Source organism: Kribbella sp. WER1 (assembly GCF_054189145.1).
The window spans coordinates 4,335,098-4,389,202 of record NZ_CM135186.1; the positions used below are offsets into that span (position 1 = coordinate 4,335,098).

Sequence of the window (54,105 nt, forward strand, 5' to 3'; positions counted from 1 at the left end):
TAGGGGGAAGTCAGCGGCGCTCGAACGGGAGCCAGCCGAAGCTTGCTTCTGAGGTGGTGGACGGCTTGTACTCGAGCCCGACCCAGCTGCTGTAGCCGTTCGCCTCGAGGGCGCCGAGCTGGTGGTCGAGCGGGAGCGTGCCGGTTCCGGGTTCGTTGCGGCCCGGGTCGTCGGCGACCTGGACGTGCGCGACCCGGTCGGTGTGCTCGGCGATCACCCTGTCGACGTCGTCGCCGTTGACCGCGAGGTGGTACAGATCCGCGAGCAGCCCGACGTTCTGTACGTCGTACGCCTGCTGGACCCGGTCGATCACGGCGAGCGCGTCGGCGGCGAGCTTGAGCGGGTACCGCGGCGCCCCGCTCACCGGCTCGACCAGGACGGCGGCACCGATCCGCGCGGCGGCCTGGGCGGCCAGCCCGAGGTTCTCGACCGCGAGGTCGGCCTGCTCCTGCTCGGTGGCGCCGTCGACGCGGTTGCCGTACAGGGCGTTGAAGCCCTGCGCGCCGAGCCGCTCGCCGATGCCGACCGCGACGTCGATGTTGTCGCGGAACTCGCCGGACCGCTTCGGCCAGGACACCAGCCCGCGGTCGCCGCCGGGCATGTCGCCGGCGAAGAAGTTCAGGCCGGTGAGCTGGACGCCGGCGTCGGTGACCGCGGTGACGAACGCGTCGACCTGCCGGTCCGGCGGGACGGCCTCGACGAACGGCCACCAGAACTCGACCGCGCTGAACCCGGCCCGCCGGGCGGCCGCGGGCCGCTCGAGCAGGGGCAGCTCGGTGAAGAGCAACGAACAGTTCACCGTGTACCGCAGCTGGTGACTCATCCCGACTCCAGTTTCCGCATTGTGGAACTTGATTTCTGTTCTGCGAAAAGACGATAAGACGACGGATCGGGGCCGTCAAGCGTCCGGCCGTCCTATATGAGGGCTGTCCCCGCGTACGCGCGCGTTGTACGTTCCTCTAAAGGAGGTACGCCGTGCTGCTTGCCGAACTGCTCGACGCGCCCGAGCTCGGGCTCCGCCTGCTGTACTCCGCGGGCGGCGTACTGGACCGCCCGATCGGACGGCTGGTGACGACCGACCTGCTGGAGCCGGGGCGGTACCTGAGCGGCGGCGAGGTGGTGCTGACCGGGCTCGTCTGGCGGCGGCAGCCCGAGGACAGCGAGGTGTTCGTGGCGTCGGTCGCGGCCCGCGGGGCGACCACGATCCTCGCGGGCAAGGCGCAACTGGGCGACGTACCGGAGGATCTCCTGGCGGCGTGCCGGCGGCATCAGATGACGCTGGTCGAGGTGCCGATCGAGGTCGCGTTCGCGGACGTCACGGAGTACGTCGCGGCGGCCGGGTCGGCGGAGACCGGCGCGCGGCTGTCGGCCAGCCTGGTACGGCAGCGGCAGTTGCTGTCGTCGATCGCCGCCGGGCGCAGCCTGGACGAGCTCGCGGCCCGGATCTCCGCCGAGATCGGGCACGACTGCCGGGTCCTGACGCCGACCGGGCGGCACGTCGTACCGGGTCCCGGCGAGCTCGACCCCGACACGGTCGACGCAATCACCCGCCGCTTCCTCACCGCGGACCGCATGCCGGCAGTCGCCGCCGGCGCGGGAGGCGCGGCAGGCGCGGGAGGCGCGTACAGCTTGTTTCCGGTTGGGTCTGGGTTCGGGAACCGGCTGACGGCGTGGTTCCTGGCGATCGACGGTGACCACACGACCTGGTCGCACGACCACGTCGAGGCAGTGCACGAGCTGTGCGCGATCGCCGCCCTCGATCGCGCCCGTCGCGACGAGGGGCGCCGGGCGCTCCGCCCGCTGGTCGCGGACGCGCTGGCGCTCGTCGAGTCCGGCGCGCCACAGACCGAGGTCGCCGCGCGTCTGCGGCAGGCGGGCGCACACTCGGAACGACCGACGGTGGTCGCGGTCGCCCGCCTCCGCGACGACGGCAGCGACCACGGCCCCAGCGAGGTCGCGCTGACGCTGCTCGAGGACGTCGCGCTGACGGTGGGACCGGCGGTCGTCGCGCCCGGCCGCGACGGGTTGCTCGTCGGTTTCCTGCCCTTCACACCGGAGCTCCCGGAGCACCTCCGGCGGGCGTTCGGGCGGCTCGCTCCGGGGCTCAACCGGGCGCACCTCGCGGTCGGGATCAGCGGCGAGACCTCGATCGACGCGCTCGCCGGCGCGCTCGAGGAGGCCCGGTTCGCCCAGCGCGCGGCCGGGGCGGCCCGCGCTCCGGTCTCGGTCGTCACGTCGGACGAGGTCGCGTCGCACGTCCTGCTGCTCGCCACGCTGCCCGACGACGTACGGCGTACGTACAGCAACCGTGTCCTCGGAGCGGTCCTCGACCACGACCGGCGGACCCACGCCGACCTGCTGACCACGCTGCAGGCCTTCCTCGCCTGCTCGTGTTCGTGGACACGGACGGCGGAGTCGCTGCACCTGCACGTCAACACCGTTCGCTACCGGATCGAACGCGTTGAGCAACTGACCGGCCGCGATCTGTCGACCCTGGAGGACCGGGTCGACATCTTCCTTGCGCTCAAATCGCTGTAGTTGTGTGATCACACAAAACGGGGCGTTCTCCGGCTGTTCATCTTCGGAGGTTCACCGGGTGCAATCCACAGACTGTTGAGCCGATGCTCAGGTGCAGGTCACATCCCCCGCGCCGAGGAGCGTCCCCGATGAAGACAAACCTGCGACCCAGTCGCCATCCCGTAGACCAGGTGCTCCCGCCCGGCAAGCTCGCGGTGTACGGCGCGCAGCACGTGCTCGCGTTCTACGCCGGGGCCGTGATCGTCCCGATCCTGCTCGCCAGCGCGATCGGGCTGAACACGCAGCAGCTCATCCACCTGATCAACGCGGACCTCTTCACCTGCGGGATCGCCTCGATCATCCAGTCCGTCGGGTTCTGGAAGGTCGGCGTCCGGCTGCCGCTGCTGCAGGGCGTGACGTTCACCGCGGTCTCGCCGATGATCGCGATCGGGCTCGCGGCCGGTGGTGGCACCAACGGTCTGCTCGTCATCTACGGCTCGGTCCTGGTCGCCGGCCTGGCCACTTTCTTCATCGCGCCGTACTTCAGCAAGCTCATCCGGTTCTTCCCGCCGGTGGTCACCGGGTCGGTGATCACGATCATCGGTCTGGCACTGCTTCCGGTCGCGGCGGGGGACGCGGTCGGCGGGGCGGGACCGACGGCGGCACCGACCAGCGGCAAGAACATGGCGTACGCGCTCGGCACGCTGGCGCTGATCGTGCTGATCCAGCGCGTGTTCAAGGGGTTCATGGCGACGATCGCGGTCCTGGTCGGACTGGTCGCGGGGACGCTGGTGGCCTGGGCGTTCGGCGACGCGCACTTCGGCGCCGTCCACGACGCCGCCTGGGTCGGCGTCACCCAGCCGTTCTACTTCGGCTGGCCGAAGTTCTCGGTCGCGGCGATCATCTCGATGGTCGTGGTCATGCTGATCACCGCGGTGGAGACGACCGGTGACGTGTTCGCGACCGGCGAGATCGTCGAGAAGCGGATCGGCCGCGAGGACATCGCCCGGGCGCTGCGGGCCGACGGCCTGGCGACCACGATCGGCGGCGTCTTCAACTCGTTCCCGTACACCTGCTTCGCGGAGAACGTCGGCCTGGTCCGGCTGACCCGGATCCGCAGCCGCTGGGTGGTCGCGACCGCCGGGGCGATCATGATCGTGATCGGGCTGCTGCCGAAGGCCGGCGCGATCGTGGCCGGCGTACCGCATCCGGTGCTCGGCGGCGCGGCGCTGGCGATGTTCGCGACGGTCGCGGTGGTCGGGTTCCAGACACTCGCGAAGGTCGACTTCCACGACCACCGGAACGTGGTGATCGTCGCGACCAGCGTCGGGCTGGCGATGTACGTGACCGCGCAGCCGCAGGTCGCGCACGCCGTACCGCACTGGGCGCAGATCATCTTCGGCAGCGGCATCACGCTCGGCAGCCTGACCGCGATCTTCCTGAACATCCTGTTCCACCACGTCGGCAAGAACTTCGGCCCGGCGGTCGCGGGACAGCCCGGCGACACGGTTCGGCTCGACCAGGTGAACAAGATGGCGCGGGCCGAGTTCGTCGAGACGTTCGGCGGGTTGTTCCAGGGGTCCCGGTGGGCGGTCGAGCGGGCCTGGGACATGCGGCCGTACGCCGACACGCACGCGTTGCGGCGCTCGTTCCAGGAGGCGTTGTTCTCCGGCTCCCGCGACGAGCAGGTCGAACTGATCCAGGCGTACCCGCAGCTCGGGTCGCAGTTCGTCGCCGACGGGCTGAGCGGCGAGGCGTCGCTGCGGGACCAGTCCGACAAGGGGCTGACGTTCCTCGGCGACCCCGAGCGGGACGAGCTGACCGCGATCACGTCGGCGTACGAGGACCGGTTCGGGTTCCCGCTGGTGATCTCGGTGCGGGACGCCGAGTCGTACGACCGCATCCTCGAGCAGGGCCGCGAACGGCTCGGGAACTGCGAGAACCAGGAACACGCGGCCGCCCTGCTCGAGATCGCGAAGATCGCCGGCTACCGGTTCGACGACTTCGTGTCCGACGCCAACCCGATCCACTCCGCCCGTACCCGATGGAGCAGCAACCGATGACCACCCAAGCCCTGCGCCCACCCGCGCTGACCGTGAACGGCGACGTCACCCCGATCGGTGACGTCTCCGTCCACACCACCGTCCTCGACTGGCTCCGCAACCGAGGCCTCACCGGCGCCAAGGAAGGCTGCGCCGAAGGCGAGTGCGGCGCATGTTCGGTGCTGGTCGCCCGGGCCGGCACGTCCGCAGCCACCGAGTGGACCGCGGTGAACGCGTGCCTGCTGCCTGTTGCTTCGCTGGACGGGCAGGAGCTCGTCACCTCGGAGGGGTTGGGGTCGGCCGCTTCCCTGCACCCGGTCCAGAAAGAGATGGCAGTCCGGGGCGGCTCCCAGTGCGGCTACTGCACCCCCGGCTTCATCTGCAGCATGGCCGCGGAGTACTACCGCCCCGGCCGCGCGTGTGGTGAGGGTGACCACGAGCATGGGCCGAACGGGTTTGAATTGCATTCGTTGAGCGGGAATCTGTGTCGGTGTACGGGGTATCGGCCGATTCGTGATGCGGCGTATGCGCTGGACGAGCCCGCGGAGGATGATGCGCTCGCCGTACGTCGTGACGCGCCGGCGCCTGCGCCGGCAGCGACGGGGATGGTGTCGCCCGAAGGCGAGTTCCTGCGGCCGCCGACGCTGCGTGCTGCTTTGAGGGTGCTGGGTGAGCGGGACGATGCGGTCTTAGTCGCCGGGTCGACCGACCTCGGGGTGCAGGTGAACATCTTCGGGGCGCGGCCGCAGCTGACGATTGCGATCGATCGGCTGGAGGAGCTGCGGGAGTTCAGCTTCGGTGCTGACGAGGTACGGCTGGGTGCGGCGCTCACGTTGACCGAGATCGAGCGGAGGCTGAGCGGACGGGTGCCGTTGCTGGCGCAGCTGTTTCCGCAGTTCGCGTCGCGGTTGATCCGCAACGGGGCGACGATCGGGGGGAACCTGGGGACCGGATCGCCTATCGGAGATACACCACCCGCACTCCTGGCACTGGATGCCAAGCTGGTCCTCGCTTCCAGCCGCGGGGAGCGGATGGTTGCGTTGGCTGAGTACTTCACCGGCTATCGGCAGACGGTGAAGGCGCCGGACGAGTTGATCAGGACGGTCGTGATCCCGTTGCCCTTGGCACCCATGACCGCCTTCCACAAGATCGCCAAGCGGCGTTTCGACGACATCTCCAGCGTCGCGATCGGCTACGCGATCACCGTTGCCGACGGCATCGTTCAGGACGCGAAGATCGGGCTCGGCGGGGTCGCCGCGACTCCGCTGCGCGCGAGCGCCACCGAGGCCGCGCTGATCGGCAACCCCTGGAACGAGACGACCGTACGGACCGCCGCCGCAGTGATGGCCGGCGAGGGTACGCCGATGGACGATCACCGCGCGAGCTCGTCGTACCGCTCCGCGATGCTCGGCCAGTCGTTGTTGCGCTTCTACCACCAGGAGGTGAGCGCATGAGCTCGCTGTCCGAACGGCCCGCCGCCGCGGTTGTCGGCGTACCGCTGCCGCATGAAAGCGCCGCCCTGCACGTCACCGGAACCGCCCTGTACACCGACGACCTGGTGATGCGCACCCGCGACCTCCTGCACGCCTACCCGGTGCAGTCCCCGCACGCCCACGCCCGGATCACCGCGCTCCGGGTGAAGCCGGCGTACGACGTGCCGGGGGTCGTCCGGGTGCTGACCGGGGACGACGTACCGGGAGTGAACGACGCGGGGGTGAAGCACGACGAGCCGTTGTTCCCGGACGAGGTGATGTTCAACGGGCACGCGGTGTGTTGGGTACTCGCGGAGACGTTGGAAGCAGCGCGGCTCGGGGCGGCGGCCGTGGAGGTCGAGTACGAGCAACTACCGGCGCTGATCGGTGTCCGCGACGCGATCGAGGCCGGGAGCTTCCAGGGGATCGGGCGGCACCTGGAGCGCGGCGACGTGACCGGCGCGCTGGCTGAGGCTGCATACGTATACACCGGTGAGTTCGAGTTCGCGGGGCAGGAGCACTTCTACCTCGAGACCCACGCGGCATTGGCGCTGGTGGACGAGTACGGGCAGATCTTCGTGCAGTCGAGTACGCAGCATCCGTCCGAGACGCAGGAGATCGTCGCGCATGTGCTCGGGCTGGCCAGTCACTCGGTGACCGTGCAATGCCTGCGGATGGGCGGCGGGTTCGGCGGCAAGGAGATGCAGCCGCACGGGTTCGCGGCGATCGCGGCGCTGGGCGCGACGCTGACCGGACGGCCGGTGCGGTTGCGGCTGAACCGGACGCAGGACATGACGATGTCGGGCAAGCGACACGGGTTCCACTCGGCCTGGCGGGTCGGGTTCGACGACGACGGCCGGCTGGTCGCGCTGGATGCGACGATCACCGCCGACGGCGGCTGGAGCCTCGACCTGTCGGAGCCGGTGCTGGCGCGGGCGATGTGCCATATCGACAACGCGTACGAGATCCCGCACGTCCGCGTCGACGGGCAGATCGCGAAGACCAACAAGACGTCGCAGACCGCGTTCCGCGGGTTCGGCGGGCCGCAGGGGATGCTCGTGATCGAGGACATCCTCGGCCGGTGCGCGCCGCTGCTCGGGTACGACGCGGCCGAGCTGCGGCGGCGGAACCTCTACCAGCCGGGCGACTCCACGCCGTACGGGCAACCGGTGCGGCACGCGGATCGGCTCGAGTCCTGCTGGTCGCAGGTGCGGTCGATCGGAGACGTGGACGAGCGGGTCGCGGAGATCGCCGGGTTCAACGCGGCGCACTCGTTTGTGAAGCGTGGGTTGGCGATGACGCCGGTGAAGTTCGGGATCTCGTTCAACCTGACCGCGTTCAACCAGGCCGGCGCGCTGGTGCACGTGTACAAGGACGGGTCGGTGCTGATCAACCACGGCGGCACCGAGATGGGCCAGGGCCTGCACACGAAGATGCTGCAGGTCGCCGCGACCACTCTCGGCGTACCGCTCGAACGGGTCCGGTTGGCGCCGACGCGGACCGACAAGGTGCCGAACACGTCCGCGACCGCGGCGTCCTCGGGCGCCGATCTGAACGGGGCCGCGATCAAGAACGCGTGCGAGCAGATCCGGGAGCGGCTGGCGCAGGTCGCCGGCGGGAAGCTCGGGATCAGCCCGTCCGACGTACGGTTCGTCGACGGCGATGTCCGCGGCCTGTCCGGCGACGGCGTACCGTGGAACGAGATCGTTGGGATGGCCTACATGCAGCGGGTGCAGCTGTGGGCAGCCGGGTTCTACCGGACCGAGGGCCTGCACTGGGACGCGAACGCGATGCGCGGCGAGCCGTTCAAGTACTTCGCGTACGGCGTGGCCGCGTCGGAGGTCGAGGTCGACGGGTTCACCGGCTCGTACACGTTGCGGCGCGTCGACATCGTCCACGACGTCGGCGACAGCCTCAGCCCGCTGATCGACATCGGCCAGATCGAGGGCGGGTTCGTCCAGGGTGCCGGGTGGCTGACGCTGGAGGACCTCCGCTGGGACACGAAGTCCGGCCGGCTCTCCACTCAGGCCGCGAGCACCTACAAGCTCCCGAGCTTCTCGGAGATGCCGGAAGTGTTCAACGTGACGCTGCTGGAGAAGGCCCACGAGGAGGGTGCCGTCTACGGCTCGAAAGCCGTTGGCGAACCCCCGCTGATGCTCGCCTTCTCCGTCCGCGAAGCCCTACGCCAGGCAGCCGCCGCCTTCGGGCCACCCGGCACCAGCGTCGACCTCCCGTCCCCCGCCACACCGGAGGCCGTCTACTGGGCGCTCGATCGAGCCCGCGGAGGTGCCTCGTGGAGTGGGTGAAGGCTGTTCAGCAGTTGCGTGCCCGGCGTGAAGCCGGGGTGATGGTGACCGTGCTGTCCGTGCGCGGGCATGCGCCTCGGGAGGCCGGGGCGAAGATGGTTGTTGCTGTTGACAACGTCTGGGGGACGGTTGGTGGCGGCAACCTGGAGGCGCTGGGGGTGGAGCGCTCGCGGGAGATGATCGCGGCCGGGGCCGCCACTCCTGAGGTGCTGACCGCGGCGTTGTCCGACAAAGCGCCGTACCAGCACGGGGTTCAGTGTTGTGGGGGTGAGGTGCAGTTGTTGCTGGAGCCGTTGCCCGTGGTGCCGTCGGTAGCGATCTTCGGGATCGGGCATGTGGGGCTCGAGTTGGCGCGGATCCTCGCGCGGCACGATATCGAGCTGCACCTCGTCGACTCGCGGACCGACCAGCTGACGGCCGGACGGCTCGACGTACTGGACGACGCGGTGGCGCAGGTCCATGTCCACAACGTCCCGGTCCTCCCCGAGCTGGTCGTCGGCGAGCTGCCGCCCGGGACGCACGTCGTGATCATGACGCACGACCACGCCGAGGACGCCGCGCTCTGCGACGCCGCGATCCGCAACGAGCAGCTCGCGACGATCGGGTTGATCGGGTCGAGCGCGAAGTGGACCCGGTTCCAGCGCAAGCTCGCCGAGGACGGCAACACCCGCGCGGCGATCGACCGGATCACCACCCCGATCGGCATCCCGAGCGTCACCGGCAAGCAGCCGGCCGTGATCGCGGTGTCCGTCGCCGCCTGGCTCCTCGAACGCTTCACCGCGGAGCCGACCCATTCTGCTTCATCCGAGCCCGGGGAGCGGTCGTCCGCTCCGGCCGGGTCCGCCGCGCGGCTTCCCGTGTCGGCCCGTACTGCCGAGCGTCGCCCCGCCTCGGCTCAGCGTAAGGCACAAGCATGACTCTCTACCGTGGCACGTTCATCGACACCCCGGAGAACCCGTTCGCGGGCGCCGGACTGCGGGTCGCCAGCGACACCGGCCTGCTCGTCGAGGACGGGCTGATCGTTGCCCGCGGCACGTACCTGGAGCTCCGCGAGGCGCACCCCGCCGAGCAGGTCGTGGATCTCCGCGACGGCGTCGTACTCCCCGGGTTCGTCGACACCCACGTGCACTTCCCGCAGATCCGCGCGGTCGGCGGACTCGGCCTGCCGCTCCTGGAGTGGCTCGACCGGTACGCCCTCCCGGAGGAGGCGCGGATGGCCGACGTCGGGTACGCGACCGGCGTTGCGCACGAGTTCGTCCGCGGGCTGGCGGCGGCCGGTACGACGTCCGCGCTGGTCTTCGGCGCGCACTACACCGACGCCGTCGACGCACTGTTCAACGCCGCCTCCGAGGTCGGGCTGCGAGTGACGAGCGGCCTCGTACTGAGCGACCGGCTGCTCCGGCCGGAGCTGCTCACCACCCCGGTCCGCGCGTACGCCGAATCGCTCGCGCTCGCGAACCGCTGGCACAACGTCGGCCGCAACCGGTACGCCGTGACGCCGCGGTTCTCGCTGTCCTGCACCGACGACCTGCTCGCCACCTGCCACGAACTCCTGGAGGCGATCCCCGGCGCCCTGTTCACCTCGCACGTGAACGAGAACGAGGCCGAGATCGCGACAGTCGCCGACCTGTTCGGCGGCAGCGACTACGTGACGACGTACGACCGCCACGGCCTGGTGGACCGGCGTACCGTGCTCGCCCACAACGTGCACCCGACCGACGTCGAGCTCAAGACCCTCGCCACCAGCGGCGCCACCGTCGCCCACTGCCCGACGAGCAACGCCGCCCTGGGAAGCGGCCTGTTCCCGCTGACGCGCCACCTGCAGTACGGCGTCCGCGTCGCGCTCGGGTCCGACGTAGGAGCCGGCACCGGCTTCTCGTTGCTGAAGGAGGGCCTGCAGGCGTACTTCTGCCAGCAACTCCTCGGCGACCAGGGCCGCCCGCTCACCGCGGCGCACCTCCTCTACCTGGCCACCACGGCCGGCGCCGAAGCCCTCAACCTCCCCCGAGTAGGCCACCTCTCGGTCGGCCAGCACTTCGACGCCCAACTCCTCCGCCCTGCCGAAGAGTCACCGCTCGCGATAGCCATCACCCACGCCGAAGACACCGAAGAAGCCCTCGCCCGCATCTTCACCCTAGGCACCCCCGCAGACATCCAGGCCGTCTGGCTCAACGGCGACCTCCTCCACTGACCACCCCCGCCGGGGACCGGGAAGAGGCTATTACCTCTTCCCGGTCCCCTTAGCCTCTCTCCGGAGCGCGCGCCACATCCGGGCAGCGGTTTCGTTGGGGTGGTCCAGGTCGGGCCAGGTGACGCGGAGTACGCCGTAGCCGCGTTCGCGGAGCCGGTCCTCGCGGTGCTTCTCCGCCAGCAGGACGGACCTGCTGTCGTACTTCAGTGCACCGTCGAACTCGACGACCAGCGTCCCAGCCAGGAGGAAGTCGACGCGTCCGATGAGCTGATCCCGCAGGTCGCGGATCTCGACCTGCAACTCCGGCACAGGTAGGCCGTGGTTCGCCATCAGGACGCGGAGGCGCGACTCGCCGACCGAGTCGCTCAGCCCGTCCGCGAACTCCACCGCGCGCCGTGCCGCCGGTATGCCCCGCCAGTGCTGATGCCGCCGTACGACGGCCGCCAGGTGCTCGCGCGTCGTCAGGCCCATCCGGAGCGCCGCGTCGGCCAGCACCACGCCGGCCTCGTACGACGACGCGCACGTTGTCTCGACGATCGCGCGCTCACAGGTCATGAGCTGCAGGCCGTCCAGCTCGACGATCTCGTCGCTGTCCACCGCACCGCGATGGACCTGGAGGTGACGGCCGGCGCGCGACTGCCCGTCCCGCAGGCGGGTGAAGTGGGCCCTCGTCAGGTCCACGCCCCACACCGGCAGCCCGTGCAACACCGCCGCCGACTGGTGACTCACCACGACCGCGCCGAGCCTCGCTCGGGTCATCCCGATGCTCAGCCGGTGCAGCCGCAGCGCCCGGTCCCAGGGTGGTTCGTCGGCGGGCCACGCGCGCGGGTCGACGTACGCGTTGAAACTCATCCGGAGCCACTGCCCGCTCCGGATCCGCTGCCGCACCTCGCTGTCGCTGTAGCCCGCGGCGGCCGCGTCGGGGCGCGTGAACCACCCGCCACGCCCAGCCGCGATCACTGCCAGTCTCCTGTTCACGCCCAAGAAGATGCACGCGCCGCCGGCCCCCAGAACGCGTCTTCGCCTAACTGTGGATAACCCCCGGGGACCAGGGAGACGGCATTGCCTCTTCCAAGTCCCCGGACACTCTTCCCGGTTAGCTGAGGAGCGCGGCTTGGGTACGGGCGACGTCGGTGGCCAGGGCGGTGGGGTCGGCGGTTTGGAGTACGGCGTGGTCTACGACAGGGCGGCCGTTGGCTAGGAGGAGCGCTAGGGGTGGGGGTGTGGAGAGGACCAGGGCGGCGATGGGGTCGGGGATGCCGGCGTGGGGGAGGGTGGTGAGGTCCCAGACGGCCAGGTCGGCTAGTTTGCCGGGTTCGAGGGAGCCGAGGTCGTCGGCGCGGCCGAGGATGCGAGCGCCGTCGAGGGTGGCCATTTCGAGGGCGGCTCGGACGGTCAAGGACTGCGGTCCGCCGCGGGCTCGGGCGAACAGCAAGGCGTGGCGGAGTTCTTCGACGAGGCTGCCGGATTCGTTGCTGGCGGCACCGTCCACGCCGAGGCCGACGGGTGAGCCGGCCGCGCGGAGGTCGGCGGTACGGGCGATGCCGGCGCCGAGGCGGGCGTTCGAGCTCGGACAGTGGGCGACGCCGGTACCGGTGCCGCCGAGGTGCTTGATCTCCGTGTCGTCGAAGTGGATGCCGTGCGCGAACCACACGTCCGGCCCGGTCCATCCGAGGCCGTCGGCGTACTCGAGCGGCGTACACCCGTGCGTCTCCCGGCACCACGCCGTCTCGTCGGTGGTCTCCGCGAGATGCGTGTGCAGCCGTACGCCGCGGTGCCGGGCGAGCTCGGCCGATTCGCGCATCAGCCCCCTGCTCACGCTGAACGGCGAACACGGCGCGACCACGATCTGCAGCATCGAATCAGGTAATGGGTCGTGCCAACGGTCGATCGCGTCCTCGGTCGCGGCGAGGATCGTGTCCCGGTCCTCGACGACCGAGTCCGGCGGCAGCCCGCCGTCCTTCTGACCGCGGTCCATCGACCCGCGCGCGGGGTGGAACCGCAGCCCGATCTCCGAGGCAGCGTCGATCTCCGCCGCGAGCAGATCCCCGCCAGGGAAGACGTAGTGGTGATCGGCGACCGTGGTGCAACCGGTCAGCGCGAGCTGCGCCAGCGCGGCCCGGGCGGCGACGTTCACGGTTTCCGGGGTGATCCGCGCCCAGACCGGGTACAGCGTCGTGAGCCATTCGAAGAGCGTCGCGTCCGCGGCCAACCCGCGCGTCACCCACTGGTACAGGTGCTGGTGCGTGTTCACGAACCCCGGCGTGACCAGGCAGCCGCGCCCGTCGACGATCCGGGCGTCGTCGTACGCCGGCGCCGGACCCGGCCCGACCGCCACCAGCCGATTGCCCTCAGCAACGACATGGCCGACGAACTCGCGCCGGGCCGGATCGAGGGTCGCCACGGCGGCGCCCTCGATCACGATCCGGGACATCAGCAGAAGCCGGCGATGTTGACCCAGGCACTGCCCGCGTCGCTGGCGTCGTCGCGGGTTACGGACGCCTCGATCAGGCCGTACGGGCGGTCCGCGGCGATGAAGACCTCGCCCGGGTTCTGCACCCCGAACGGCGACAGGTCGACCAGGAAGTGGTGCTTGTTCGGCGCCGAGAACTTGATCTCGGCAACTTCCGGATGCTGCTCGAGGACGGCGGACCCCATGCCGTACAGCGTCTGCTGCAACGCCAGGCTGTGGATCGTCGCGAACCGTGAGAGCAGCAGCGCCTTGATCGCGTCGTACGACTTGTCCCAGTCGACCTCGGTGTGGTCGTACCGCCAGCGCGCCACCAGCGACGTCGCGAGGATCCGGTCGTCGGTCTCCGGCAGCGTCGTGTACTCGTCCTTCAGGAACCCGTGGAACTCCGACCCGGTCGACTTCAGCACGACCAGGTCGCTGATTCCGGAGACGACGTACGCCTTCCGGTTCGCGCCGCGGCCGTCGATGTTGACGACCGTGTTCCGCACCCCGGCACCGCTGCGGACGAACGAGTGGTCGTGCTCCTGACCGTCGACGAGGATCCGCTCCCAGGTGTACTCCTCGACCGCGATCCGGGCCCCGGACGCGGCCGGCGACGCCTCCAGGAAGCGGTCGCCAAGGGTCAGCGCGTAGTCCTCGATCGCGCCGACACCCTTCTGCTTGGCGAACGCGAACGCGGTGTTCTTCTGGGTGTCGGTCGGCAGTACGCCGGCCTGGTCGCCGGTGGTGTGCGCTGCCTCGAAGTCCCCGCGGAGCGCGGTCGACACGTTCAGGTCGCGGATCTGGTGGCGGGGCGTGTCGCGGTAGATCCGGACGACGCGGTTCTCGGCTTTGCCGTACTGGTTGGTGCCCAGGTGGATGGCCATCTCAGGTCAGCTCCCTCGGTAGGTGGAAAACGCGAACGGGCTGAGCAGCAACGGGACGTGGTAGTGCCGCTCGTCGGCGACCGTGAAGGTCACGGAGACCTCGGGAAAGAAGATGTCCTGGCCGGTGGACTTCGCGTACGTCGTGACGTCGAAGCGGAGCCGGTACGTCCCGGGGTCGAGCGTCGGCGCCAGCGCCACCCGCCCGTCGGCGTCCGTCGTACCACTCGCCGCCAGCACGTCGTCCCGGTACAGCTCGACCGGAACGCCGGCGGCCGGTCGCCCCAGCGCGGTGTCCAGTACGTGGGTGGACAAGGAACTCATGCGGTCACCACCTTGCTCAGGCGGAGCAGCGCGATCTTGCGCAACTCCTCGTGGACGACGGCCGCCTCGGTGACGTCGTCGTGCGTGAGCCGGGTCCGCAGGGCGGCCAGCAGCTGCGCCGCGGACAGCCCGGTGGCGCAGATCAGGAACACCCGGCCGAACTGGTCCTCGTACTGACGGTTGCCGTCGGCAAGCTCTTCCCGGACGCCGGCGTCGTCGCCGACCCCGGACTGCTCGGACCGCGACCAGGCCGCCTCGGTACTCGCGCCCCGCGGCCGGTCGCCGATCCGCGGATGCGCCTGCAGGGCCCGGTCGACCTCGTCGTCGGCGAACTCCCGCAGTACCTGGTCGGCGACCGCGGTCAGCGCGGCGAGGTCGCCGTACGGCCGCTTGGCGAGGATCGCGTCGACCCACCGCGGCACGTCGCAGCAGGCCATCAGCGCCGGCCGCAGACGGTCGGTCGGCGTCGAGTTGAACTCCGCCAGGTCCACGATCACACCTTCTCGAATCCCGAAATCAACTTTCCGTATGACGAGAGCGTGACACCCGTCAGGCCCGACGTCAACAGTTTGTTGAATTTCAGCGGGAGCGGTTCAGGTAGTTGTAGACGGTGAAGCGCGTGACGCCGAGCGCCTCGGCCACGATCTCCGCCGACTTCCGATACTCGAACGCCCCCCGAGACTCCAGCAAGAGGACGGCCTGCTGCTTGCCGGTCCTGGACAGCTCGTTGAGCGGCCCACCCAACTCCGCCGCGACATCGGCCAGCAGACCCTGCACGCCGCCGACGCGAGCGCCGCCTGCGGAGGCGGAGGACGCGGAGGCGGAGGCCGGGCCGGAGGCGGCGGAGGCCGGGCCGAAGGCTGAGGCTGGCGCTGGGGCTGGGGCGGCGGAGGCAGGGGCGGAGGCGGAGGAGGCGGAGGAGGCGGAGGAGGCGGAGGAGGCGGGAGCGGAGGTCGGAGCGGAGGTCGGAGCGGAGGTCGGAGCGGAGGTGGGAGCGGAGGTGGGAGCTTGCGGCAGGCGGACCGCGACCACCGGTTCCCCCTCCCACGCCAGCGGGATGTCGTCCCCGCGGGCGTCCGCCGGCGCGATCAGCTCGGCGTTCAGCCGGTCGACCAGCGGCGTGATCGCCTCGACGAGCGGGTGCTGATCAGCCATCGCGCCGGACCTGCAGGGTCACCTGGCTCGCGCCGCCCGCGAACGCAGCCTCGAGCACCTTCGGGAGCGCGGGCAGCAGCAGATCCTGCTCGCCGCTCACCTGCGTACCGAGCGGGCCGAACTCGCAGTCGAGCCCGGCCTCCTCCGCCGCCCGCAGCGCCTCGGTGGCATGCGCGGGCGGCGAGCCCTCGACATCGAAGGGTTCCGTGGTGAACTCCGCAACCAGTCGCATGGGGCGAGGCTAGGCGCGCCGGGCGAGTTTCGCGAGGTCCTTCACGTCGAACTCGCTGGTGTCGATCGCCCCGCACTCGATCCCGCGCAGCACGAACCCGGCCAGCGCGACCGCCGTCGCCGGCTCGTCGAGGTACCCGGACTCGCCGTGGCCGAGGTACGCCCGCAGCCGGAGCGCGGCCTGGTCGAAGCCCTCGCGGTAGAACAGGTACGTCGCCGCGAACCGGGTCGGGAGCTGCGCCGGGTGCATGTCCCAGCCTTGGTAGATGCCGCGCGCGAGCGAACGGCGTACCAGCCGGAAGTGCAGGCGCCACGCGTCGTGGATCGCGTCGCCGACCGGGAGAACGTTGGTCGACCCATCGGATACGAAGACGCCGGTGCCGGCCGCGGCGAGCTGCATGACGTCCTTCGCGTGGTCCGCGACCGGATGCTCCATGCTCTGGTACGCCGCCGCGACGCCGAGCGAGGCGGAATAGTCGTACGTGCCGTAATGCAGCCCGGTGACACGCGAGCCGCCGGCCTTGACCATCCGCGCGATCAGCGCCGTACCGTCGGAGCCGAGGATCGCCTGCGGGGTCTCGACCTGGATCTCGAAGGTCAACGGCCGGAGGTTGTGCTTGGCCTCCAGCGTCTCCAGGACGTACACCATCGCCTCGACCTGCTCGACCGACGTCACCTTCGGGAGCGTGATCACGAAGCCGTCGGGGACGGTGCCGAGATGCTGGAGGAAGAGGTCGAGCGTGCGGACGCCGCGACGGCGGGTCGGCGCTTCGAGGGACTTGATCCGGAGACCGAAGTACGGCGTCTGCTGCGCGACCTGGGCGGCGGCGATCGCGGCGGCATCCTCCTCCGCGTCGGGGCGGTTGCCGTAGCCGTCCTCGAAGTCGATCCGGAGGTCCTCGATCGGCTCGCGGCCGAGCTTGCCGCGGACGCGCTCGTAGACGTCGTCGGGGAGGTCGAGCACCTTCACGAACTCCGGGTGTTCGTCGAGCGCCTTGCGGGCCTGCGCACCCCAGTCCGCGACCGTACCGCCGTCGTACCGGTCGGCCGGGACGTAGACGGTGTGGACGGGTTGCCGGACGCCGCGGTCACCGCGGTAGTCGGCGGTCAGGGCGGCGTCCGCGGCGGCCAGCCGACGGTCGAGTTCGGTCATCAGGTCATCCACTCCGGCCTCCTTTTTCCGTATTGTGGAGACTAATATCTACCTTGTGGAAGATACAAGAGTCCGGGCTTCCGGGATCTGGCGCTAAACCTCCGTGATCCGGAAAGGTGGAGGACATGGCGGAGACGAACGGCAAGGGCCGGACCGGCAGTGTGCAGTCGATCGAGCGCGCCTTCGGGCTGCTCGAGACGATGGCCGACGCCGGCGGCATGATGGGCCTGTCGCAGCTCGCGGCCGCCTCCGGGCTGCCGCTGCCGACCATCCACCGGCTGGTCCGCACGCTCGTCGACCTCGGGTATCTCCGGCAGGAGCCGTCGCGGCAGTACGTGCTCGGGCCGAAGCTGATCCGGCTCGGCGAGAGTTCGTCGCACATGCTCAGTGTGTTCGCCCGCCCGCACCTCGCCCGGCTCGTCGACGAGCTCGGCGAGTCCGCGAACATGGCGATGCTGGACGGCGACCAGATCGTGTACCTCGCGCAGGTCCCGTCGCGGCACTCGATGCGGATGTTCACCGAGGTCGGCCGCCGGGTGCTCCCGCACTGCACCGCGGTCGGCAAGGCGATCCTGGCCGGCTTCCCCGACGCCGAGGTCCGCGACCTCCTGCACCGCACCGGCATGCCGAAACACACCGACAACACGATCACCACACCGGACGACTTCACCGCCCAACTCCACCAGGCCGAGGCCAACGGCTACGCGATGGACGAAGGCGAACAGGAACTCGGCGTCCGCTGCGTCGCCGTCGCCGTCCCCGACGCTCCCTCCCACCTGGCCATCTCCATCTCCGGCCCCGCCGGCCGCATGACCGAGCCGCTGGTGGAACAGGCCATTCCCCTCCTCACCCAAGCCGCCAAGTCCCTCTCCGAAGACCTCCACTAACCAGGCGGCTGCAGCACGCAGAACTCGTTCTCGTCCGGATCAGTCAGCACATGCCAACTCCAGCCGTCCTCATGGATCGGCTCCTCGGTCAACTGCCGCGCCCCGAGCGCGAGAACGCGCGCAACCTCGGCGTCGAGGTCGGCAGTCCGAAGGTCCAGGTGCACCCGGTTCTTCGACTGCTTCCGGTCCGCGACGCGCTGCAGCAATACCTCGATGCCTGCTCCGTCGCTCGGGAGCAGAGTCTGGTAGCTCGACGGCTCCCCCGCTCGGACGTAGCCGAGTACAGCAGTCCAGAAGTCGGCCGCGCGGTCGAGGTCCGCGACGTCGACCACCACGACGAGTTCTCCGTGCGAGTAGGTCATGGGGCGTAGGTGCGCCAGCGCTCCGTCAGGACATAGCCGAGCGACTGGTTGGCCTGGAGGCTGGCTTCGTTGGTGGCGGCGCCGCCGGTGCTGAAGCGGGTGATGCCGATGTCGAGGAGGGCGAGGATCGAGGCGGCTTTCACCGCCTGGCCGACGCCGCGGCGGCGGTACTGCGCGAGCACCGAGGTGAAGGCGGTGTCGCCGTACCCTTCGTGGGCGCGGATCACCGTAGCGCCGACGAGGCGGTTGCCGTCGAGGGCGCCGAAGACGCGGTGCTCCGGCCAGAGGGCGCGGATGTCGGCGAGTTCGCCGACGTGGTGGCGGGTCGCGGGCGTGTCGGGGTAGTCGGGCTGGTTCGTCGACTCGAGCGTGTGCAGGGCCGTCGCGGACTCCGGGCCCAGCTCACGGACGGTCAGCCCGCCGACGGTCGCCCGGCGTACGGCGGACTCGAGCAGCTCGCGGTCCGGGTCGAACAGCCGGACCGCCCAGGACTCGGCGACCACCCGGTACCCGGCCGCTTCCAGCTCGGCGCACCGCGGGTCGCTGTCCTGGACGATCTCGTAATCACCCATCTGGTGATTGTCAGCCAAGTTTGCGCAGCAACGGAAGCACGTCTTCGGTGAACTGGGTCAGGAACCGCTCCTGATCGTTCCCCGGACCGTGGACGACGAAGTGATTGAATCCGGCGTCGGCGTACGGCTGGAACTGCTTCACGACCTCCTCCGGGTCCGACGCCACGATCCAGCGCTTCGCGACCTGCTCGATCGGCAGTTCGTCGGCGAGCCGCTCCATCTCGGTCGCGCTGGTCACGCTGTGCTTCTGCTCCGGCGTCAGCGACAGCGGCGCCCAGAACCGGGTGTTCTCCAGCGCGGCCGCCGGGTCCCGGTCGTACGACACCTTGACCTCGAGCATCCGGTCCAGGTCCTCGAACTTCTTCCCGGCCTTCTCGGCGCCTTCCTTGACGGCCGGGATGAGCTTGTCCGTGTACAGCTCCATGCCCTTCCCGGACGTCGCGATGAACCCGTCACCGGCGCGCCCGGCGTACTTCGCGACCAGCGGCCCGCCCGCCGCGACGTACACCTTCAGCGGGGTCTCGGGGCGGTCGTAGATGAACGCGTCGACGGTCTTGTAGTACGGCCCCTCGGAGCTGACGCCGTCCTTCGTCCACAGGTCGCGGATCAGCTGCACGGCCTCCCGCAGCCGGGCGAACCGCTCCTTGAACTCGGGCCACTCCATCCCGGAGACGGCGATCTCGTTCAGCGCCTCGCCGGTACCGACCCCGAGCATCACGCGGCCCGGGTACAGCATCCCGAGCGTCGCGAACGCCTGCGCGATCACGGCCGGGTTGTACCGGAACGTCGGCGTCAGCACCGACGTACCGAGCTGCACCCGCTCCGTCCGCTCACCGACCGCCGCCAGCCAGGCGAGCGCGAACGGCGCGTGCCCGCCCTCGTGCCGCCAGGGCAGGAAGTGGTCCGACACGGTCACGCTGTCGAGTCCCAGCTGCTCGGCCCGCACGGAGTACTCCACCAGGTCCCGCGGCCCGAACTGCTCCGCCGAGGCCTTGTACCCGACCCGAATGCTCACCCTCTGCTCCCAACGTCGTCTGCGCGTACTCCGAAACAACCGCGTCCACGTCCGACTTTATGCCGCCCTCGGCCTCTAGCATCCAGAACGTGTATGCGAATGACGCACGAGTGCTCGGTCTGATCGGTACGACGTTCCGCGCCGCCGGGCTGCCCGCGATCCGCGTGACCGTGCCCGCGGCCCTCGCCGACCGGGCCGTCGCCGCCTGGGAACACGACGACACGACCACGCCGAACCCGGCCGAGGACCCGTACGCCCGCCTGCAGCGGCACCGCGCCGGAGCGCTCGCGCTGATCGGCCTCTCGATCACCCAGAGCGGAAAGCTCGACGACGACGGGAACACGGTCGTCGACCTCAGCCCCGAGCTCGTCGGCGTCGCGATGGACGCGGCGGACGACGTACTGCGGCGTTGATTGACTCCGGCTGGGGCTTCGGCAAGGATGTGGGTCCGGCGCGGCCCGCGCCTCACCTTCGTCGATCGCCCCCAGCGCGGTCACACCGAGAAGGCAAAGGGACTTCCTGTCTCGGGCCGCTCGTCCTGGTCACCCGCCTCGGACGGATCGCTGGGGGATCGCGTGCGAGTGCGTGGAAGGCCAGATGACAGCGCACAGGAACTTCAAGCATCGGGTTCGCGCCCGCGCCGCCAAGACCGGCGAGTCCTACACGACTGCCCTCCGGCACTTCCGTCCGACTCCACCAGGAGAACCAGACATGCCGGAACAATCCACACTACGGTTCGCCGTCGTCCAGTCGACGATGCGCCACGATCCGACGAACGCCGACGAACTCCGCGCGGGCGGCGCCGAACTCCGTGACTTCATCAGGCAGGCGGCCGCGGCCGGCGCCCGCCTGGTGCACTTCACCGAGGGCGCGATCTGCTGGCCGAGCAAGCAGATCATGTCGTCGCTCGGTCCGGACGAGGTCGGCCCCTCGGACTGGACCAAGGCACAGTGGTCGGTGCTGCAGTCCGAGCTCGACCAGATCAACACCCTCGCGCGCGAGCTCGGGGTGTGGGTCGTGCTCCCATCCGTGCATCAGCAGCCGGAGGGGCGCCCGTACAACAGCATGTACGTCGTGTCCGACCAGGGAAAGGTCGTCGCACGGTACGACGAACGCACCCTGTCGACCACCAAGGTGAAGTGGATGTATTCGCCGGGAAAGCAGGCGGTGACGTTCGACGTCGACGGGTTCCGATTCGGGCTCGCGCTCGGCCTGGACGTGCTGTTCCCGGAGCTCTTCGTCGAGTACGACGAGTTGGGAGCCGACGGCGTCCTGGTCTCGTACGCGACACACCGCGTCTCGGGGCATGAGCACATCGCGGTGCAGGCGCGCGGGTGCGCGGTGAACAACACCTCCTGGATCAGCCTCGCCGTACCGGCGAACCCTGAGGCTGGGCTGACGGCGGGCGTCGTCGATCCCCGGGGCGAGTGGGTGGTGCAGGCGCCGCTGGACGGATCGGCGGCGGTGGCGGTGGCCGAGATGCACCACGCCGAGACGACGCAGGTCGGGCGCGAGTTCCGGCGGCGGACGCGGGAGCGGATCGGGTCGTAGCACTCACGCATCTGGGTGCCGGCGCGTTCTACCTGTATGAACAGGCATGCGGTGGTCAGCACCCGGATCGGGGAGCTCACGGTGGTGGTGTCGGAGGGGGCGCTGGTCGGCGTCTACTTTCCGCACCACTGGGTGAAGCCGTCGGCGGAGACGCTGGGTGAGCGGGTCGAGTCGACCGACCCGCTCCTCGCGCTCGTCGTCGAGCAGTTGGAGTCGTACTTCGCCGGATCGCGCGTCTCCTTCGACCTGCCGGTCCGGTTGAACGGCGACGCGTTCCAGCGCCGGGTGTGGTCGGCGCTCGCGGAGATCCCCTACGGCGAGACCACGACGTACGGCGAGATCGCCGCGCGGCTCGGGGAACCGGCGCAGGCGGTCGGGAAGGCCGTCGGGCAGAACCCGGTGTCGATCGTCGTCCCGTGCCACCGCGTGATCGGCAAGAACGGCTCGCTCACCGGGTACGCGGGCGGGCTGCAGCGCAAGCAGTTCCTCCTCGACCTGGAGGAACCGGTCGGGGCGCGGTTGTTCTAAGGCGTGTCTTCTAGGACAGGTTGCCGACCTGTGCGGCGTACCAGTCGAGTTCGGTGAGGTGTTCGGCGATTTCGCGGAGGGTCCAGTTCGGGGTGCGGGGCTGGTCCCACTCGGCCGGGTCGAGGGCGGCGTACCGCAGGACGAAGGTGCGGCCGAGGCGGGTGAGTCGTTGCTCCGCCTCGCGGACGTCCTCCACGGTGAACGACGCGAGGTCCGCCGCGGACGTGAGCGCGCTCGCGTGCCACTCGTCGGGCTGCGTCGGTACGCCGGCCAGCAGCGCCTCGACCTCCGCGAGGTGATCGACCAGGTGGTCCGCGATCCGGCGGACCGCCTTGTGCGGCGTGAACGGACGGTCGTCGTCGGAGATCCGCGGTACGCCGTCCCACGCCGGCCAGGTGACGACGAATTTCAGCGACCGCTCGACCGCTGCGGCGACCAGTTCTCCAGGGTTCTGTGTCATGCCGCCGACGCTAAGCCCGTCACGCTTCGGCGGCCGCCGAACTGACTTTCAGCTTCTTGGCCAGTTGCTCGGCGTCGTACGGCGCGTGCACCTTGGCGTCGTTGTCGAAGTACACGTACGCGTCGCGCTTCCACGAGCGGATCTTGCGCACCCAGCGGTCGAGCGACTTGTCGTCGTACCCGCTCACGTACAGCTCGTCCGCGCCGTGCAGCCGGACGTACGCGAAGTCCGCCGTGACGGTGTCGAACATCGGCCACTTGCCGGCCGTGTCCGCGCAGACCACCGCGATCTCGTGCTCACGGGCCAGCTCGACGAAACTGTCGGTCTTGAAGCTGTCGTGGCGTACTTCGATCGCAAACCGGAGCGGCTGATCGACGCGGGCCTCGAGCAACGAACGTCCTTCCATCCGCTCGTCGTGACCCTTCGCGACCTCGGCCGCGGCGACGGTTGTCCGCGGCAACTGTGCGAAGAAGTCCGCGCACCGGGAGGCGTCGTACCGGAAGTTGGGCGGGAGCTGCCAGAGGACCGGGCCGAGCTTGTTGCCGAGCGCAAGAACTCCGGAGGCGAAGAAGTTCGCGAGCGGGGCCTCGACGTCGGCGAGCCGTTTCAGGTGCGTGACGAAGCGCGGGCCTTTGACGGAGAACACGAAGCCGTCGGGCGTCTCGTCGTACCAGCGCTGGTAGGACTCGGGACGTTGGAGTGCGTAGAAGGAGCCGTTGAGCTCGATCGAGTTCAGGCGGGCGGAGGCGTACTCGAGCTCGGCGCGCTGCGGGAGGCCGTCGGGGTAGTACGCCTTGCGCCAGGGCGGGTAGCGCCAGCCCGAGATCCCCACTCGGTACGGCGAGTCCGGCCAGCGTGTCATTCCTCGATTATGGTCGCGTGATGCAGATCGACCGCGGCGCATACCCGGAAGCACTGACCCCCTGGGACGATCCGACGTGGCGCGCGGCGGCGTTCGAGTGGCTGGACTCGTCGCTGGCGCGACTCGACGCCCAGAAGACCGGACCACGGCGCGTCCGGGTCCGCCCGTGGTCGGTCATCATCCGAGTCGAAGTCCCCCAACCCGCCCCGACCGTTGGGCCGGTGTGGTTCAAGGCGGGGGCGCCTGGGGCGGCGTTCGAGGCTGGGTTGGGGGCGGCGTTGGCGCGGTGGGTGCCCGGGCATGTGCTCACGCCGTACGCCGTGGACGCCGCGCGCGGCTGGTCCCTGATGCCGTCCGGTGGCGAGCTGCTGCGGAGCCTGCCGGCCGGGACGCGGGAGTGGACGGACGTGTTGACGCAGTACGCCGAATTCCAGCGGACTCTGGTCGGGCGGGTGGACGACCTGTTGCGGCTCGGCGTACCGGATGCGCGGGTGCTGGCGCTGCCGGGGATCTTCGACGCGGCGGTCGCGGAGTGCGTGGGCGGGGAGGATGCCAGGCGGCTGCGGGAGTTCCGGCCGCGGCTGGTCGGGTGGTGCGAGGAGTTGCGGGCGATCGGCGTACCGGACTCGCTGGATCATGCGGACCTGCACGACGGCCAGATCCTGGTCGGCGCCGGCCGGTACACGTTCTTCGACTGGGGCGACGCGAACGTCGGGCACCCGTTCTTCAGCCTGCTCGTCACCCTCGACCGCGCGGCCGAGCTGCACGGCCCGGAGGTCGTCACGCGGCTGGAGGACGCCTACCTGGAGGTGTGGACCGGCGACGGCCACACGATCGCCGAGCTGCGCCGCGCGGCTGAACTCGCCCGCCGGCTCAGCCAGCTGACCCGCGCGGGGTCATGGGCCCGGCTGTTCCCGGGCGCGGCGCACCTCGGCGTCCCCGAGCGCGCGGCCGCCCTGCTCCGGCTCCTGCCCTGACCGCCAGGCCATCACAATTGCGGCGAGCGCCCGCGCTCGAGCGTGCCCGGCGCCGCGACGGCGCGATTGTGATGGCCTGGAGATCCCCGATCAGGTCGGGATCATCTTCGGCCACCACGGCGGCACGTTGCCCGGGCAGGTCCCGGGTGATCCGGCCGGGGTGCCCTGCCAGGAGAACAGCGCGAGGTCCGCGATCGCGAGCGCGATACAAGCGGCGAACAGCGAGAACAGGAACGCCTTCCCGGCGTACCGGAAGACGACGGTGAACAGCACCAGGTTCACGATCAACGCGATCGGCACCCCGAGGAACAGCAACGTCAGCCCGTTCGGCACCTTCCCGGCGACGTCCACGTGACACGTCTTCCACGCCCGCGACGTGAGCACAATCAGCCCGAACGCCGCCCCACCACCCACGACCACGGTAAGGAACGACTCGCCCTTACTCCCCTTCGCCGCAAACGCCATGAGCATTACGGTAAGTGATCCGCCGCGTCACTTCACCCTGATCACTCGTCCAACGGGTGCAGATCCACCGGCGTCAGCACCCACCGGAACCCGTACTTCGGCGTCGCGGACCGGTCGATCTTGTCGGGCGCGAAGTACTCTCCGACCAGACTCAGCAGCCGCTCGTGGAACTCCGCCACCCGCTCACCCGGGACCCGCCCGGCATGTTCCCCACTGTCCTGCACGAAGCCGGCGGCGTACATCCCCGCGGCCGCGTCGGCGTACGCCTGCGCATAGTCCTGCGCACTCGAACCGGGGATCGCCGTACGCGGTCCGTCCTCCGGCAGCGGGCGCGCCGCGAGCTCGGCGCCGGAGTCCGTACGGCGCCAGCGCCCGTCGTCCTCCACGACGCGGCCGGTCGCGCGGAGCTTCTCCAGGTACCAGAGCACGCGGGCGTCCGTGGCGTCGAGCGCGTTCGCCAGCTCGGTGAGCGTGTGTGGCTCGGTCAGCAGGCTCACGATCCCGCGCGGGAGTGCAGAATCATCCCAGTCCATGCCCACAGTCAATACGCGGAGGACGCGGTCCGCGACGTCGCGGATGTCTCCGGTCGCGTCGATCAGTGTGGCGCCGTACTTCGCGTTGTCGGCGTCGACGGTGGCGTGCCAGCCGAGGACGCGCCCGAGCTCCGCCGGGCTCGACCCGAACCCGCCCCGCGCGGTGAGCCGGCGCTCGAGCGTCTCCGCGTCAACACTCAAGCTGATCACGGCGTCGAACAGGTCCCAGATCTCCCCGTCGTTACCGACCGTCCCGCACACGAAGGCCGTCCCGTTGTGGAGCGCCAGCCCGCGCACGGTCTCCGGTGGCACCCGGTAGGTGTTCCCCGCGAACCACCCGTCGTCCCGCTCCGCCGGCATCTCCACCTCCCGCCCCGACGCGTTCTCGAACCACCGCGCCAGCCGGTCCGCGTCCACGTCGTACACGCGACAACCCCGCCGCCGCAGCTCCGCGCCGACCGCGCTCTTCCCCGCTCCGGACGGGCCGGTCAGGTAGACGAGTCCCATCAGCCGACCTTCGGACGGAGCCACATGAGGGTGGTCGGGGCGGTCGGGTCCGGCGGTGGGACGACGACCAGTTGGTGGTCGTCCTCGTAGAGGATGCGGCCGGGCGTGTCGGAGGTGTAGCGCTCGCAGGGGAGGTTGTGGGCGGCGAGGATCTCGAGGTAGCCGGGGATGGGCTCGAGCAGGTAGGTGGCGGTGGGTTTGACTCGGCGGCCGCGGCGGTCGGGGGCGGGGCTTTGGTAGCGCACGTACGTCGGCACCCGGATGATTCTGCCCGGAATCTGTCGGCGGGGCCGTCTACGCTCGCGGGTCATGGTGGATCTGACGGCGACGCGGGACTCGTACGACGATCTCGCAGAGCGGCATCCGGACGTGGTCGGCGGCGGGCTGGACGAGCTGCCGCTGGAGCGCGGGCTGCTCGCCGTGTTCGCCGAGCTGATACTTGCCGACGGCAACAGACCGGTGGCGGACGTCGGGTGCGGGTCGGGGCGGGTGACGACGGTGCTGGCGGGGCTCGGGCTGGACGCGTTCGGGGTCGACCTGTCACCGGGGATGGTGGCGCTGGCGCGGCGTACGTACCCCGATCTGCGGTTCGAGGAGGGCTCGCTGCTGGCGCTCGACCTGCCCGACGGAGAGCTCGGCGGCGTACTCGCGTTCTACTCGATCATCCATACGCCGTGGGAGCTGCGGGCGCAGGTGTTCGCCGAGTTCCAGCGGGTGCTCGCGCCGGGCGGGGTGCTGATGCTGGCGTTCCAGGTGGGCAGCGAGTCGAGTCGACGGACCGAGTTGTACGGCACACCGATCTCGTTGGAGTGGTACCGGCAGCAGCCGGACGAGATCGCGGGGCTGCTGGACGCGGCCGGGTTCCGCATGTGGTCGACGACGGTACGCGAGCCGGGTGAAGGGGAGACGATCCCGCGGGCGTACGTGATCGCGCGGAAGAAGTGATTGACCTTCACGGCTTGTCAGGCCTACCCTGACGCTGTCAGGCGTTACCTGACACAACCCGAGGAGGTCGAGATGTCGGACAACGTGTTGCGGTGCTCGTTCTGCGGGAAGGTCCGGGAGGACGTACAGCATCTGATCGCCGGCCCCGGCGTGTTCATCTGCAACGAATGCGTCGCGCTGTGCGAACGCGTGATGAGCGACAACCCGCCGTCGTTCCCGCCGCTGGACGGGAAGACCGACGAGGAACTGCTCGCGGACATGGCGCGACTGGACGCGTCCCGCGGCCAGGTCGAGGCCGCCGTCCAGGACCGGGTACTCCGCTTGCGCTCGCGGTCGGTGACCTGGGCGCGGATCGGCGAGGCGCTCGGGATCAGCCGGCAGTCGGCGTGGGAACGGTACTCCGGGGAGGAATGATGATCCTGCTCGTCCGGCACGGCGAGGCCGACGGCACCCAACTGGACGCGGAAGGCTGGTGGGGTCCCGCACGGGACTTCGCGCCGCTGTCCGCACTCGGCGTACACCAGGCCCAGGAAGCAGGCCGCCGCCTCCGCGACTCCGGCGCCGAACGCATCATCGCCTCCCCGATGACCCGAGCCCTCCAAACCGCCGCCCTGATCGCCGCCGAAACCCAACTCCCCCTCACCGCCGTCGACGTCGACCTCCGCGAATGGCTCCCCGACAACACCCTCACCTGGCGCACCCCCGAAGCACTCGCCGCCATCGAAGACTCCACCAAACACAACGGCATCTGGCCGCCAGGCGAACGCCGAACGTGGGAGCCACACACCTCCGTCCGCCGCCGCGCCCTCAACGCCCTACACCGCCACCCCACACCCCTCATCGCCGTCTGCCACAGCGTCGTCATCGAAGCCCTCACCGGCACCCGCGGCATCGCCCACTGCAGCATCCACCCCTTCGACCTGACAACCGCCACCCACCCCACCGACGAGGTGTTCCTCCCCCGATGACCAGCCCGCTCGTCGCATCCGCATCATGTTGATGATCGGGTGTTCGGGGACGTGGCGGCGGCGTTGGTGACCGACGCCGGGAATGTGTACGTCGGAGTGTGTATCGACACCTCGTCCGGGACCGGGTTCTGTGCTGAGCATGCGGCGATTGCGGCGATGGTGACGGCTCGGGAGTTCATTCGGCAGATCGATCCGGCGAACCTGGATGCCGAGGTGGTGCTTGGGCGGGACCGGGTGCTGCCGCTTCATGAGTTGTTGCCCGCTACTGCTTGGCCGGAGCCGCTCGCGTGAGGGCGGCTGGTGAGGGTGAGGGTGCTGAGGAGGTCGGTGAGGAAGAGGAGCTGTAGGAGGGTGTGGAGGAGGTAGGACTTAGGGGTGATGGTGCGTTGGCGGAGGCGCAGGGCCAGGTAGGTGAGGGGGTAGATCGTGGTTGGGAGGAGCATCAAGTAGGTGGCGATGACGGTGGGAATCAGCGCGCCGAGAGCAAGGGCACCCATGACGGTTGCGAGGCCGGTGCTGGGTTCGATTCGGCCACCGAACAGGACGATTGGGAAGACTGACGCCGCGTAGACGACGGTTGCGCAGAGGACGAAGTTCTGAACGAAGAGGGGGATCATCACGAGCTTCACCGTGCGGGCGGTCCGGGCGAGGGTTCCGGCGTCGTTCTGCAGGAAGAGGCGGACCGCGGTGCGCAACGCGACCAGTGGTACGACGGGCACTACGACGAGCAGGAGGAACTCGACGAACACGCCGTACCCGAGCCACCAGGTGCCGCTCAGCAGGAAATCCGGGAACGCGCCGCCGGACAGCACCGCGTTGATCGCGACCTGCACCAGCCAGACCATCGCGATCGCCGAGCCGGCAGCGAGTACGGCGGGCAGCAGGTTGCGGAGCCGCGCCGTCGGGCGATGGCCGAGGACGGATCGGGCAACCTCGACCACCACGATCGAGCTGAGCACGTCCACCACGAACAGAACATGCAGCACCACGTTCACGCCGAAGAAGATCCGCCCGATCCGTTCGTCCCTGCGGAGCAGGACCAGGACAGCAACGCCGTACGCCGAGGTCGGCAGCAGCGCGACGTACGTGAGGACGACCACGACCAGCGCCAGCACCAACCGGTTGATGCCGAGGTGGTCGCCCTCGCGGGCGCCGGCGACCAGGAGCGACTCGGCGAACGCGAGGAAGTTCGCCACGAAGAACGGAACGGCGAACAGCTTCACCAGGTTCGCGGACCGCTGCAGCGCATCGAGGTCGCGGCGGCGGACCAGCCGGACCGCGTCGACCACGACAAGCACCGAAGCGAGCAGGTAGACCACGAGCCACGTGCTGAACGAACCGAACGCGGCCGACAGCGCTCCCGGCCCGTCGATCCGGTACGGCCAGTGCATTCCAATGCCGATGGCAACGATCGCCATCGCGACCGCACCTAGTGCGAGGATCCCGCTCAGCAGCTTGGCCATGGCCGCTCATTCTCGCGGCCGAACAGGGTCAGCCCGGCGACACGATCAGGACGAGCGACCCGGCGCCGGCGCCGATGTTCAGGGCGGTCCGGGCGGGGCCGAGTGCGGCGCGGGTCGCGGCCTCGGGCTCCGGTTCGAGTTGGGTTCCAGGGTGTCTTAGTGGATCAGGGCGTCGACCCACTCGTCGTGGTGGGTCGCGGAGTACTCGGCCGCCGGTCCCCAGAAGTCCGCGTGGCCGGTTGCGTAGAGCGTCGCCCACGGTTCCTCGCCGGTCTCGTGGCCGCGGACCAGGATCTCGTACGAACCGCGCGTACGGGCCGCGATCCGCGCCGGGAACGCGAGCCGCTGCTCGTGGTCGAGCCCGTACCCGTCGACGAACGCGCGCAACCGCGGGGCGTCCACCGTGACGTCGCCGGTCGGCAGCAGCGGTACGAGCGTCTGCGCGGCGTACCCGAGATCCCACAGCCGCGTCGACGGACCCGCGTTGTCCCAGTCGATGAAGGCCCAGCGGTCCTCGGCGCAGACCAGGTTCCACGGGGCGAGGTCACCGTGCAGGATCAGGTCCCCGCCGGCCGGATCCGGTACGACGGGATGCCACACCACGTCGGGCGGCGGGACGAACGTCGCCATCGCGTCGTGGAACTCGCGGATCAGCCGGCCGACGCGCCGCAGCTCGTCCGGGGTGAACGGCGGCAGCGTGTTCGCGAGCGGCCCCGGGATGTACTCGAGCACGTGCCGGCCCTGGTCGTCGCGGCCGAGTGTCCGCGGCGCGAACGACGTACCGTCGAGATGCGCGAGCACCGCCTCGACGCCGGGCGTGTGCGCGAGCGCGGGCTTGCGGACGGTCGGGCCGATCCGCACGACCCGGTCGGCGACGTTCCCTCCGTGCAGCTCTTCCTCGACGTCCATGCTCGTCATGATCGCGTGCCGGACAGCCGGAACGGTACGGATTTACGGTGGACCTGGCGCCGACGGCCCCTTTACCGTGGTGCGGTGACAACGGTCAGGAAGGTCCAGATCACCTTCGACTGCGCGGACCCCGAGCGGGTCGCGCGCTTCTGGTGCGAGGTGCTCGGGTACGTCGCACCGGAACCGCCGGACGGGTTCGCGTCGTGGGACGAGTACAACCGCACGCTGCCCGCGGATCAGGCCGGCAACTGGTTCGCCTGCACCGATCCGACCGGCGAGGGCCCGAGGCTGTTCTTCCAGCGGGTGCCGGAGGGCAAGGTCGTGAAGAACCGCGTCCATCTCGACGTCCGCGTCGGCACCGGCCTCGTCGGCGAGGAGCGGCTGGCCGCCCTCGTGGCCGAGCGAGACCGGCTGATGGCGCTGGGCGCGACGGAGGTCCTGCTGCAGCGCGCCGACGAGGTGAACGAGTCCTGCATCTGGATGAACGATGTCGAGGGCAACGACTTCTGCCTGGACTGATGCTCCAGCTGGAACTGGTTGACGACCGGCCGGACTGGCCGGTGATGGAGATCCGCGTCAACGGGGCCAACCCGTTCGAAGCTGTGGCGCCGGACTGGCGCGGCTTCGATCCCGCGGACATCCTCGGGCCGCTCGTGCCTGTTGAGGGTGGGCGGCGGGTGGCTGTATATCGGTGCTCGTGTGGTGAGCCCGGATGTGGCGTGATCGCGCCGCACATCGTGGCGCGCTAGGTGGTCCTGCACCTGACCAGCAGCGAGTCGACGCCCGCGCGCGCCGCGGACGACATGGCTCGGCAGTTGCTGGCGTGCCCGCCGGAGGAATGGTCGCGCAGGTTCAGCTGACGTCCGGGTGGGTCATCAGCGGGTTCGTCAGGTGTAGGACGAGGTCGGGCGTCGTGAGCGGCAGGATGTTCCAAGTCGCCGTCGCCGTGCCCGCCGCGACCGTCAGGCGCACCCGGTGCGGGGTCGTGATGACGTACAGGTCGGCGACGTACGTGTCACCCTGCCAGGCGCCGGCCGCGACGACGGGACGACCGAGCGGGGTGCTCTCCCGCCATTCGCCGTGGCCGACGTCGACGGTGAGCGGTCCGAGCCGTACGGTCCATCCGTTGGTCGTGGGGTCGACGGTCACCGGCGTGCCGTCGGGGAGCGGGGCATCGTCGGCCGCGACGATCCGCGCCGAAGCGGAGCGTCCCGGCGTACCGCTGACCATCCCGAGCGACAGGTCCTCGCCGTCGTCGGCGTCGGACTGGACCTCGAGGTACTCCCAAACCGCGTCGAGCACCGCCTGGGCCTGGTGATGGGCTCCGGTGGCCGCGACCACGAGCTCGTGCTCCCGCGACGACGTCGTACTCGAGGAAGCCCGGGCGATGGCAACCGACCGCAAGCTCCCCCAGGAATGGCTCAACACCCACGCCGGTCCCTGGACGCCGGCGACATCGTCATCCTCGCCAGGCGCCTGCACCTCAAGAACGCATCGGCTGCCGACCTCGGGCAGTTGGTCCGCCGCTACTACACCGACGAGGACGCACTCGACCTCATCCTCGACGGCAACGACCCCGACCGTGAGCTGCACCTCCTGACCGTCCGAGCCGAACGCCTGCTGGCGAATCACCAGGCGGCGGCGCACCCCGAAGTACCAACGACTCGACCGCCGGCCGTACGTCGGGATCGCCCGACTCCGCGCGAACGAGACTGACCGGCGCCGGCTGTCGGTCGCGGGAGTTACGGTCGGGGGATGGTGCAGGGTGTGCCGGCGGCTCGGCCGTTGGGGCCGGATGCTGGTGGGCAGTGGGTTCGGCGGTGGGGGTCGGTGGGGTGGGAGCGGCAGGTTGACGGGTGGGTCGGGCGGCGGCTGGCTGCGGCTGGGCGGCGGGTGGTCGGGGCGGCGGTGACTTATCGGGCGCGGCTCTGGTCGGTGGTGCGGTGTTATCCGACCGATGAGGGTCTCGTGTGGTTCAAGGAGAACAACTTGGGCCATCGGTTCGAGGCGGGGCTGGTGGCGGCGATGGCGGAGGTTGCGTCGGAGTACGTGATCGTGCCGCTGGCGGTGGATCGTGAACGCAGTTGGCTGCTCACGGACGACCAGGGGCCGACGCTCACGCACACCGACGTGGCGGACCAGGCGACCCGGCGTACCGTGGTCCGCGCCTTGGCCCGGATGCAGTGTGCGGTGCACGGGCGGGTGGAAGCGCCGCCCGGGGTGATCGAGCTCGCGCCGACGGCGGCCGGTGATCGCGTACGGGCGGTGGCGCGCAAGTGGGCCGCACTACCGGCGAACCATCCGCTGCGGATCGGGCGGGACCTCCTCGCGCGGGTGGAGTCCGCGGCCGAGGCGTTGGATCGGAGTACGGCGTCCATCAGCGACGTCGTACCGCTCGACCTCGAGGTGAACGACGTCTACCCGGCCAACATCTTCGCGGACCGCACGACCGGCGTACTCCGCCCACGCTTCTTCGACTTCGGCAACACCCTGTGGGCCCACCCGTTCGTCACCCTGCACGGCTTCCTCGACTCGGTCGCCGAATGGACCCGCGCCCCACTCTCCCCCGAAGACCACGCCGACCTCCTCACCACGTACGTCGCCACGTGGCGCAACCACCTCGACGCCGACCCCGCCGTACTCCACCGAGACCTCGCCGCGACGGCACCCCTCACCGCAGCCCACCGCCTGATCTCGTGGACCCGCCTCATCCCCCACGCCGACAACACCGAACTCCACGCCCGCGCCGAAATCCCCCTCAACTACCTCACCAAGGCTGCTCAGATGTGCCGGTAGCCGTCATCGACGGTGAGTTCGAGGAGCGAGCCGTCCATGAGTACGACGCCGTCCGGGCCGAGGGCGCGGAGCTGCGGATACAGCCGCCGACGTGCTTGTGCAGTTCGTTGGGGTCTGGCTGGGGTCAGCGAGAGATGCCCACCGGGGTTAAGCGACGAGGCGTGCTTTCAGGGTGGTGAGTTGGTTGGTGGTGAGGCCGCCCTGGTGGAGGTAGGACTCGGGGCTGCCGTAGTGGTCTTTGAGGTGTTGGAGTAGGGCGAGCATTGTTTCTGGGTGGGCGGTGAAGGACTCGGCTAGTTGGTCGCGTTCGGTGGGGTCCTCGATGAGGGCGAGTTGTTCGGTGAAGTGGGCTCGCATGCGGTCGTCGAGGTGGGCGTAGTCGGCGGCTACTGATTCGGGTGGTACGCCGGCGGCGCTCAAGGCGAGGGCGATCACGTTTCCGGAGCGGTCCTTGCCGGCGTGGCAGTGGACGACTACCGCGCCGGGTGGGGCGTCCGCGATGGCGCCGACGGCGGCGGCGAACAGTTCGGGGTGGAGGTCGAGCATCGCCATGTAGCTCTGGTCGAGGCTCAGCGTCGGGTCGTACGGATCGTCGTCGTTGTAGAGGGGCATGTTGCGATAGAGCGGGTCCGCCGCGAAGGGCGACGGGTAGCCGGCGCACTCCGAGCGCGTTCGTACGTCGATGATGCGGCTCACGGATGCCGCCCGTACGGCCGTCACGCCGGCGTCTGTCAGCCGGCTGTGGTTGTCGGAGCGGATCAGTGCCCCGGCAGCGATCCGGCGTCCGTCACTGGTGGGGAGGCCGCCGAGGTCGCGGACGTTGAGACAGTCGGGCCAGCTCAGGTGCATCAGTCACAGTCCTCTCCGAAAAACACAAAAGCCCAGGTCAGTGGGCTGATCCTGGGCTTTCGGGTGGCGCGCTCGGAGGGATTCGAACCCCCAACCTTCTGATCCGTAGTCAGATGCTCTATCCGTTGAGCTACGAGCGCTGGACAACGTCGAGTAACGATACATGGAGGGGGCGGATGTTTGCCAATCGGCTCCGGGAGGGCGGCTCTACGATCCGCGGATGGGACTTGAAGAGTTGCTGGGTGGGCGGGATCTGGGGGACGTGAAGAAGGCGGTCGGGTTCGTGATGGAGAACTCGGACGACTTCCAGAAGGTGCTGAGTCTGGTGCGGGGGTTGCCGGACGATGCGGTGGGGTTCATCGGGAAGTTGCCGGAGTTGCTGAAGACGATCGGGGCGGGGCTGGCGGAGGCGGGGGAGCAGGCGGGGAAGGCTGCGGGGGCGTTGGTCGGGGAGGACGGGGAGGGTGGGGCGCGGAAGGCGCTGAGCGGGAGTGCGGGGACGATGAACGCGGCCAAGGACCGGTTGCACGATGCGGCGGGGATGCTGGCGGGGCTGGCGGGTGAGTTCGACAAGATTCCGGGGATCGGGGACGCGGCGGCGAAGAAGCTGAACGACGGGAGTGGGCAGATCGGTGGGGTGGCGACCGAGATCGAGAGTCTCGCCGGGAACCTGCAGGACCTGTCGGGGATCCTCGCGACGGTCGGGGAGGCGCTGAACGGGCTCGGGGCGAAGCTCACAGAATCGGGCGGATCGGTCCGGACGCTGCTCGGCTGATCCTGGGCAGGTCGGCCCTCGTGGGGTCTGGGGACAAGGTATGGCGTGTTCCCAGACACCATTGCTTGTTCACGGACACCACGAACTGTTCACGGAACCGGAGTTGGGTGACGTTCGTCTAACGCGGGGTGTTCGAGCGGCGAGGGAGGACCTCCGCGTGGCTAAGGTCGCGGGCATGGCTAGTCGGCTGGTGCGGGGTACGGCGATCGGGTGCGGCGTGGCCGCGCTGGTCGGCGGCGGGGTCGGGTTCGCGGTCGGCGAGCCGGTGACGCAGGCGGATATCGCGCCGCCGCGGGCGCTGGCGAAGGACCTCTGCGCGAAGATCGGCGACGTGTCGAGCCTGTTGCCTAAGGCATCGTCCGGGCCGGTGACGATGGTGCAGGGCGGTACGTCGGCGATCACCTGCCAGGCGGGCAGCTCGCGGGCGAAGGTCCGGGCGTACACGTCGGCGAGCGTGAAGGTGACGATCACGCCGTACGGCGGGCAGGACGCCGGTGCGGGGAACGACCCGTTCACGCCGGCCCAGGTCGCGAAGCGGACGTTCACCCGGTCACCGCTCAAGGCGTACGACAAGGACCGGCCGTACCCGTCGAAGGTCGGCCGGACCGAGAGCGGGCTGGCGGGCGAGTCGTGGAACGTGCACGCGCTCGTCCAGCACGGCGACATCGTCGTACTGGTCGAGTACACGGCCAACCCGATCGACGGGGACACCGCGCAGCAGGCGGCGCTGGCGCTCGCGGACCGCGCGATCTGGGAGAGCAAGTGAGCAACAGCACGCCGGAGATCCCCGGCTACCAACTGGACCAGCGGATCCTCGAGCACCCGTTGGCGGAGCTGTGGCACGGCCGGACGTTCACCGGGATGGAGATCGTCGCGCTCGTGCTGAGCGAGGACGGCGCCCGGAACCGGACGGTCGTCGACCGGCTGGCCGCCGCGAGCCGGAACGCCGCGCTCGTACCGGGCCAGCAGGAGACGCCGCTCTGGGCGGCGAGCTTCAACGCGGAACGCCCGTACGCGATCACGCAGCTCGTCCCGGGGCAGACCGGCGCCGAGCGGCTGATCGACCCGCTGGACGGGATCGTCGGCAACGACGAGGAGTCCCTGCGCGCGGTCCGCGAGCAACTCAGCCGGTACGGCGCGATCGCACCGGTACAACCTCCGACAGACAACACCATCCCGTCGTACGTCGACCGCCCCGCCGAGGCCGAGCAGCAGCAACCCGACGAGCAGGCGCAGCCGTCGAGGATCGAGATCGCCCGCCAGTACCGCCGCAAGATCGGCGCCTGGGTGTACGCCGTGGTCGCGCTCGTCGTGCTGATCGTCTTCACGATCGCGTACTCCGTCGGCACCGCGATCGGCGGCGCGGTCAAGGACAAGCCGTCCGACGCCGCGGATCCGGCCGCCGCGGTCACCCCGCAGCCGTACCCGAAGCAGGTGCTGATCCCGGCGATCAACCGCCCGACGACCGCGGCGTACAAGCTTCCCGACGGCGCGCCAGGTGTGTTCGGCGCGAGCTACCCGGCCGGGGCCGACGTACAGGTGGTGGCGAACGCGGAACTGCCGTTCGCGTTCGGCTGGCCGCGGCCGCCCCAGGTCGACTTCCTCGGTGAGTCGTCGCAGCTGATCCTGCGGCGGGTGGTGACCCAGACCGCGTACGACCCGGGCGGTCTGAAGAACTCGATGCGCATCCAGTTCGCGCTGCACCCGTGCTCGACGCTGGCGAAGTGCCTGACGGACCGGACGGCGTTCGACGGGCAGTGGACGAAGATCTACCGGACGACCGTGCCGGCCACCGCGAAGGATGCGCGGACCTGGCTGTCGGTGTCGACCACGACGCCGTACACGATCACCATGACCCGGGCGTTCCAGAGCGGCGGTCAATGGTGGCTGGTCGGGGTGATGGCGTACGGCCAGACCGCCGAGGCGCCGGACGTGCAGCGGGTGGTCAACGACATCTGGCGGCAGACCAGCTGAGCTACCGCAAAATCTCCTGGAACGGCCCGCGCACCACGCGCGGGCCGTTCTCATTTTCACAAGCGGCACCGGAAAGCGATTGTCGCGAAAACTTTGTGACCGGGTTCACGTTCTGGGGGTTCTCAGACCCGTACGGCGTCGCGTACCGTTAAAACCACTTGCACACTGGTATGTATCCACTGGAACTACTGGTATGCGACAGATCACACCGCCAGCCAGCTGCACCGAACCGCCGGAGACCCCGGCGGCCGGACGCCGTACCCGCCTTTCAGCGTCGAGAGGCCGGCACGTCTCCGGACCCGGCAGCCGAGAGGGAATGAGCCGCGAATGACGACGATCGCCAATCCGACCCGTACCAAAGCCGACCACCGAGCCGACAGCACCGCCCCCCTCCCGGCGAACGACCGGCCGAACGACCGGCAGTACGACCTGACCGGCGCCCCGACGCAGCACGCCGGCCTGCTCGCCTGGGTGGCCGAGGTCGCCGCCCTCACCCAGCCGGACCGGATCCATTGGGTCGACGGGTCGGACGCGGAGTACGCGAAGCTCACCGACGAGCTGATCGCGGCCGGCACGATGGTCCGGCTGAACGACGAGAAGAAGCCGAACTCGTTCTGGGTCCGCACCGACCCGAGCGACGTCGCGCGTGTCGAGCAGCGCACGTTCATCTGCTCGGTCGACGAGAAGGACGCGGGTCCGACCAACAACTGGGTCGCGCCGGCCGAGATGAAGGCGACGCTGAAGGACCTGTACCGCGGCGCGATGCGCGGCCGGACGATGTACGTCGTCCCGTTCTGCATGGGCCCGTTGACCGCCGAGAACCCGATGTTCGGCGTCGAGATCACGGACTCGGCGTACGTCGTCGCGTCGATGCGGATCATGTGCCGCACCGGCGCCGAGGTGCTCGAGAAGCTCGGCGACACGGCGAAGTACGTCCCCTGCCTGCACTCCGTCGGCGCTCCGCTGCAACCGGGCGAGGCCGACGTCCCGTGGCCGTGCAACGACGAGAAGTACATCGTGCAGTTCCCGGAGGAGCGCGCGATCTGGTCGTACGGGTCCGGGTACGGCGGCAACTCGCTGCTCGGCAAGAAGTGCTACTCGCTGCGGATCGCGTCCGCGATGGCCCGCGACGAAGGCTGGCTGGCCGAGCACATGCTGATCCTCAAGCTGATCTCGCCGGAGAAGAAGGTGCACTACGTCGCGGCCGCGTTCCCGAGCGCCTGCGGCAAGACCAACCTGGCGATGCTCGACCCGACCCTGGAGGGCTGGGAGGTCGAGACGCTCGGCGACGACATCGCCTGGATGCGGTTCGGCAAGGACGGCCGGCTGTACGCCGTGAACCCGGAGTTCGGCCTGTTCGGTGTTGCCCCCGGGACCGGCTGGAAGACGAACCCGAACGCGATGCGGACGATCGAGAAGGGCAACTCGGTCTTCACGAACGTTGCGCTCACCGACGACGGCGACGTCTGGTGGGAGGGCTACTCGCCGACCCCGCCGGACCACCTGACCGATTGGAAGGGCCGCGAGTGGACGCCGAACAGCGGTGAGCTGTCCAGCCACCCGAACAGCCGGTTCTGCACGCCGATCACGCAGTGCCCGATCCTCGCCGACGAGTACGACGACCCGAACGGGGTGCCGATCTCCGCGATCATCTTCGGCGGCCGCCGGGCGACGACCGTACCGCTGGTGACCGAGTCCCGGGACTGGGCGCACGGTGTGTTCATGGGCGCGACGCTGTCCTCGGAGACGACCGCGGCCGCCGTCGGCCAGGTCGGCGTCGTACGGCGGGACCCGATGGCGATGCTGCCGTTCCTCGGGTACGACGCGGGGCAGTACTTCGACCACTGGCTGACCGTCGGCAAGCAGCACGACGCGGCCCAGCTGCCGAAGATCTTCTACGTGAACTGGTTCCGCAAGGACGAGGCCGGCAAGTTCGTCTGGCCGGGCTTCGGCGAGAACAGCCGGGTGCTGAAGTGGGTCATCGAGCGGATCGAGGGCCAGGCCGACGCGATCGAGACCCCGATCGGCCGGGTGCCGGCCGCGGACGCGCTGGACGTCTCCGGGCTGGACCTCACCACGCAGGACCTGGAGATCGCGTTGAACGTCGACGCCGACGAGTGGAAGGCCGAGCTCCCGCTGATCGAGGAGTGGTTCGCGAAGCTCGGTGACACCGTCCCGGCGTCGTTGAAGGTCGAGCTGGACAGTCTGCGGGCCCGTCTGGGCTGAACCGGCACCGGCCGTCGTTTCGGAAGCCGACGGCCGGACGACAGCGCATCACCCTGGCTTCACTCGCCAGGGTGATGCGCTGTGCTTCGCGCGGCACGTACCTTGACCGCATGCCAATCAAGGTCGGAGTAATGCTCCCGCTCGGCGCCGGCGACGGCCCCGGCGGCGGGATGCCCAGCTGGCAGGACGTCCGCGCGGTCGCCGAGGCCGCCGAACAGGGCGGACTGGACTCGGTCTGGATCGCGGACCACTTCCTGTACCGCGACGGCGACGGACAGGTCTTCGGGATGCACGACAGCTGGACGCTGCTGAGCGCGGTCGCCGCCGTCACCGAACGGGTCGAGCTCGGCAACATGGTGCTCTGCGCGTCGTTCCGGGATCCGGGCCTGACCGCGAAGATGGCGGCCACGCTGGACGAGGTGTCCGGCGGCCGGCTGACCCTCGGCGTCGGCGCGGGCTGGCACGACCCGGAGTACGAGGCGTTCGGGCTTCCGACCGATCACCGGGTCGGGCGGTTCGCGGAGTGGCTGGAGATCGTCGCCCGGCTGGTGCGCGGCGAGACCCTCACGTACGACGGCACCTACTACTCGGTGCGCGACGCGAACCTCGACCCGGCACCGCCGCACCGGATCCCGATCCTGATCGCCGGCCACCGCCCGCGGATGCTCGGCCTGATCGCCCAGTGGGCCGACGCCTGGAACACAGCGTGGTACGGCGCTCCCTCAGAGAAGCTGGAGGAGCGCCTGCAAACCCTGACCGACGCACTGCGGACAGCAAACCGCGACACCATCACCCGCACGGTCGGCATCATCGTCCGCGACCCCGACCAACCGTCGACGGACCCGAATCCCCAGGCCATCCCGGTCACAGACCTGCCGGCCGCCATCGCCGCGTACGAAGAGCTGGGCGTGGAGCACCTGATCGTCTCCCCCGACCCGATGACCCCCCGCACGGTCGAGCGGATCGCCGAAGCCAACCGATCCATCGATGCGTAGTCGCAGATTCTGGCGCCGGATCGCGGCGCTCCTCATCGACTACCTGCTGATCTCAGCGTGGATCGCAGTACTGGCGGCCGCCGCCCTGGCGGTCCGCCTGATCACCGGATCCCTCCCGAACTGGCTGGACCTGGGCGGCACCGCCGGTGCCGAACTCCTCGGTTTCGCCCTGCTGGTGCTGCCGGTCGGCTGCTACCTGTACCTCACCGAGACCTCGACGCGGCACGCCACCATCGGCAAACGGGCACTCCACCTACACGTCACCGACACCAAAGCCGGCGCCCCACCGAGCCGCCGCCAGATTCTCGTTCGCACCGTCGTCAAACTGATCCCCTGGGAACTCGCGCACTTCTTCATCTGGCAACTGGTGGCGGCCGGCACCCCCACCCCGTCCTGGATCACCACCGGCCTGGTCGCGGTCTACGCGCTCCCACTCATCTACCTGGCCATGGTCGCCTTCCGCAAAGACGCCCGAGCCCCCCACGACCTAGCCGCGAACACAGCAGTACACCACCAAAGGTGAACCAAGAAACAAAGCCAGCCACCGACGCGGGGGGAAGGGGCGGAACCCCAAGGGGGAAAGGGGCGAAGCCCCAAAGGGGGTCCGGGGGGCGGAGCCCCGCCGGGCGGGGTCTGGGGGTTGCACCCCCAGAAGGCACCCGACGCGACCCGGCCCGCGCTTTCCGCGGGCACAGGTCACGAGAGCGGAGGCGGCGGGATTTGAACCCGCGAGAGGGGGTTACCCTCAACCCGCTTAGCAGGCGGGCGCCATCGACCGGACTAGGCGACGCCTCCTCCGACGGTCCACTCCGAGGAGGGGACGCGACGACGGCCAAGACTATCTGCTCGACCGGCCCGCTGCCAAAACGGGTTTCCACCCCAGCCTGACGCTCTCCACCGACCGGCGTCCGGAGCACCACGGGGACCGCACGGCACGGCACGGGGCGGGGCGGGGTGTTCGCCACGTTGAGTGGTGGTGGTGGGACCTTGGGTGTGTCGGCCGGTGCATGTGTACGCTGACGAGCATCGACGGGGGTCGCCAGCATCACGTCAACCAAATCGGTGTCGTGGGCGTCTGAAGTACCGTGGGTCGCTCCGGCGGCCGACGGGGAGGTCGTGACGTCGTCGATCAGGGAACGGAGCTATGTCGCGGAGTACTCGCGCAGCCGGCCGGAGGGCGGCGCCTCGCGCCGGCCGATCCCGGCCTCGCTCTCATCGGGCCCGGACAGCGTCGAAGGCGATCGGGCTGACCCTGGTCAGCGCCCTGGTCCCGGGGTCCGGCCTGCTGATGGGCGGCCGGAAGAAGCTCGGCGCGTTCGTGCTCACGATCAGCGTCGGCCTGCTGCTGATCGGCGCGTACGTCGGTCTCACGCACCGCGACTCGGTCCTCGCGCTCGCGGTCTCCCCGCGACAGCTGCTGATCGCGACCGGCGCGGTCGTCGTACTGGGCGGCTGCTGGATCTGGGTCGTGATCGCGTCGCACAAGCTGATCCGCCCGGTGAGCATGACGTACACGGGCCGGCTGGCGGGCTCGATGGTCGTCGGCCTGCTGTGTTTCGCGATCGCCGTACCGACGACGGTCGCGGCGCAGACGGTGATGGCGCAGCGCGACCTGGTCGGCAGCGTGTTCCAGTCCGAGGGCAACTCGAAGAGCGCGACCCGGCCGAAGGTGACGAACGCGCGGGACCCGTGGGAGAAGATTCCGCGACTGAACCTGCTGCTGCTCGGCGCCGACGACGGCGTCGGCCGGACGGGCGTCCGGACCGACACGGTGATCGTGGCCAGCATCGACACGAAGACCGGTAACACCTCGCTGATCTCGCTGAGCCGGAACTGGATGCGGATGCCGTTCCCGGCCGACTCGCCGCTGCACAAGGTCTACCCGGACGGGTTCTGGGACCCGAGTCAGGGCAACGTCGAGCAGCCGGAGTTCTACCTCGACGCGATGTACGACAACATTCCGAAGCAGCACCCGGGCGTCCTCGGCGCGACCGACAACGAGGGTGCGGACGCGGTGAAGCTGGCCGCGAGCGCCGCGCTCGGCCTCGACATCGACTACTACATGCAGGTCAACCTGGCCGGCTTCAAGCAGATCATCGACGCGCTCGGCGGGATCACGGTGAACGTGAACTACCGGGTCCCGATCGGCGGCGACTACGGCGAGGGTCCTGGTACGAACGGGCACAAGTTGCCGAGCGGCTACATCGAGCCGGGCCCGAACCAGAAGCTCGACGGGTACCACGCGCTGTGGTTCGCCCGCGGCCGGTACGGGCTGAGCGACCCGTCGCGGCAGGAGCGGCAGCGCTGCACGATCCACGCGCTGGTGAACAGCGCGAGCCCGCAGGCCCTGGTCACCAGCTACCAGGAGATCGCGAAGGCCAGCAAGGAACTGCTGCGCACCGATATCCCGCAGGAGATCCTGCCGGCGTTCATCCAGCTCGCTTTGAAGGTGAAGAGCGCCAAGGTCACCAACATCGACCTGGACAAGAACAAGAACTTCCCGAGCGGCAAGAACCCGGACTACGCGGCGATGCAGCAGATCATCCAGAAGTCGCTGAACCCGGTGGCCGCGACGCCGACCACGAAGCCGACCCGGAAGCCGTCCACCACCACGACGAAGAAGCCGGTGCCGCCGAAGACGACGGCCACGCCGGGGACCGCGCAGAACCTGAACGACGCGTGCGCGTACAACCCGAACGAAACCGGCACCGGAAACTGAGACGACCTCGGGTTGTGAACCCCTCCAGGGGAAGTATTAGACCGGAATGGAATCCGGTCACACCTGGGGGTGGCAGTGAGGCGTTCGTTGGTTGTCGTGCTCGGGATCGCGGTCCTCGCGAGCGCGGGATGCAGCAGCAGTAAGCCGGACAGCGGAGCCGCACCGTCGTCCGGGCCGTCCTCGACCAGCAGCAGCGCGCCGCCGCCGCCCACGTCGGCCGCACCGTCGCCGAAGCCGACCCCAACCGCGGCGGCGCTGTCGGTGCCGATGTACCAGCGGGCCTTGACGAACGTCGAGAAGGTCCTGAAGCCGTCCGTCGCGCGGGTAATGAACGCGCCGTCGGTCGCGGCGTTCGACGCGAGCCGCAAGCAGCTCGCCGCCGCGGTCGTGATCGAGCGCAACGAGCTCGCGAAGATCACCCCGCCGAGCGGCCTGGTCACCGCGCATCCCGCCGTACTGGACGCTTTCGACGCGTACGCCGGGGACGTCGCCACGCAGCTGAGCAAGGCCGGCGACACGAAGACCGGCTGCGGATTCCCGAAGGCGACCGACGTCCGGCTGTACGAGGCCAAGACCGGTGTCCGGACCGCGTTCGCGGGGCTCGCGCAGAGCGTGCAGCAGTCGATCGGCAAGGGCGTGAAGTTCGGCGCGATGTCGGTACCGGCGAAGCCCGCTACGCCGGCCGTGATCGGCGGCCGCGGCGACAACGGCGACGTGTTCCAGCGGTCCGGATCGCGCGGTTCGGGGTCGCTGAAGATCACCAACGCCGGTGACGACGTGGTGGTCGTGGTCGCGACCAGCAGCCCGCGGAAGCCGCAGGCGTCGATCTACGTCCGCGCCAACAAGACCGCGACGCTGAACGGGATCCGCAGCCAGGACTACTACGTGTACTTCAAGTCCGGGACGAACTGGGACGCGAAGAACCACCGGTTCACCGAGAGCTGCTCGTACCAGAAGTTCGACGACATCTTCGAGGGCCGGTACTCCTGGACGATCAGCCTGACCAAGTCCCCGCTCGGCAACGCGCCGTCGTCCGAGACCGACGCCTTCTGACCTGCTCGTTTGGGGCGGATGAGATCCTGTGTCGATGCGGACGACGTACCGGATGCGGGCGGGACGATTCCTCGGGATCCTGGCTGCCGGGTTGATCATTCTCGGGGTGGCCGCCCTGCTCTGGGCGTTCGGCCTGCCGTCGGTCGCGGTGTCGGTGTTCGTCACGCTCGGCGGGCTGATCACGCTCGCCGGGCTGTGGATCCTGGCCCGGCCGCCGAAGGTCGCGCGGCTGCGGGACCACGAGATCGACGTCCGCGGCATGAAGACGGTCTGGACCGACATCACCGAGGTCGGCCGGGTCGAGACCACGCACGGCGAAGCGATCGTGCTGCGCACCAAGAACCCGGACCACCCGATCCTGCTGCCGGTCTCCTGGCTGCCGCCGAAGCAGGTCGGCACGCTGGAGACCGTGCTGCGCGACAAGCTGAACGCCGCGCACGGGTACACCATCTGGGACGGGACTGCCCCGGAGGACACCGGCAGCGCAGAATGATCCGGTGCTCTCCTTCGACCTGTCGTACGACGAACTCCTGACCTACCCGGGCACGAACCCGAGGCCTGACGACTTCGACGCGTTCTGGGACAAGGCGTTGCTGTCCCTCGACGAGATCCCGCCGGAGACCGAGTTCGTCGACGCCGACGACTTCCCGCTGACGACCGGCGTCGCGCAGCACCTGTACTTCAACGGCACCGGCGGGTACCGGGTGCACGCGAAGGTGGTGAGCCCGGCCGCGCCGACCGGACCGGCCGTGCTGCTGTTCCACGGGTACGGCGGTGAGCAGCCGAAGTGGGTCGACCTGCTCCCGTACGTCGCCCGCGGGTTCACCGTCGCCGCGCTCGACGTCCGCGAACAGGTCGGGTACCGGACGCCGTCCCAGGCGCCGAACAGCTTCTCGTTGCACAACCACCTGGTGCACGGTCTCGACGACGGGCCGGACGGGCTGCTGTACAAGCACGTCTTCCTGGACACGCGACGGCTGGCCGACATCATCGGCGCGCTGCCGGACGTCGACGCGGGCCGGATCGCGACGACCGGCTGGAGCCAGGGCGGCGGGCTGTCGCTGGTCGCGGCCGCGCTGACGCCGACGGTCAAGTACACCGCGAGCGTCTACCCGTTCCTCTGCGACTACCAGCGGACGTGGGACCTCAACCTCGACAAGCCGCCGTACGACGAGATCGTCACCTGGTTCCGCAAGCGCGATCCGCGGCACCTCCGGCAGCAGGAGGTGTTCACGACGCTCGGCTACATCGACGTCCAGAACCTGGCGCCGCGGATCCGCGCCGAGGTGACGCTGTTCGTCGGGCTCGAGGACCAGACCTGCCCGCCGTCGACGCAGTTCGCGGCGTACAACAAGATCCAGTCTTCGAAGGAGCTCCGGACGTATCCCGACTTCGGGCACGACGACCTGCCGGGCGCGCACGACGATATCTACCAGCTGATCGGCGCCAAACTCTAGAGCTTGAACCAGTAGTTCTCGGTCGCTCCCTGGGTCGCGAGGCCGCCGCCGAGGGAGGTGTAGAGGCTGCGGGCCGGGTCGTTGTGGGCGCCGGTGGTGAGGAACATCTTCGTCGCGCCTGCCGCGCGGCCGGCGGTCATGAACGCGCTGACGAGGTCTCGTCCGATGCCCTTCCGGCGATGGGATGCGCCGACCTCCAACTGGTGGAGGTACAGCATCGACGTACCGTCCGGGCGGGCCAGCTGGGAGCCCCAGCACCAGCCGGCCACGTCGTCGCCGTCGGTTGCCACGAACACCAATGTGCCCGGGGTCGCGAGGTAGTCGGGGCCGGGGTCCGCGTCCATGAACGTGCGGACGGCGCGGGCGAGCAGGGCGGCGTCCGGGGCAGTGATACGCCGCATCTAGTGCTCCTGCAGGGCGGCGTCGATCGCGGCACTCAACTGCTCGTCGTCGCCCGCCTTCCAGGTGTGGTTCTGCGCGCAGGTCCACTGGTCGGGCTCCGACGGTACGACGCAACCGAACAGCCGCACTTTCCCGGCCGACGCCGCCTGCTGCGCGATCCGTGTCGGCAGGCCGTACAGGATCGGGACGCCGGGTTCTCCACAGCTCGGGCACACCGGTGTGTTCGCCATCCCGCCAACCTATGTCACACACCGTCCAGCAACGCCTGGTGAATCTTGGTCAGCGCCTTCATCAACTGAGCCCGCTCGGTCTTCGTGAGCGTCGCGGTGATCCGGTCCTCCAACTGCTGCCGCCCGGCCTCGGCCACCCGGGTCGCGAGCTTGGTGACCGCGGGCGTGGTCACGTTCACGCTCGCGGCGATCTCCCCCGGCGTACGGCGGATCGTGTACCTCTCGTCGTACGCCGTCCTCGGCGACCCGGTGCCCGCGATGGGCCGCTGGCACCACGAACGCGAACAGCTCATCCAAGCGTCCGGCACCGGTCGACCCCGCGGACATCGCCGCGGTCGCGGCCGCCGTACTGCTGGAGGACGGCCACGAACCGGCGTACACGATCACCGACCCCGAGACGCTGACGCTCGCCGGACAGGTCGCGATCGTCGAGGGCCTGAAGCTGACGGCGCGGACACGACCGGACTGCGAACAGACGTCGTACGGCGGATTACGGGACGGGAACCGCAGACGTACGCCAGCTGGTGTGCAGCCAACGGCGACCTGTTGGATCAGAAGTTATCCACAAGCTAGGCCCGTAATCCACAACTTATCCACAGCGGTTATGCACACCTGGGAATTCTCGAAAAGTAGCTCCGCAGTGCCGGCCTGGTGAGGCATGGTCAGCACTGCGCAGCCGCCTAGTTGGCCTCTTTGGTCGCCCAGTAGTGCCATTGCGGGGAAGCGACTGGGGACCGGGCCAGGCCGTCCGGCCAGGTGGCCGGCAGGTCGTGACTCCGTGCCGCGTACAGGATCACCTCCGATGCGGAGCGGTCGCCGCGGACGGTCACCCGGGCGGCGGTCTCGGCACGCATGTCGGCGAGGTAGTGGATGGCGGGCAGGAACTCCGCGCTCAGCCGTGGGCTGAGCCGGCCGACGGGTTCGTCGTCAAGCCGGATCTCGACCACGATCCGGTGCCGGTCCTGGATGCCGTCCTCCTCCTCGATCGCGTGCATGGTGGCGTACGCCCAGCACTCGCCCTCCGGACGGAAGAACGGTGCCAGTACGTCGGGATGGACCTCGCTGCCCGGAACCACGATGCCGCTCCCGGGCGGTAGCAGGTGAAAGCTGCCTGGCGGGGGCAGGTTCACCGGCACCAGCATGTGCGGCTGCCCGAGGGCGATCGCCACGCTGGCATGGAACTCGGTGCCCTGGGTGCCCCTGCGCTCCCAGTCGGCCGGCTCCCATTCACTGACCCACAGGTGACACGGAACCCGCGGTTGCAGGCCCTGTGCGATCAGCTCCGACAACACCGGGTGGTACCGGTGTGCGTCGTCCCTCGGCAGATAGCCGACAACCTTGCCGTCGACCCGGACGGCGATCGACCGCGGGTCGAAACGGTTGTGCGGTTCCGGGACGAGGTCCGCCTCGGTGTCCAGATCTGCGCCACGCGCCGGGATGGGGTCCGGGAACAGGCTACGGATCGCCTGCTCGTGCGGGGCTTCCCGCACGACCTCCTGACCGCACCACAGGGCGTCTCCCCACAGACTGAACGGAATCAGTCCCATCTGTGCCCTCCAGTCCTCACTGACCCGCTTTACCCGGCTCATCCGATCCAGGGGCCTGGCCGTTACACCGAGTGAGCGTATGAAAACTAGACTCCCCCGTGAAGGGCCGTTTCACGCATGGTGCAAGAGTCTGAAACGCAAAAGGAATCCCGTGGTCCGGACTCTGGACGCGGGTCGTCTTGGGCAGCGAGCGAATCGGCGAAGATCGTGCAAATGCACGGGAAGGAACGTCATGCAGGGCAGCAGTTCAGTCGCTCGATCGACGGTTGACGCCGCCACGATCGAGGCCGCGGTCAAGCGCTTGGACGGTGTCGCCGTCCGGACCCCGTTACAACGCAATCTCCGCCTGTCAGAGCGCACCGGCGCCGACGTCTGGCTGAAGCGCGAGGACCTGCAGATCGGCCGCTCCTACAAGCTTCGCGGCGCCTACAACCTGATCGCGCAGCTCGACGACGACGCGAAAGCGGCCGGTGTCGTGTGCGCGAGCGCCGGTAATCACGGTCAGGGCCTGGCGTATTCGTGCCACATCCTCGGCGTCCAGGGCAAGGTGTACGTTCCGCGGACGACGCCGCGGCAGAAGCGGGACCGGATCGCCGCGCTCGGCGGCAAGCAGATCACCGTAGTCGTCACCGGCGACACGTACGACGACGCGGCCGCGGCAGCGCTCGCCGACGGGGCCGAACGCGGTGCGACGATGGTGCCGGCGTTCGACGACCCGAGAACCGTTGCAGGGCAGGGGACCGTGGCCGTCGAGCTGGTCGAGCAGCTCGGGCAGGCGCCCGACGTACTGGTGGTGCCGGTCGGCGGCGGCGGTCTCGTTGCAGGGGTTGCAACGTGGATCAAGGCGCGGCATCCCGGCGTCCGCATCGTCGGTGTCGAGCCGGGCGGTGCGGCGAGTATGGCGGCCGCGTTCGAGGCGGGTACGCCGGTGACGCTGCCACAGCTGGACAGCTTCGTCGACGGGGCCGCCGTCCGCCGGGTCGGCGACGTCACGCTCCCGCTCGTGCACGAGGCCGGCGTCGAGCTGATGGCGGTCCCCGAAGGGCTGGTGTGCTCGGAGATGCTCGCGCTGTACCAGACCGACGGGCTGATCGCCGAGCCCGCGGGCGCTTTGTCGACAAGTGCCCTCGGCAACGGTCTCGACGTACGGCCCGGCGAGACCGTGGTCTGCCTGCTGTCCGGCGGGAACAACGACGTCAGCCGGTACGGCGAGATCCTCGAGCGATCGCTCGTGTACGAAGGACTGAAGCACTACTTCCTGGTGACGTTCCCGCAGGAGCCCGGCGCACTGCGGACGTTCCTCGACGAGACACTCGGGCCGGACGACGACATCACGCTGTTCGAGTACGTGAAACGCAACAACCGCGAGACCGGCGTCGCGCTGGTAGGGATCGAGATCGGCACCCGGGACGACCTCCCCGGCCTCCTCACCCGCATGGAAGCCGCCCCCCTCGACATCGAACGCATCAACCCGAACTCCCCCGAGTTCCGCTACCTGATCTGAGAGAACAGAAGGAAAGAAGAGAAATCGGGAGTGGTGGTTGGGGTTCGGCGTCATGTGCTCCAGGTCTCGGACGGCGACCAGTCCTCCGCCGAGTCGTGGCAAACGGCCCAGACCCCCTGCGGCGAGTCGTGAGAAAAGGCGCCAGAAACCAGCCACAATCCACGACTCGACGAGCAGGCGCCGAGCCGTTCGCCACGACTCGGCAAAGAGCGGCATACCTCCGGCTGACCACCAGACCCAGCCACCACTCTCCTTCTCTTCCTTCCTCTTCCCGCGCCTGTCCTCGGCTGAGATCGGCTATCTGATCTCACGTTTTGAATGGCGTGGGTCGTGGGGGTGGGTGCCGTCGTCCCAGTTCGGGTCGACGGGTTGGCCTTCGCGGTTGCGTGAGCCGTCGTCGGGCCAGAGGTTCTGGGACTGGGTGCGGTGTTCCTCGGACACGGCGCGGGCCTGGTCGGCGGCGTCGCGGCGTTCGGTTGCGCCGGCGGCCAGGCGTTGGGCGCGGGCCGTCTGCTCGTCGGCGTCCGCCTGTGCCTTCCGCGCCCGGGCGTCCACCTCGTCGGCGATCGCGGCCTGCTTGTCGGCCTCGGCCGCACTCGCCCGCGCTCGCTCCTCGTGTTCGCGCGCCTCCTGTGCGGCACGGCGCTCCGACCGCCGCGACGCGGCGCCGGCCACCAGGGCTGCCAGGATCACCAGCACCGCCACGGCGACGACGATCCAGACGATGGTCATTCCGTTCATCGCTCCTCCTCGGCTCGATGATCATCACCACCGGTACCCGGTCGCCGTCGCCCGAACCCCTCTCAGACCAGGCCGCGACGGGCGGCCCAGACGATGGCTTCGATCGCGGTACTGAACCCGAGCCGGTCGCAGATCAGCCGGGTCCGGCGGCGGACGGTGCGCTCGGACAGGTCGAGGCGCCGGGCGACGCCGTCGACCGGCAGCCCTGTGGCGAGCAGCCGGAGCAGTTGGAGGTCGTCGTGACTGATCTCGCGCGGCGGCACCCGGCGCGCCACCGGTCGAAGTTCCTGGGGGAGGACGGTCATGCTGATCACCTGGTTCCGAAGACCCGGGACTCGGCGGCGTCCCAGTCGGCCGGTTTGCCCTGCGGGTCGTAGCGCCGCAGAGAATGGGTGGCCCGGACCAGGGCGCGCATCGCGTCCAGGTCCGGGAGGGGCTCGCCGAGGGCGCGAGCCTGGACGAGCACGTTGCCGAGCGCGGACGCCTCGACCGGCCCGGCGAGCACGGGTACGCCGCACGCGTCGGCGGTCAGCCGGCAGAGCAGCTCGTTGCGCGAACCGCCGCCGATCACGTGCAGTACGTCGACGTCGCGGCCGGCGATCGTCTGCGCGGCCCGCAGCGTACGGCGGTACGCGAGCGCGAGGCTCTCGAGGATGCACCGTACGGCGGCGCCCCGGGTCCGCGGCGGCTCCTGGCCGGTCCGTACACAGTGCTCGTCGACCCGCGCGGGCATGTTGCCGGGGGCAAGAAATTCGGGGGCGTCCGGGTCGATCAGTACCGCGAACGGCGGCGCCTCGGCGGCGGCCCGGAGCAGGTCCTCGAGGTCGTCGCCCCAGGCCCGCCGGCATTCCTGCAGGATCCACAGCCCCATCACGTTCCGCAGGAACCGGGTCCGCCCGTCGACCCCGCCTTCGTTGGTGAAGTTCGCTTCCCGTGCCTCGTCCGTCAGCACCGGCTCGTCGAGCTCGAGCCCGACGAGCGACCACGTCCCCGACGAGATGTACGCGAACCGCTCCCCTTGTGCGGGCACCGCCACCACGGCCGAGGCGGTGTCGTGGGACCCGACCGCGATCACGGGAATCCCCGACGCCAGCCCGGTCTGATCCGGCAGCACGTTCCCGATCACGTCGCCTGGCTCCCGCACGGCAGGAAATATCCGGCGAGGCAGTCCCACCCGCGAGATCAGCTCATCGCTCCAGTCCCGGGCCGACACGTCGTACAGCTGGGTCGTGGATGCGTTCGTCCGCTCCGCCCCGACCTCACCCGTCAGCCAGTACGCCAGCAGATCCGGGATCATCAGGAACGTCTCGGCCGCACCCACGGTGCCGTCGGCAACCAGTTGGTAAATGGTGTTGAAGGGCAACTGCTGCAACCCGGTCACGGCGTACAGGTCGGCCGCCGGCACCTGCGCGAGCACGCGCTCCATCACACCGTCAGTACGAGAGTCCCGGTAGTGCACGGGATCGCCAAGCAACCGCCCCGACCGGTCAAGCAGACCGTAGTCGACAGCCCACGAATCGATCCCCACACTGTCGAACCGCCCGGCATGGTGAAGTCCGCGCACAATCTCGCGGTACAGCGTATGAATGTCCCAGTGCAGCGTGCCGTCCGCCGGAACCGGCCCGTTCCAGAACCGGTGGACCTCGCTCAACCGGAGTACGTCCGCACCGACCTCACCGAGCATCACCCGCCCACTCGAGGCCCCGAGATCCACCGCCGCGACCCGCTTCACGGTGACACCACCGTGAGGTCGAGCTTCAACAGGTCCGCGACGGCCGCCAGGTCCGCGGCGCGATGCCCGGTCCCGAGCGCCCAGTGATGCGCGACCCCGGACGCCGACCACGCGTCGGTCCACTCACCCGGATCGCACCCGAAGTCGACCCGCGACGTGGTGTTCCCGATCTGCAGCAACGGCCCGGGTACGACGGTCCCCTCGGACGCGATCAACGTGAACGTCCCGTCCCGCCGCTGCCCCATCCCGCACACCGTCACCGGCCCCGGCTGGACGTCGAACTCGACCGACACGCCCCACCCGCGCTTGCCGTGGTACACGCCGAGCCCGCGCAGCAACGGTTTCCGCGCCGAGATCGCCAGGTGCGCCGGCCCGTCGTGGCCCATCTCGACCACGTTGTCCGGGAAGTTCAGCGCCTGCAGCTCGGTGAACGACCCGCCCGCGCCGAGCTTGTCCATCACCAGCATCGCGAGCGACGTCCGCAACTCGTACTCGCCCGCGGCCGGCACGCCCCTTGCCGTCAGCAACGAGGCGCCGAGGATCATCCCGGCCGCTACCCGTTCGTGGGCCTCACCATCGAGCCCGCGGTGGTAGTACGCCAACGAATCAAGGGAAAAGTCCTCGACCAGCCGATCCAGCGCGACCGACACGGTGGCGCCCCACTGGAAGTCCTCGGTCTTCACCGAGTCGTCGAGCGTGAAGATCTCCCGCGCCAGCTCCATCCGCGCGGTGGTCTCGGCGCCGGTGACCTTCTCGACCCGGACCCGGAGGTCGTCGATCTCCAGTACCTCGACATGCCCGCCGAGTTGCGCGGACACCAGCGTCGGATCGGTGATCACGTCCATCATGCCCGGGTACACGTGTCCCAGCAGACCGTGCCGCCCGTGCCGGAGCACCGCCCGGACGCCGGCCGCCCGGATCCACCGGTCGATCCGGGTCCAGGCGCGCTCGTCCTCGAGGTACCCCGACACCGAGCGGAAGTCGATCCCGCAGCGCTCGAACGCGTTCGCCATCTCCGGCAGCGGACACGCCCCGCAGTACGCGAGCCACGCGCCGGTGTCGAACGACGCGTGGTCCATCGCCTCGGTCGGCTGCAGGTTCAGGAGCAGCACGGGAGCACCACTGCGCTGGGCGACCGGCACCAGCATCGACGCCGTCATGTACGTCGTCAGGAACCCGACGATCAGGTCGCAGTCGGCCGCCCGCAACTTCTCGGCGGCCACCGCACCTTCCTGGGCGTCGGAGATGAACCCGACGTCGACGACCTCGCAGTCCAGCGCGGCGAACCTCTCCGACACCCGCCGCGCGGACGCCTGCAACTGCGGCAGGAGCTCCGGGAACTGCGGCCAGTACGCGCCCAGCCCGCCGGCCACCAGACCGATCCGGGTCTGGCGGGACGTGATCCGCTCCAGCTGGGTCATCCAGTCGGCTCCTAACGCAGGAAGGCGGCAGCCACGCCGGCGTCGACGGGCACGTGCAGACCGGTCGTGTGGGTCAGCTCGCCACCGGTGAGTGCGAACACCGCGGCCGCGACGTTCTCCGGCAGCACCTCGCGCTTGAGCAGGGTCCGCTGCGCGTAGTACGCACCGAGCTCCTCCTCCGGTACGCCGTACACCGCCGCGCGCTTGGCGCCCCAGCCGCCGGCGAAGATCCCGGAACCACGGACGACGCCGTCGGGGTTCACGCCGTTCACCCGGATGCCGTGTTCGCCGAGCTCGGCCGCGAGCAGCCGGACCTGGTGCGCCTGGTCGGCCTTCGCAGCGCCGTACGCGACGTTGTTCGGTCCGGCGAACACCGAGTTCTTACTGGAGATGTAGACGATGTCGCCGCCCAGCCCCTGCTCGATCAGCACCTTCGCGGCCGCCCGCGACACCAGGAACGAGCCCTTGGCCATCACGTCGTGCTGCAGGTCCCAGTCGCGCTCGGTTGTCTCCAGCAACGACTTCGAGATCGACAGGCCGGCGTTGTTGACGATCAGGTCGACGCCGCCGAACGCCAGTACGGCCTCCCGCAGCGCGGCCTCGACCGCGTCCGCCGACGACACGTCCGCCGCCACCGCGACCGCCACGTCGGTCGAGCCGATCTCCTTCGCGACCGCCTCGGCCGCCGCCTGGTCCAGGTCCGCGACCACGACGCACGCGCCCTCGGCCGCCAGCCGGTGCGCGATCGCCTTGCCGATACCCGACCCGCCGCCGGTGACGAACGCGACCCGGGTGGCGAGCGGCTTGGGGCGAGGCATCCGCTGCAGCTTCGCCTCTTCGAGCGCCCAGTACTCGATCCGGAACTTCTCCCGCTCGTCGATCGGCGCGTACGACGACACCGCCTCGGCGCCGCGCATCACGTTGATCGCGTTCACGTAGAACTCGCCCGCGACCCGTGCGGTCTGCTTATCCTTGCCGAACGAGAACATCCCGACACCAGGCACCAGCACGATCGCCGGATCCGCCCCACGCATCGCGGGACTGTCTGCCTCGGCGTACGCGTTGTAGTACGCCTCGTAGTCCGCGCGGTACTGGGTGTGTAGTTCTTTCAGTCGGGTGATGCATTCGTCCACCGATGCCGACGGAGGCAGGTCCAGCACGAGTGGCCGAACCTTGGTCCGCAGGAAGTGGTCCGGGCAGGAGGTGCCGAGCGCGGCCAGCTCGGCCAGCTTCTCGCGCGACAGGAACTCGAGGACCACATCGGAGTCGTTGAAGTGGCCGACCTGCGGTTTGTCGGTCGACGCCAGCCCGCGGATGAAAGGCGCGAGGGCAGCTGCCTTGGTACGGCGTTCGTCTGCTCCGAGCGGCTCGTGGACGACGGCGCCGAAGGGCTCGGCGACGCCGCGGTCGGCCAGGAACTGCTCGGCGGTGCGGATGATGTCGAGAGAGTTGGCCTCGCACTCCGCGGACGTCGCGCCCCAGGCGGTGATGCCGTGGCCGCCGAGGATGCAGCCGATGGCCTGCGGGTTCTCGCGTTTGACGGCCGCGATGTCCAGGCCGAGCTGGAACCCGGGCCGCCGCCACGGCACCCAGACCACCCGGTCGCCGAAGCACTCCGCGGTCAGCTTCTCACCGTCGGCCGCGGTCGCCAGCGCGATTCCGGAGTCCGGGTGCAGATGGTCGACGTACGGCGCGTCGACGAGCCCGTGCATCGCGGTGTCGATGGACGGCGCGGCGCCGCCCTTGCCGTGCAGGCAGTAGTCGAACGCGGCGACCATCTCGTCCTCGCGATCCACGCCCGGGTAGACGTCGACGAGGGAGTTCAACCGGTCGAGACGGAGCACCGCCAGGCCGGCCGCCGTCAGGGTCCCGAGGTCGCCGCCGGAGCCCTTCACCCAGAGCAGGTCGACGGGTTGCTGGGTGACCGGGTCGGTCGCCGTACCCTTCGCCGAC

At 69.6% G+C, this 54,105-nt stretch carries 60 protein-coding genes and 2 tRNA genes (1 of these 62 running past the window's edge); 30 read left to right on the forward strand and 32 right to left on the reverse strand.

Annotation, left to right across the window (positions count from 1 at the left end; genetic code table 11):
- Window positions 1-10: 10 nt before the first annotated feature.
- On the reverse strand, window positions 11-823 hold the full coding sequence (locus ACXJJ3_RS20820; protein ID WP_458163224.1) for a hydroxypyruvate isomerase family protein: 813 nt from the start codon (window positions 821-823) through the stop codon (window positions 11-13).
- A gap of 152 nt (window positions 824-975) precedes the next feature.
- On the opposite strand from ACXJJ3_RS20820, the gene ACXJJ3_RS20825 reads away from it, so the two are divergent.
- From ACXJJ3_RS20825 to guaD, 6 genes are all read left to right on the forward strand, one after another.
- Window positions 976-2,538, forward strand: a complete 1,563-nt coding sequence (locus ACXJJ3_RS20825; protein ID WP_458163226.1) for a PucR family transcriptional regulator — start codon at window positions 976-978, stop codon at window positions 2,536-2,538.
- A 128-nt stretch (window positions 2,539-2,666) separates the two neighbouring features.
- Complete coding sequence (gene uraD / locus ACXJJ3_RS20830; RefSeq protein WP_458163228.1) at window positions 2,667-4,580, forward strand: 2-oxo-4-hydroxy-4-carboxy-5-ureidoimidazoline decarboxylase; 1,914 nt, start codon at window positions 2,667-2,669, stop codon at window positions 4,578-4,580.
- Window positions 4,577-6,013, forward strand: a complete 1,437-nt coding sequence (locus ACXJJ3_RS20835) for a xanthine dehydrogenase small subunit (RefSeq protein ID WP_458163230.1) — start codon at window positions 4,577-4,579, stop codon at window positions 6,011-6,013. The genes uraD (ACXJJ3_RS20830) and ACXJJ3_RS20835 overlap by 4 nt, the downstream gene beginning before the upstream one ends.
- Window positions 6,010-8,337, forward strand: a complete 2,328-nt coding sequence (xdhB, locus tag ACXJJ3_RS20840; protein ID WP_458163232.1) for a xanthine dehydrogenase molybdopterin binding subunit — start codon at window positions 6,010-6,012, stop codon at window positions 8,335-8,337. Before ACXJJ3_RS20835 ends, xdhB begins: the two co-directional genes overlap by 4 nt.
- Window positions 8,325-9,254, forward strand: coding sequence for a xanthine dehydrogenase accessory protein XdhC (gene xdhC / locus ACXJJ3_RS20845; RefSeq protein ID WP_458163234.1), 930 nt, complete (start codon window positions 8,325-8,327; stop codon window positions 9,252-9,254). The genes xdhB and xdhC overlap by 13 nt, the downstream gene beginning before the upstream one ends.
- Complete coding sequence (gene guaD / locus ACXJJ3_RS20850; RefSeq protein WP_458163236.1) at window positions 9,251-10,528, forward strand: guanine deaminase; 1,278 nt, start codon at window positions 9,251-9,253, stop codon at window positions 10,526-10,528. Before xdhC ends, guaD begins: the two co-directional genes overlap by 4 nt.
- A gap of 30 nt (window positions 10,529-10,558) precedes the next feature.
- Here guaD and ACXJJ3_RS20855 read toward each other — a convergent pair whose 3' ends face one another.
- From ACXJJ3_RS20855 to ACXJJ3_RS20890, 8 genes are all read right to left on the reverse strand, one after another.
- Window positions 10,559-11,506 (reverse strand): type IV toxin-antitoxin system AbiEi family antitoxin domain-containing protein, encoded by a 948-nt coding sequence (locus tag ACXJJ3_RS20855; protein ID WP_458163238.1) that lies wholly within the window; start codon window positions 11,504-11,506, stop codon window positions 10,559-10,561.
- Window positions 11,507-11,624: 118 nt separating this feature from the next.
- Window positions 11,625-12,962, reverse strand: coding sequence for an 8-oxoguanine deaminase (locus ACXJJ3_RS20860; protein ID WP_458163240.1), 1,338 nt, complete (start codon window positions 12,960-12,962; stop codon window positions 11,625-11,627).
- On the reverse strand, window positions 12,962-13,867 hold the full coding sequence (gene pucL, locus ACXJJ3_RS20865; RefSeq protein ID WP_458163242.1) for a factor-independent urate hydroxylase: 906 nt from the start codon (window positions 13,865-13,867) through the stop codon (window positions 12,962-12,964). Before pucL ends, ACXJJ3_RS20860 begins: the two co-directional genes overlap by 1 nt.
- Before the next feature lie 6 nt (window positions 13,868-13,873).
- Window positions 13,874-14,188 carry a hydroxyisourate hydrolase gene (uraH, locus tag ACXJJ3_RS20870; protein ID WP_458163244.1) on the reverse strand — a complete coding sequence of 105 codons (315 nt, stop codon included), beginning with the start codon at window positions 14,186-14,188 and terminating at the stop codon, window positions 13,874-13,876.
- Window positions 14,185-14,679: a 2-oxo-4-hydroxy-4-carboxy-5-ureidoimidazoline decarboxylase gene (gene uraD, locus ACXJJ3_RS20875; protein ID WP_458163246.1), complete on the reverse strand. Its 495-nt coding sequence runs from the start codon at window positions 14,677-14,679 to the stop codon at window positions 14,185-14,187. Before uraD (ACXJJ3_RS20875) ends, uraH begins: the two co-directional genes overlap by 4 nt.
- Before the next feature lie 88 nt (window positions 14,680-14,767).
- The gene (locus ACXJJ3_RS20880; protein WP_458163248.1) at window positions 14,768-15,343 is read right to left on the reverse strand and encodes a helix-turn-helix domain-containing protein; all 576 of its coding nucleotides are present in this window, start codon (window positions 15,341-15,343) and stop codon (window positions 14,768-14,770) included.
- Window positions 15,336-15,575, reverse strand: a complete 240-nt coding sequence (locus ACXJJ3_RS20885; RefSeq protein WP_458163250.1) for a thiamine-binding protein — start codon at window positions 15,573-15,575, stop codon at window positions 15,336-15,338. Before ACXJJ3_RS20885 ends, ACXJJ3_RS20880 begins: the two co-directional genes overlap by 8 nt.
- Before the next feature lie 9 nt (window positions 15,576-15,584).
- The gene (locus ACXJJ3_RS20890) at window positions 15,585-16,739 is read right to left on the reverse strand and encodes a DUF6986 family protein (protein WP_458163252.1); all 1,155 of its coding nucleotides are present in this window, start codon (window positions 16,737-16,739) and stop codon (window positions 15,585-15,587) included.
- 113 nt (window positions 16,740-16,852) lie between these two features.
- On the opposite strand from ACXJJ3_RS20890, the gene ACXJJ3_RS20895 reads away from it, so the two are divergent.
- Complete coding sequence (locus ACXJJ3_RS20895; RefSeq protein WP_458163254.1) at window positions 16,853-17,614, forward strand: IclR family transcriptional regulator; 762 nt, start codon at window positions 16,853-16,855, stop codon at window positions 17,612-17,614.
- Here ACXJJ3_RS20895 and ACXJJ3_RS20900 read toward each other — a convergent pair.
- From ACXJJ3_RS20900 to fgd, 3 genes are read right to left on the reverse strand one after another with little or no spacing between them, the layout of a single operon-like run.
- Window positions 17,611-17,976, reverse strand: coding sequence for a VOC family protein (locus tag ACXJJ3_RS20900; protein WP_458163256.1), 366 nt, complete (start codon window positions 17,974-17,976; stop codon window positions 17,611-17,613). The two genes, ACXJJ3_RS20895 and ACXJJ3_RS20900, sit on opposite strands and share 4 nt — an antisense overlap.
- A complete protein-coding gene (locus ACXJJ3_RS20905) occupies window positions 17,973-18,548 on the reverse strand; it encodes an N-acetyltransferase family protein (RefSeq protein ID WP_458163258.1) in 576 nt (191 codons plus the stop codon). The genes ACXJJ3_RS20900 and ACXJJ3_RS20905 overlap by 4 nt, the downstream gene beginning before the upstream one ends.
- 10 nt (window positions 18,549-18,558) lie before the next feature.
- Complete coding sequence (fgd, locus tag ACXJJ3_RS20910) at window positions 18,559-19,563, reverse strand: glucose-6-phosphate dehydrogenase (coenzyme-F420) (protein ID WP_458163260.1); 1,005 nt, start codon at window positions 19,561-19,563, stop codon at window positions 18,559-18,561.
- 89 nt (window positions 19,564-19,652) lie between these two features.
- Between fgd and ACXJJ3_RS20915 the strand changes: the two genes are divergently transcribed.
- From ACXJJ3_RS20915 to ACXJJ3_RS20925, 3 genes are all read left to right on the forward strand, one after another.
- Window positions 19,653-19,976: a hypothetical protein gene (locus tag ACXJJ3_RS20915; protein WP_458163262.1), complete on the forward strand. Its 324-nt coding sequence runs from the start codon at window positions 19,653-19,655 to the stop codon at window positions 19,974-19,976.
- Between the two features lie 184 nt (window positions 19,977-20,160).
- A complete protein-coding gene (locus ACXJJ3_RS20920) occupies window positions 20,161-21,114 on the forward strand; it encodes a carbon-nitrogen hydrolase family protein (protein WP_458163264.1) in 954 nt (317 codons plus the stop codon).
- A 36-nt stretch (window positions 21,115-21,150) separates the two neighbouring features.
- Window positions 21,151-21,642 (forward strand): methylated-DNA--[protein]-cysteine S-methyltransferase, encoded by a 492-nt coding sequence (locus tag ACXJJ3_RS20925; protein WP_458163266.1) that lies wholly within the window; start codon window positions 21,151-21,153, stop codon window positions 21,640-21,642.
- Window positions 21,643-21,652: 10 nt separating this feature from the next.
- Here the strand turns inward: ACXJJ3_RS20925 and ACXJJ3_RS20930 are convergent, their stop codons facing one another.
- Window positions 21,653-22,102: a hypothetical protein gene (locus ACXJJ3_RS20930; RefSeq protein ID WP_458163268.1), complete on the reverse strand. Its 450-nt coding sequence runs from the start codon at window positions 22,100-22,102 to the stop codon at window positions 21,653-21,655.
- 19 nt (window positions 22,103-22,121) lie between these two features.
- Window positions 22,122-22,964 carry a DUF72 domain-containing protein gene (locus ACXJJ3_RS20935; protein ID WP_458163270.1) on the reverse strand — a complete coding sequence of 281 codons (843 nt, stop codon included), beginning with the start codon at window positions 22,962-22,964 and terminating at the stop codon, window positions 22,122-22,124.
- Between the two features lie 20 nt (window positions 22,965-22,984).
- Between ACXJJ3_RS20935 and ACXJJ3_RS20940 the strand changes: the two genes are divergently transcribed.
- Window positions 22,985-23,941 carry a phosphotransferase gene (locus ACXJJ3_RS20940; protein ID WP_458163272.1) on the forward strand — a complete coding sequence of 319 codons (957 nt, stop codon included), beginning with the start codon at window positions 22,985-22,987 and terminating at the stop codon, window positions 23,939-23,941.
- Window positions 23,942-24,031: 90 nt separating this feature from the next.
- Here the strand turns inward: ACXJJ3_RS20940 and ACXJJ3_RS20945 are convergent, their stop codons facing one another.
- From ACXJJ3_RS20945 to ACXJJ3_RS20955, 3 genes are read right to left on the reverse strand one after another with little or no spacing between them, the layout of a single operon-like run.
- Window positions 24,032-24,406 (reverse strand): hypothetical protein, encoded by a 375-nt coding sequence (locus ACXJJ3_RS20945; RefSeq protein WP_458163274.1) that lies wholly within the window; start codon window positions 24,404-24,406, stop codon window positions 24,032-24,034.
- A 41-nt stretch (window positions 24,407-24,447) separates the two neighbouring features.
- A complete protein-coding gene (locus tag ACXJJ3_RS20950; RefSeq protein ID WP_458163276.1) occupies window positions 24,448-25,446 on the reverse strand; it encodes an AAA family ATPase in 999 nt (332 codons plus the stop codon).
- Window positions 25,446-25,703 carry a hypothetical protein gene (locus ACXJJ3_RS20955; protein ID WP_458163278.1) on the reverse strand — a complete coding sequence of 86 codons (258 nt, stop codon included), beginning with the start codon at window positions 25,701-25,703 and terminating at the stop codon, window positions 25,446-25,448. The genes ACXJJ3_RS20950 and ACXJJ3_RS20955 overlap by 1 nt, the downstream gene beginning before the upstream one ends.
- Window positions 25,704-25,755: 52 nt before the next feature.
- Between ACXJJ3_RS20955 and ACXJJ3_RS20960 the strand changes: the two genes are divergently transcribed.
- The 4 genes from ACXJJ3_RS20960 to ACXJJ3_RS20975 all read left to right on the forward strand — a co-directional run bounded on the left by ACXJJ3_RS20960 (window position 25,756) and on the right by ACXJJ3_RS20975 (window position 27,650).
- Window positions 25,756-26,391 (forward strand): class I SAM-dependent DNA methyltransferase, encoded by a 636-nt coding sequence (locus tag ACXJJ3_RS20960; protein WP_458163280.1) that lies wholly within the window; start codon window positions 25,756-25,758, stop codon window positions 26,389-26,391.
- A gap of 72 nt (window positions 26,392-26,463) precedes the next feature.
- Window positions 26,464-26,805, forward strand: a complete 342-nt coding sequence (locus tag ACXJJ3_RS20965) for a ClpX C4-type zinc finger protein (protein ID WP_458163282.1) — start codon at window positions 26,464-26,466, stop codon at window positions 26,803-26,805.
- Window positions 26,802-27,359: a histidine phosphatase family protein gene (locus ACXJJ3_RS20970; RefSeq protein ID WP_458163284.1), complete on the forward strand. Its 558-nt coding sequence runs from the start codon at window positions 26,802-26,804 to the stop codon at window positions 27,357-27,359. Before ACXJJ3_RS20965 ends, ACXJJ3_RS20970 begins: the two co-directional genes overlap by 4 nt.
- 39 nt (window positions 27,360-27,398) lie before the next feature.
- Complete coding sequence (locus tag ACXJJ3_RS20975; RefSeq protein WP_458163286.1) at window positions 27,399-27,650, forward strand: hypothetical protein; 252 nt, start codon at window positions 27,399-27,401, stop codon at window positions 27,648-27,650.
- Here the strand turns inward: ACXJJ3_RS20975 and ACXJJ3_RS20980 are convergent.
- Window positions 27,605-28,822, reverse strand: a complete 1,218-nt coding sequence (locus ACXJJ3_RS20980) for a hypothetical protein (RefSeq protein WP_458163288.1) — start codon at window positions 28,820-28,822, stop codon at window positions 27,605-27,607. The genes ACXJJ3_RS20975 and ACXJJ3_RS20980 overlap by 46 nt on opposite strands.
- A gap of 156 nt (window positions 28,823-28,978) precedes the next feature.
- A complete protein-coding gene (locus ACXJJ3_RS20985; protein WP_458163290.1) occupies window positions 28,979-29,731 on the reverse strand; it encodes a phosphotransferase enzyme family protein in 753 nt (250 codons plus the stop codon).
- An 84-nt stretch (window positions 29,732-29,815) separates the two neighbouring features.
- On the opposite strand from ACXJJ3_RS20985, the gene ACXJJ3_RS20990 reads away from it, so the two are divergent.
- Complete coding sequence (locus ACXJJ3_RS20990) at window positions 29,816-30,250, forward strand: VOC family protein (RefSeq protein WP_458163292.1); 435 nt, start codon at window positions 29,816-29,818, stop codon at window positions 30,248-30,250.
- Window positions 30,250-30,480 carry a hypothetical protein gene (locus ACXJJ3_RS20995; RefSeq protein ID WP_458163293.1) on the forward strand — a complete coding sequence of 77 codons (231 nt, stop codon included), beginning with the start codon at window positions 30,250-30,252 and terminating at the stop codon, window positions 30,478-30,480. Before ACXJJ3_RS20990 ends, ACXJJ3_RS20995 begins: the two co-directional genes overlap by 1 nt.
- 103 nt (window positions 30,481-30,583) lie before the next feature.
- Here the strand turns inward: ACXJJ3_RS20995 and ACXJJ3_RS21000 are convergent, their stop codons facing one another.
- Entirely contained in the window at window positions 30,584-31,135 is a 552-nt protein-coding gene (locus tag ACXJJ3_RS21000; protein ID WP_458163295.1) for a hypothetical protein, read from the reverse strand.
- Window positions 31,136-31,147: 12 nt separating this feature from the next.
- Between ACXJJ3_RS21000 and ACXJJ3_RS21005 the strand changes: the two genes are divergently transcribed.
- Window positions 31,148-31,447 carry a hypothetical protein gene (locus tag ACXJJ3_RS21005; RefSeq protein ID WP_458163297.1) on the forward strand — a complete coding sequence of 100 codons (300 nt, stop codon included), beginning with the start codon at window positions 31,148-31,150 and terminating at the stop codon, window positions 31,445-31,447.
- Window positions 31,448-31,486: 39 nt separating this feature from the next.
- Complete coding sequence (locus ACXJJ3_RS21010; protein WP_458163299.1) at window positions 31,487-32,527, forward strand: hypothetical protein; 1,041 nt, start codon at window positions 31,487-31,489, stop codon at window positions 32,525-32,527.
- A 147-nt stretch (window positions 32,528-32,674) separates the two neighbouring features.
- Here the strand turns inward: ACXJJ3_RS21010 and ACXJJ3_RS21015 are convergent, their stop codons facing one another.
- Together ACXJJ3_RS21015 and ACXJJ3_RS21020 are read right to left on the reverse strand one after the other, a co-directional pair.
- A complete protein-coding gene (locus tag ACXJJ3_RS21015; RefSeq protein ID WP_458163301.1) occupies window positions 32,675-33,376 on the reverse strand; it encodes a tyrosine-protein phosphatase in 702 nt (233 codons plus the stop codon).
- Between the two features lie 64 nt (window positions 33,377-33,440).
- Window positions 33,441-33,516 (reverse strand) — tRNA-Arg (locus ACXJJ3_RS21020).
- Window positions 33,517-33,596: 80 nt separating this feature from the next.
- Here ACXJJ3_RS21020 and ACXJJ3_RS21025 point away from each other — a divergent pair.
- The 6 genes from ACXJJ3_RS21025 to ACXJJ3_RS21050 all read left to right on the forward strand — a co-directional run bounded on the left by ACXJJ3_RS21025 (window position 33,597) and on the right by ACXJJ3_RS21050 (window position 39,869).
- Window positions 33,597-34,151 carry a hypothetical protein gene (locus ACXJJ3_RS21025; RefSeq protein WP_458163303.1) on the forward strand — a complete coding sequence of 185 codons (555 nt, stop codon included), beginning with the start codon at window positions 33,597-33,599 and terminating at the stop codon, window positions 34,149-34,151.
- Between the two features lie 175 nt (window positions 34,152-34,326).
- Window positions 34,327-34,917: a hypothetical protein gene (locus tag ACXJJ3_RS21030; RefSeq protein WP_458163305.1), complete on the forward strand. Its 591-nt coding sequence runs from the start codon at window positions 34,327-34,329 to the stop codon at window positions 34,915-34,917.
- The gene (locus tag ACXJJ3_RS21035) at window positions 34,914-36,125 is read left to right on the forward strand and encodes a hypothetical protein (RefSeq protein WP_458163307.1); all 1,212 of its coding nucleotides are present in this window, start codon (window positions 34,914-34,916) and stop codon (window positions 36,123-36,125) included. Before ACXJJ3_RS21030 ends, ACXJJ3_RS21035 begins: the two co-directional genes overlap by 4 nt.
- 327 nt (window positions 36,126-36,452) lie before the next feature.
- Complete coding sequence (locus tag ACXJJ3_RS21040) at window positions 36,453-38,351, forward strand: phosphoenolpyruvate carboxykinase (GTP) (protein ID WP_458163309.1); 1,899 nt, start codon at window positions 36,453-36,455, stop codon at window positions 38,349-38,351.
- Window positions 38,352-38,461: 110 nt separating this feature from the next.
- A complete protein-coding gene (locus ACXJJ3_RS21045; RefSeq protein WP_458163311.1) occupies window positions 38,462-39,346 on the forward strand; it encodes an LLM class flavin-dependent oxidoreductase in 885 nt (294 codons plus the stop codon).
- Complete coding sequence (locus ACXJJ3_RS21050; protein WP_458163313.1) at window positions 39,339-39,869, forward strand: RDD family protein; 531 nt, start codon at window positions 39,339-39,341, stop codon at window positions 39,867-39,869. The genes ACXJJ3_RS21045 and ACXJJ3_RS21050 overlap by 8 nt, the downstream gene beginning before the upstream one ends.
- A gap of 182 nt (window positions 39,870-40,051) precedes the next feature.
- Here the strand turns inward: ACXJJ3_RS21050 and ACXJJ3_RS21055 are convergent.
- Window positions 40,052-40,141, reverse strand: a tRNA-Ser gene (locus ACXJJ3_RS21055).
- Window positions 40,142-40,490: 349 nt separating this feature from the next.
- On the opposite strand from ACXJJ3_RS21055, the gene ACXJJ3_RS21060 reads away from it, so the two are divergent.
- The 4 genes from ACXJJ3_RS21060 to ACXJJ3_RS21075 all read left to right on the forward strand — a co-directional run bounded on the left by ACXJJ3_RS21060 (window position 40,491) and on the right by ACXJJ3_RS21075 (window position 44,575).
- Window positions 40,491-42,065 carry an LCP family protein gene (locus ACXJJ3_RS21060; RefSeq protein WP_458163315.1) on the forward strand — a complete coding sequence of 525 codons (1,575 nt, stop codon included), beginning with the start codon at window positions 40,491-40,493 and terminating at the stop codon, window positions 42,063-42,065.
- 75 nt (window positions 42,066-42,140) lie between these two features.
- Window positions 42,141-43,118 (forward strand): hypothetical protein, encoded by a 978-nt coding sequence (locus tag ACXJJ3_RS21065; protein WP_458163317.1) that lies wholly within the window; start codon window positions 42,141-42,143, stop codon window positions 43,116-43,118.
- A 34-nt stretch (window positions 43,119-43,152) separates the two neighbouring features.
- Window positions 43,153-43,611 carry a hypothetical protein gene (locus ACXJJ3_RS21070; RefSeq protein WP_458163319.1) on the forward strand — a complete coding sequence of 153 codons (459 nt, stop codon included), beginning with the start codon at window positions 43,153-43,155 and terminating at the stop codon, window positions 43,609-43,611.
- 4 nt (window positions 43,612-43,615) lie between these two features.
- Window positions 43,616-44,575, forward strand: coding sequence for an acetylxylan esterase (locus ACXJJ3_RS21075; RefSeq protein WP_458163321.1), 960 nt, complete (start codon window positions 43,616-43,618; stop codon window positions 44,573-44,575).
- Here the strand turns inward: ACXJJ3_RS21075 and ACXJJ3_RS21080 are convergent.
- From ACXJJ3_RS21080 to ACXJJ3_RS21095, 4 genes are all read right to left on the reverse strand, one after another.
- Window positions 44,572-44,976, reverse strand: a complete 405-nt coding sequence (locus ACXJJ3_RS21080; protein ID WP_458163323.1) for an N-acetyltransferase family protein — start codon at window positions 44,974-44,976, stop codon at window positions 44,572-44,574. The genes ACXJJ3_RS21075 and ACXJJ3_RS21080 overlap by 4 nt on opposite strands.
- On the reverse strand, window positions 44,977-45,207 hold the full coding sequence (locus tag ACXJJ3_RS21085) for a hypothetical protein (RefSeq protein WP_458163324.1): 231 nt from the start codon (window positions 45,205-45,207) through the stop codon (window positions 44,977-44,979).
- Between the two features lie 14 nt (window positions 45,208-45,221).
- Window positions 45,222-45,500, reverse strand: a complete 279-nt coding sequence (locus ACXJJ3_RS21090; RefSeq protein WP_458163326.1) for a hypothetical protein — start codon at window positions 45,498-45,500, stop codon at window positions 45,222-45,224.
- A gap of 387 nt (window positions 45,501-45,887) precedes the next feature.
- Entirely contained in the window at window positions 45,888-46,754 is an 867-nt protein-coding gene (locus ACXJJ3_RS21095) for an HIRAN domain-containing protein (protein WP_458163328.1), read from the reverse strand.
- Window positions 46,755-46,986: 232 nt separating this feature from the next.
- Between ACXJJ3_RS21095 and ilvA the strand changes: the two genes are divergently transcribed.
- Entirely contained in the window at window positions 46,987-48,258 is a 1,272-nt protein-coding gene (ilvA, locus tag ACXJJ3_RS21100; protein WP_458163330.1) for a threonine ammonia-lyase IlvA, read from the forward strand.
- Between the two features lie 297 nt (window positions 48,259-48,555).
- On the opposite strand, the gene ACXJJ3_RS21105 is transcribed toward ilvA, so the two are convergent.
- From ACXJJ3_RS21105 to ACXJJ3_RS21125, 5 genes are all read right to left on the reverse strand, one after another.
- A complete protein-coding gene (locus ACXJJ3_RS21105; protein ID WP_458163332.1) occupies window positions 48,556-48,999 on the reverse strand; it encodes a hypothetical protein in 444 nt (147 codons plus the stop codon).
- Between the two features lie 62 nt (window positions 49,000-49,061).
- Window positions 49,062-49,304, reverse strand: a complete 243-nt coding sequence (locus ACXJJ3_RS21110) for a LuxR C-terminal-related transcriptional regulator (protein WP_325036210.1) — start codon at window positions 49,302-49,304, stop codon at window positions 49,062-49,064.
- 5 nt (window positions 49,305-49,309) lie between these two features.
- Window positions 49,310-50,731, reverse strand: coding sequence for a rhamnulokinase (locus tag ACXJJ3_RS21115; protein ID WP_458163334.1), 1,422 nt, complete (start codon window positions 50,729-50,731; stop codon window positions 49,310-49,312).
- Window positions 50,728-52,152 carry an arabinose isomerase gene (locus ACXJJ3_RS21120; RefSeq protein ID WP_458163336.1) on the reverse strand — a complete coding sequence of 475 codons (1,425 nt, stop codon included), beginning with the start codon at window positions 52,150-52,152 and terminating at the stop codon, window positions 50,728-50,730. Before ACXJJ3_RS21120 ends, ACXJJ3_RS21115 begins: the two co-directional genes overlap by 4 nt.
- 11 nt (window positions 52,153-52,163) lie before the next feature.
- Window positions 52,164-54,105, reverse strand: partial view of a bifunctional aldolase/short-chain dehydrogenase gene (locus ACXJJ3_RS21125; RefSeq protein WP_458163338.1) — the 3' portion only. 86 nt of this gene lie beyond the right edge of the window; 1,942 of the gene's 2,028 nt are visible here — the last part of the coding sequence; the start codon falls outside the window, past its right edge; its stop codon occupies window positions 52,164-52,166.

Coding starts and splice junctions, on each gene's coding strand:
- ACXJJ3_RS20935 (WP_458163270.1), bottom strand. CDS start 22,964: ATGACACGCTGGCCGGACTCGCCGTACCGAGTGGGGATCTCGGGCTGG.
- xdhB (WP_458163232.1), top strand. CDS start 6,010: ATGAGCTCGCTGTCCGAACGGCCCGCCGCCGCGGTTGTCGGCGTACCG.
- ACXJJ3_RS21050 (WP_458163313.1), top strand. CDS start 39,339: ATGCGTAGTCGCAGATTCTGGCGCCGGATCGCGGCGCTCCTCATCGAC.
- ACXJJ3_RS20980 (WP_458163288.1), bottom strand. CDS start 28,822: ATGGCCAAGCTGCTGAGCGGGATCCTCGCACTAGGTGCGGTCGCGATG.
- ACXJJ3_RS21030 (WP_458163305.1), top strand. CDS start 34,327: ATGGCTAGTCGGCTGGTGCGGGGTACGGCGATCGGGTGCGGCGTGGCC.
- ACXJJ3_RS21110 (WP_325036210.1), bottom strand. CDS start 49,304: ATGACCGTCCTCCCCCAGGAACTTCGACCGGTGGCGCGCCGGGTGCCG.
- ACXJJ3_RS21080 (WP_458163323.1), bottom strand. CDS start 44,976: ATGCGGCGTATCACTGCCCCGGACGCCGCCCTGCTCGCCCGCGCCGTC.
- ACXJJ3_RS21060 (WP_458163315.1), top strand. CDS start 40,491: ATGTCGCGGAGTACTCGCGCAGCCGGCCGGAGGGCGGCGCCTCGCGCC.
- ACXJJ3_RS20960 (WP_458163280.1), top strand. CDS start 25,756: ATGGTGGATCTGACGGCGACGCGGGACTCGTACGACGATCTCGCAGAG.
- ACXJJ3_RS21025 (WP_458163303.1), top strand. CDS start 33,597: ATGGGACTTGAAGAGTTGCTGGGTGGGCGGGATCTGGGGGACGTGAAG.
- ACXJJ3_RS20860 (WP_458163240.1), bottom strand. CDS start 12,962: ATGTCCCGGATCGTGATCGAGGGCGCCGCCGTGGCGACCCTCGATCCG.
- ilvA (WP_458163330.1), top strand. CDS start 46,987: ATGCAGGGCAGCAGTTCAGTCGCTCGATCGACGGTTGACGCCGCCACG.
- ACXJJ3_RS21045 (WP_458163311.1), top strand. CDS start 38,462: ATGCCAATCAAGGTCGGAGTAATGCTCCCGCTCGGCGCCGGCGACGGC.
- ACXJJ3_RS20900 (WP_458163256.1), bottom strand. CDS start 17,976: ATGACCTACTCGCACGGAGAACTCGTCGTGGTGGTCGACGTCGCGGAC.
- ACXJJ3_RS21105 (WP_458163332.1), bottom strand. CDS start 48,999: ATGAACGGAATGACCATCGTCTGGATCGTCGTCGCCGTGGCGGTGCTG.
- ACXJJ3_RS21010 (WP_458163299.1), top strand. CDS start 31,487: ATGGTGCAGGGTGTGCCGGCGGCTCGGCCGTTGGGGCCGGATGCTGGT.
- ACXJJ3_RS21095 (WP_458163328.1), bottom strand. CDS start 46,754: ATGGGACTGATTCCGTTCAGTCTGTGGGGAGACGCCCTGTGGTGCGGT.
- ACXJJ3_RS20895 (WP_458163254.1), top strand. CDS start 16,853: ATGGCGGAGACGAACGGCAAGGGCCGGACCGGCAGTGTGCAGTCGATC.
- ACXJJ3_RS20905 (WP_458163258.1), bottom strand. CDS start 18,548: ATGGGTGATTACGAGATCGTCCAGGACAGCGACCCGCGGTGCGCCGAG.
- ACXJJ3_RS20925 (WP_458163266.1), top strand. CDS start 21,151: ATGAACAGGCATGCGGTGGTCAGCACCCGGATCGGGGAGCTCACGGTG.
- ACXJJ3_RS21015 (WP_458163301.1), bottom strand. CDS start 33,376: ATGCACCTGAGCTGGCCCGACTGTCTCAACGTCCGCGACCTCGGCGGC.
- ACXJJ3_RS20985 (WP_458163290.1), bottom strand. CDS start 29,731: ATGGACGTCGAGGAAGAGCTGCACGGAGGGAACGTCGCCGACCGGGTC.
- pucL (WP_458163242.1), bottom strand. CDS start 13,867: ATGGCCATCCACCTGGGCACCAACCAGTACGGCAAAGCCGAGAACCGC.
- ACXJJ3_RS20965 (WP_458163282.1), top strand. CDS start 26,464: ATGTCGGACAACGTGTTGCGGTGCTCGTTCTGCGGGAAGGTCCGGGAG.
- uraD (WP_458163228.1), top strand. CDS start 2,667: ATGAAGACAAACCTGCGACCCAGTCGCCATCCCGTAGACCAGGTGCTC.
- ACXJJ3_RS20945 (WP_458163274.1), bottom strand. CDS start 24,406: ATGGCGTTTGCGGCGAAGGGGAGTAAGGGCGAGTCGTTCCTTACCGTG.
- ACXJJ3_RS20835 (WP_458163230.1), top strand. CDS start 4,577: ATGACCACCCAAGCCCTGCGCCCACCCGCGCTGACCGTGAACGGCGAC.
- ACXJJ3_RS21085 (WP_458163324.1), bottom strand. CDS start 45,207: ATGGCGAACACACCGGTGTGCCCGAGCTGTGGAGAACCCGGCGTCCCG.
- ACXJJ3_RS21040 (WP_458163309.1), top strand. CDS start 36,453: ATGACGACGATCGCCAATCCGACCCGTACCAAAGCCGACCACCGAGCC.
- ACXJJ3_RS20970 (WP_458163284.1), top strand. CDS start 26,802: ATGATGATCCTGCTCGTCCGGCACGGCGAGGCCGACGGCACCCAACTG.
- ACXJJ3_RS20950 (WP_458163276.1), bottom strand. CDS start 25,446: ATGGGACTCGTCTACCTGACCGGCCCGTCCGGAGCGGGGAAGAGCGCG.
- ACXJJ3_RS20880 (WP_458163248.1), bottom strand. CDS start 15,343: ATGGCTGATCAGCACCCGCTCGTCGAGGCGATCACGCCGCTGGTCGAC.
- ACXJJ3_RS21090 (WP_458163326.1), bottom strand. CDS start 45,500: ATGAGCTGTTCGCGTTCGTGGTGCCAGCGGCCCATCGCGGGCACCGGG.
- ACXJJ3_RS21120 (WP_458163336.1), bottom strand. CDS start 52,152: ATGACCCAGCTGGAGCGGATCACGTCCCGCCAGACCCGGATCGGTCTG.
- ACXJJ3_RS20930 (WP_458163268.1), bottom strand. CDS start 22,102: ATGACACAGAACCCTGGAGAACTGGTCGCCGCAGCGGTCGAGCGGTCG.
- ACXJJ3_RS20920 (WP_458163264.1), top strand. CDS start 20,161: ATGACAGCGCACAGGAACTTCAAGCATCGGGTTCGCGCCCGCGCCGCC.
- ACXJJ3_RS20885 (WP_458163250.1), bottom strand. CDS start 15,575: ATGCGACTGGTTGCGGAGTTCACCACGGAACCCTTCGATGTCGAGGGC.
- ACXJJ3_RS20940 (WP_458163272.1), top strand. CDS start 22,985: ATGCAGATCGACCGCGGCGCATACCCGGAAGCACTGACCCCCTGGGAC.
- ACXJJ3_RS20820 (WP_458163224.1), bottom strand. CDS start 823: ATGAGTCACCAGCTGCGGTACACGGTGAACTGTTCGTTGCTCTTCACC.
- ACXJJ3_RS21005 (WP_458163297.1), top strand. CDS start 31,148: ATGGCTCAACACCCACGCCGGTCCCTGGACGCCGGCGACATCGTCATC.
- uraH (WP_458163244.1), bottom strand. CDS start 14,188: ATGAGTTCCTTGTCCACCCACGTACTGGACACCGCGCTGGGGCGACCG.
- ACXJJ3_RS21070 (WP_458163319.1), top strand. CDS start 43,153: ATGCGGACGACGTACCGGATGCGGGCGGGACGATTCCTCGGGATCCTG.
- ACXJJ3_RS20995 (WP_458163293.1), top strand. CDS start 30,250: ATGCTCCAGCTGGAACTGGTTGACGACCGGCCGGACTGGCCGGTGATG.
- guaD (WP_458163236.1), top strand. CDS start 9,251: ATGACTCTCTACCGTGGCACGTTCATCGACACCCCGGAGAACCCGTTC.